This window comes from Bacillus sp. 123MFChir2, assembly GCF_000383235.1.
Lineage (GTDB): Bacteria > Bacillota > Bacilli > Bacillales > Bacillaceae_G > Bacillus_A.
Genome location: NZ_KB910940.1, coordinates 1 through 57,671, shown reverse-complemented (window position 1 = coordinate 57,671; position 57,671 = coordinate 1). Strand labels below are relative to the sequence as shown.

Annotated in this window: 56 protein-coding genes and 2 pseudogenes (1 of these 58 running past the window's edge); 20 read left to right on the top strand and 38 right to left on the bottom strand. The window is 36.3% G+C overall.

The genetic code is table 11. The features are described from left to right. The 4 genes from H280_RS0111135 to H280_RS0111120 all read right to left on the bottom strand — a co-directional run. A protein-coding gene (locus tag H280_RS0111135) for an ABC transporter ATP-binding protein (protein ID WP_020061206.1) crosses the window boundary here: on the bottom strand, nt 1-787 show its start. Its footprint begins 971 nt before the window's first position; only the first 787 of its 1,758 coding nucleotides appear in the window; the start codon lies at nt 785-787; its stop codon lies off the left edge, out of view. A 63-nt stretch (nt 788-850) separates the two neighbouring features. Continuing rightward, nucleotides 851-1,381, bottom strand: a complete 531-nt coding sequence (gene ntdP / locus H280_RS0111130) for a nucleoside tri-diphosphate phosphatase (RefSeq protein WP_020061205.1) — start codon at nt 1,379-1,381, stop codon at nt 851-853. A 151-nt stretch (nt 1,382-1,532) separates the two neighbouring features. After that, nucleotides 1,533-1,793 carry a YgaB family protein gene (locus H280_RS0111125; protein WP_020061204.1) on the bottom strand — a complete coding sequence of 87 codons (261 nt, stop codon included), beginning with the start codon at nt 1,791-1,793 and terminating at the stop codon, nt 1,533-1,535. Between the two features lie 153 nt (nt 1,794-1,946). Then, complete coding sequence (locus H280_RS0111120; protein ID WP_196810715.1) at nt 1,947-2,237, bottom strand: gamma-type small acid-soluble spore protein; 291 nt, start codon at nt 2,235-2,237, stop codon at nt 1,947-1,949. Between the two features lie 121 nt (nt 2,238-2,358). Here H280_RS0111120 and H280_RS0111115 point away from each other — a divergent pair, with 121 nt between their 5' ends. Next, nucleotides 2,359-2,580 (top strand): hypothetical protein, encoded by a 222-nt coding sequence (locus tag H280_RS0111115; protein WP_020061202.1) that lies wholly within the window; start codon nt 2,359-2,361, stop codon nt 2,578-2,580. A gap of 12 nt (nt 2,581-2,592) precedes the next feature. Here H280_RS0111115 and mutY read toward each other — a convergent pair whose 3' ends face one another. After that, the gene (gene mutY, locus H280_RS0111110) at nt 2,593-3,687 is read right to left on the bottom strand and encodes an A/G-specific adenine glycosylase (RefSeq protein ID WP_020061201.1); all 1,095 of its coding nucleotides are present in this window, start codon (nt 3,685-3,687) and stop codon (nt 2,593-2,595) included. Between the two features lie 146 nt (nt 3,688-3,833). On the opposite strand from mutY, the gene H280_RS0111105 reads away from it, so the two are divergent. Continuing rightward, nucleotides 3,834-4,814 (top strand): metal-dependent hydrolase, encoded by a 981-nt coding sequence (locus H280_RS0111105; protein WP_020061200.1) that lies wholly within the window; start codon nt 3,834-3,836, stop codon nt 4,812-4,814. A 27-nt stretch (nt 4,815-4,841) separates the two neighbouring features. On the opposite strand, the gene H280_RS0111100 is transcribed toward H280_RS0111105, so the two are convergent. Beyond that, nucleotides 4,842-5,108, bottom strand: coding sequence for a YfhJ family protein (locus H280_RS0111100; protein WP_020061199.1), 267 nt, complete (start codon nt 5,106-5,108; stop codon nt 4,842-4,844). Nucleotides 5,109-5,403: 295 nt separating this feature from the next. Between H280_RS0111100 and H280_RS0111095 the strand changes: the two genes are divergently transcribed. Next, on the top strand, nt 5,404-5,562 hold the full coding sequence (locus H280_RS0111095) for a small, acid-soluble spore protein K (protein ID WP_020061198.1): 159 nt from the start codon (nt 5,404-5,406) through the stop codon (nt 5,560-5,562). 187 nt (nt 5,563-5,749) lie between these two features. Next, a complete protein-coding gene (locus H280_RS25030) occupies nt 5,750-5,902 on the top strand; it encodes a YpzG family protein (protein WP_020061197.1) in 153 nt (50 codons plus the stop codon). A gap of 62 nt (nt 5,903-5,964) precedes the next feature. Here the strand turns inward: H280_RS25030 and H280_RS0111085 are convergent, their stop codons facing one another. Together H280_RS0111085 and recX are read right to left on the bottom strand one after the other, a co-directional pair. Continuing rightward, a complete protein-coding gene (locus H280_RS0111085; RefSeq protein ID WP_020061196.1) occupies nt 5,965-6,285 on the bottom strand; it encodes a YfhH family protein in 321 nt (106 codons plus the stop codon). A 7-nt stretch (nt 6,286-6,292) separates the two neighbouring features. Beyond that, entirely contained in the window at nt 6,293-7,105 is an 813-nt protein-coding gene (recX, locus tag H280_RS0111080) for a recombination regulator RecX (protein WP_020061195.1), read from the bottom strand. An 80-nt stretch (nt 7,106-7,185) separates the two neighbouring features. On the opposite strand from recX, the gene H280_RS0111075 reads away from it, so the two are divergent. The 4 genes from H280_RS0111075 (at nt 7,186) to H280_RS25025 (ending at nt 10,263) form a co-directional block, all read left to right on the top strand. After that, a complete protein-coding gene (locus tag H280_RS0111075) occupies nt 7,186-8,091 on the top strand; it encodes a TIGR01777 family oxidoreductase (protein ID WP_020061194.1) in 906 nt (301 codons plus the stop codon). A gap of 49 nt (nt 8,092-8,140) precedes the next feature. Beyond that, entirely contained in the window at nt 8,141-9,265 is a 1,125-nt protein-coding gene (locus tag H280_RS0111070; protein ID WP_020061193.1) for an amidohydrolase, read from the top strand. Nucleotides 9,266-9,515: 250 nt separating this feature from the next. Further along, a complete protein-coding gene (locus tag H280_RS0111065; RefSeq protein ID WP_020061192.1) occupies nt 9,516-10,073 on the top strand; it encodes a GNAT family N-acetyltransferase in 558 nt (185 codons plus the stop codon). A gap of 67 nt (nt 10,074-10,140) precedes the next feature. Next, nucleotides 10,141-10,263, top strand: coding sequence for a YfhE family protein (locus H280_RS25025; RefSeq protein ID WP_020061191.1), 123 nt, complete (start codon nt 10,141-10,143; stop codon nt 10,261-10,263). A gap of 326 nt (nt 10,264-10,589) precedes the next feature. Here H280_RS25025 and H280_RS0111055 read toward each other — a convergent pair whose 3' ends face one another. The 4 genes from H280_RS0111055 to pflB all read right to left on the bottom strand — a co-directional run bounded on the left by H280_RS0111055 (nt 10,590) and on the right by pflB (nt 15,206). Beyond that, nucleotides 10,590-11,753, bottom strand: a complete 1,164-nt coding sequence (locus H280_RS0111055; protein ID WP_020061190.1) for a diglucosyl diacylglycerol synthase — start codon at nt 11,751-11,753, stop codon at nt 10,590-10,592. After that, a complete protein-coding gene (locus H280_RS25725) occupies nt 11,746-11,889 on the bottom strand; it encodes a hypothetical protein (RefSeq protein ID WP_020061189.1) in 144 nt (47 codons plus the stop codon). The genes H280_RS0111055 and H280_RS25725 overlap by 8 nt, the downstream gene beginning before the upstream one ends. A gap of 270 nt (nt 11,890-12,159) precedes the next feature. Then, nucleotides 12,160-12,891 (bottom strand): pyruvate formate-lyase-activating protein, encoded by a 732-nt coding sequence (gene pflA, locus H280_RS0111045; protein WP_020061188.1) that lies wholly within the window; start codon nt 12,889-12,891, stop codon nt 12,160-12,162. Nucleotides 12,892-12,956: 65 nt separating this feature from the next. Continuing rightward, complete coding sequence (pflB, locus tag H280_RS0111040; protein WP_020061187.1) at nt 12,957-15,206, bottom strand: formate C-acetyltransferase; 2,250 nt, start codon at nt 15,204-15,206, stop codon at nt 12,957-12,959. Nucleotides 15,207-15,686: 480 nt separating this feature from the next. Between pflB and pyk the strand changes: the two are divergent. Next, nucleotides 15,687-17,096 (top strand): annotated as a pseudogene (pyk, locus tag H280_RS23490) (pyruvate kinase); the annotation flags it as partial. Between the two features lie 239 nt (nt 17,097-17,335). Here pyk and H280_RS0111030 read toward each other — a convergent pair. The 3 genes and pseudogenes from H280_RS0111030 to H280_RS27005 form a co-directional block, all read right to left on the bottom strand. Beyond that, complete coding sequence (locus H280_RS0111030) at nt 17,336-18,154, bottom strand: hypothetical protein (RefSeq protein WP_020061185.1); 819 nt, start codon at nt 18,152-18,154, stop codon at nt 17,336-17,338. 452 nt (nt 18,155-18,606) lie between these two features. After that, nucleotides 18,607-19,791 carry a serine hydrolase gene (locus H280_RS0111025; protein WP_034303739.1) on the bottom strand — a complete coding sequence of 395 codons (1,185 nt, stop codon included), beginning with the start codon at nt 19,789-19,791 and terminating at the stop codon, nt 18,607-18,609. Between the two features lie 334 nt (nt 19,792-20,125). Beyond that, a pseudogene (locus H280_RS27005) lies at nt 20,126-20,239 on the bottom strand (hypothetical protein); the annotation flags it as partial. Nucleotides 20,240-20,458: 219 nt separating this feature from the next. Here H280_RS27005 and glsA point away from each other — a divergent pair. Further along, nucleotides 20,459-21,388, top strand: a complete 930-nt coding sequence (glsA, locus tag H280_RS0111010) for a glutaminase A (protein WP_020061181.1) — start codon at nt 20,459-20,461, stop codon at nt 21,386-21,388. A 158-nt stretch (nt 21,389-21,546) separates the two neighbouring features. After that, complete coding sequence (locus tag H280_RS0111005) at nt 21,547-21,888, top strand: DUF3969 family protein (protein ID WP_020061180.1); 342 nt, start codon at nt 21,547-21,549, stop codon at nt 21,886-21,888. A gap of 29 nt (nt 21,889-21,917) precedes the next feature. Here the strand turns inward: H280_RS0111005 and H280_RS26110 are convergent, their stop codons facing one another. The 4 genes from H280_RS26110 to H280_RS0110985 form a co-directional block, all read right to left on the bottom strand. Next, on the bottom strand, nt 21,918-22,076 hold the full coding sequence (locus tag H280_RS26110; RefSeq protein WP_020061179.1) for a hypothetical protein: 159 nt from the start codon (nt 22,074-22,076) through the stop codon (nt 21,918-21,920). A gap of 182 nt (nt 22,077-22,258) precedes the next feature. Next, entirely contained in the window at nt 22,259-22,996 is a 738-nt protein-coding gene (truA, locus tag H280_RS0110995) for a tRNA pseudouridine(38-40) synthase TruA (protein ID WP_020061178.1), read from the bottom strand. Nucleotides 22,997-23,175: 179 nt separating this feature from the next. Further along, nucleotides 23,176-25,104 (bottom strand): ribosomal protection-like ABC-F family protein, encoded by a 1,929-nt coding sequence (abc-f, locus tag H280_RS0110990; RefSeq protein WP_020061177.1) that lies wholly within the window; start codon nt 25,102-25,104, stop codon nt 23,176-23,178. Nucleotides 25,105-25,588: 484 nt separating this feature from the next. After that, nucleotides 25,589-26,428: a DnaD domain-containing protein gene (locus H280_RS0110985; protein WP_020061176.1), complete on the bottom strand. Its 840-nt coding sequence runs from the start codon at nt 26,426-26,428 to the stop codon at nt 25,589-25,591. A 412-nt stretch (nt 26,429-26,840) separates the two neighbouring features. Between H280_RS0110985 and H280_RS0110980 the strand changes: the two genes are divergently transcribed. After that, nucleotides 26,841-28,286, top strand: coding sequence for a L,D-transpeptidase family protein (locus tag H280_RS0110980; RefSeq protein ID WP_020061175.1), 1,446 nt, complete (start codon nt 26,841-26,843; stop codon nt 28,284-28,286). Between the two features lie 126 nt (nt 28,287-28,412). Here H280_RS0110980 and rlmD read toward each other — a convergent pair whose 3' ends face one another. From rlmD to H280_RS0110950, 5 genes are all read right to left on the bottom strand, one after another. After that, on the bottom strand, nt 28,413-29,798 hold the full coding sequence (gene rlmD / locus H280_RS0110975) for a 23S rRNA (uracil(1939)-C(5))-methyltransferase RlmD (protein ID WP_020061174.1): 1,386 nt from the start codon (nt 29,796-29,798) through the stop codon (nt 28,413-28,415). Between the two features lie 10 nt (nt 29,799-29,808). Next, nucleotides 29,809-30,672, bottom strand: a complete 864-nt coding sequence (locus tag H280_RS0110970) for a DNA-3-methyladenine glycosylase family protein (protein ID WP_020061173.1) — start codon at nt 30,670-30,672, stop codon at nt 29,809-29,811. Nucleotides 30,673-30,730: 58 nt separating this feature from the next. After that, nucleotides 30,731-31,513: a delta-lactam-biosynthetic de-N-acetylase gene (gene pdaA, locus H280_RS0110965; RefSeq protein ID WP_020061172.1), complete on the bottom strand. Its 783-nt coding sequence runs from the start codon at nt 31,511-31,513 to the stop codon at nt 30,731-30,733. A 186-nt stretch (nt 31,514-31,699) separates the two neighbouring features. Then, entirely contained in the window at nt 31,700-33,226 is a 1,527-nt protein-coding gene (locus H280_RS0110955; RefSeq protein ID WP_020061170.1) for a fumarate hydratase, read from the bottom strand. Between the two features lie 118 nt (nt 33,227-33,344). Further along, nucleotides 33,345-33,527, bottom strand: a complete 183-nt coding sequence (locus tag H280_RS0110950) for an SE1561 family protein (RefSeq protein ID WP_020061169.1) — start codon at nt 33,525-33,527, stop codon at nt 33,345-33,347. A gap of 814 nt (nt 33,528-34,341) precedes the next feature. Between H280_RS0110950 and H280_RS0110945 the strand changes: the two genes are divergently transcribed. Together H280_RS0110945 and yfkAB are read left to right on the top strand one after the other, a co-directional pair. Continuing rightward, entirely contained in the window at nt 34,342-35,877 is a 1,536-nt protein-coding gene (locus tag H280_RS0110945) for a recombinase family protein (RefSeq protein ID WP_020061168.1), read from the top strand. 318 nt (nt 35,878-36,195) lie between these two features. Then, nucleotides 36,196-37,386: a radical SAM/CxCxxxxC motif protein YfkAB gene (yfkAB, locus tag H280_RS0110940; RefSeq protein WP_020061167.1), complete on the top strand. Its 1,191-nt coding sequence runs from the start codon at nt 36,196-36,198 to the stop codon at nt 37,384-37,386. Nucleotides 37,387-37,433: 47 nt separating this feature from the next. On the opposite strand, the gene H280_RS0110935 is transcribed toward yfkAB, so the two are convergent. Together H280_RS0110935 and cax are read right to left on the bottom strand one after the other, a co-directional pair. Beyond that, the gene (locus H280_RS0110935) at nt 37,434-38,231 is read right to left on the bottom strand and encodes a YfkD famly protein (protein WP_020061166.1); all 798 of its coding nucleotides are present in this window, start codon (nt 38,229-38,231) and stop codon (nt 37,434-37,436) included. 72 nt (nt 38,232-38,303) lie between these two features. After that, nucleotides 38,304-39,359: a calcium/proton exchanger gene (cax, locus tag H280_RS0110930; RefSeq protein WP_020061165.1), complete on the bottom strand. Its 1,056-nt coding sequence runs from the start codon at nt 39,357-39,359 to the stop codon at nt 38,304-38,306. A gap of 200 nt (nt 39,360-39,559) precedes the next feature. Between cax and H280_RS0110925 the strand changes: the two genes are divergently transcribed. Next, nucleotides 39,560-39,976 (top strand): pyridoxamine 5'-phosphate oxidase family protein, encoded by a 417-nt coding sequence (locus tag H280_RS0110925; protein WP_020061164.1) that lies wholly within the window; start codon nt 39,560-39,562, stop codon nt 39,974-39,976. 104 nt (nt 39,977-40,080) lie between these two features. Here the strand turns inward: H280_RS0110925 and H280_RS0110920 are convergent, their stop codons facing one another. Genes H280_RS0110920 through H280_RS0110910 form a run of 3 tightly spaced genes read right to left on the bottom strand, consistent with a single transcriptional unit; the run spans nt 40,081 to nt 43,091 of the window. Further along, nucleotides 40,081-41,085: a FecCD family ABC transporter permease gene (locus H280_RS0110920; RefSeq protein WP_028411196.1), complete on the bottom strand. Its 1,005-nt coding sequence runs from the start codon at nt 41,083-41,085 to the stop codon at nt 40,081-40,083. Then, entirely contained in the window at nt 41,085-42,119 is a 1,035-nt protein-coding gene (locus H280_RS0110915) for a FecCD family ABC transporter permease (protein WP_020061162.1), read from the bottom strand. The genes H280_RS0110920 and H280_RS0110915 overlap by 1 nt, the downstream gene beginning before the upstream one ends. 48 nt (nt 42,120-42,167) lie before the next feature. Beyond that, nucleotides 42,168-43,091, bottom strand: coding sequence for an iron-hydroxamate ABC transporter substrate-binding protein (locus H280_RS0110910; protein ID WP_020061161.1), 924 nt, complete (start codon nt 43,089-43,091; stop codon nt 42,168-42,170). Between the two features lie 334 nt (nt 43,092-43,425). Between H280_RS0110910 and H280_RS0110905 the strand changes: the two genes are divergently transcribed. Further along, nucleotides 43,426-44,475, top strand: coding sequence for an NAD(P)/FAD-dependent oxidoreductase (locus tag H280_RS0110905; RefSeq protein ID WP_020061160.1), 1,050 nt, complete (start codon nt 43,426-43,428; stop codon nt 44,473-44,475). Between the two features lie 289 nt (nt 44,476-44,764). Beyond that, nucleotides 44,765-44,911: a BH0509 family protein gene (locus H280_RS0110900; protein ID WP_028411195.1), complete on the top strand. Its 147-nt coding sequence runs from the start codon at nt 44,765-44,767 to the stop codon at nt 44,909-44,911. Nucleotides 44,912-45,086: 175 nt separating this feature from the next. Here the strand turns inward: H280_RS0110900 and H280_RS0110895 are convergent, their stop codons facing one another. Beyond that, a complete protein-coding gene (locus tag H280_RS0110895) occupies nt 45,087-45,689 on the bottom strand; it encodes a DedA family protein (RefSeq protein WP_020061158.1) in 603 nt (200 codons plus the stop codon). Nucleotides 45,690-46,052: 363 nt separating this feature from the next. Here H280_RS0110895 and H280_RS0110890 point away from each other — a divergent pair, with 363 nt between their 5' ends. Then, on the top strand, nt 46,053-48,851 hold the full coding sequence (locus H280_RS0110890; RefSeq protein WP_020061157.1) for a dynamin family protein: 2,799 nt from the start codon (nt 46,053-46,055) through the stop codon (nt 48,849-48,851). A gap of 317 nt (nt 48,852-49,168) precedes the next feature. On the opposite strand, the gene H280_RS0110885 is transcribed toward H280_RS0110890, so the two are convergent. The 4 genes from H280_RS0110885 to H280_RS0110870 form a co-directional block, all read right to left on the bottom strand. Further along, on the bottom strand, nt 49,169-49,576 hold the full coding sequence (locus H280_RS0110885; RefSeq protein WP_020061156.1) for a hypothetical protein: 408 nt from the start codon (nt 49,574-49,576) through the stop codon (nt 49,169-49,171). Nucleotides 49,577-49,589: 13 nt separating this feature from the next. Beyond that, nucleotides 49,590-50,123, bottom strand: a complete 534-nt coding sequence (lepB, locus tag H280_RS0110880) for a signal peptidase I (RefSeq protein ID WP_020061155.1) — start codon at nt 50,121-50,123, stop codon at nt 49,590-49,592. Between the two features lie 342 nt (nt 50,124-50,465). Continuing rightward, nucleotides 50,466-51,146: a lysoplasmalogenase gene (locus H280_RS0110875; RefSeq protein ID WP_020061154.1), complete on the bottom strand. Its 681-nt coding sequence runs from the start codon at nt 51,144-51,146 to the stop codon at nt 50,466-50,468. 149 nt (nt 51,147-51,295) lie between these two features. Then, the gene (locus H280_RS0110870) at nt 51,296-52,246 is read right to left on the bottom strand and encodes a DMT family transporter (RefSeq protein WP_020061153.1); all 951 of its coding nucleotides are present in this window, start codon (nt 52,244-52,246) and stop codon (nt 51,296-51,298) included. Nucleotides 52,247-52,714: 468 nt separating this feature from the next. Between H280_RS0110870 and H280_RS0110865 the strand changes: the two genes are divergently transcribed. Then, entirely contained in the window at nt 52,715-54,643 is a 1,929-nt protein-coding gene (locus tag H280_RS0110865) for a heavy metal translocating P-type ATPase (protein WP_020061152.1), read from the top strand. Nucleotides 54,644-54,835: 192 nt separating this feature from the next. On the opposite strand, the gene H280_RS0110855 is transcribed toward H280_RS0110865, so the two are convergent. The 3 genes from H280_RS0110855 to H280_RS0110845 form a co-directional block, all read right to left on the bottom strand. After that, nucleotides 54,836-55,699, bottom strand: coding sequence for a YihY/virulence factor BrkB family protein (locus H280_RS0110855; RefSeq protein WP_020061150.1), 864 nt, complete (start codon nt 55,697-55,699; stop codon nt 54,836-54,838). Between the two features lie 4 nt (nt 55,700-55,703). Beyond that, the gene (locus tag H280_RS0110850) at nt 55,704-56,183 is read right to left on the bottom strand and encodes a DUF4075 domain-containing protein (protein WP_020061149.1); all 480 of its coding nucleotides are present in this window, start codon (nt 56,181-56,183) and stop codon (nt 55,704-55,706) included. 161 nt (nt 56,184-56,344) lie between these two features. Further along, complete coding sequence (locus H280_RS0110845) at nt 56,345-56,809, bottom strand: low molecular weight protein-tyrosine-phosphatase (protein WP_020061148.1); 465 nt, start codon at nt 56,807-56,809, stop codon at nt 56,345-56,347. Nucleotides 56,810-57,104: 295 nt separating this feature from the next. Here H280_RS0110845 and H280_RS0110840 point away from each other — a divergent pair, with 295 nt between their 5' ends. After that, the gene (locus H280_RS0110840; RefSeq protein ID WP_020061147.1) at nt 57,105-57,329 is read left to right on the top strand and encodes a DUF1128 domain-containing protein; all 225 of its coding nucleotides are present in this window, start codon (nt 57,105-57,107) and stop codon (nt 57,327-57,329) included. A gap of 73 nt (nt 57,330-57,402) precedes the next feature. Here H280_RS0110840 and H280_RS23485 read toward each other — a convergent pair. After that, nucleotides 57,403-57,671, bottom strand: a 269-nt coding sequence (locus tag H280_RS23485) for an IS30 family transposase (RefSeq protein ID WP_020061146.1), incomplete at its 5' end; no start/stop codon positions are given.

Below are 57,671 nucleotides of genomic sequence, written 5' to 3'. Positions count from 1 at the left end.
CGATTAAAGGTCCAAGATCCGTTAATGTGTTTACAGTAGAAAATGTCCTTGCTGTCCAGCTCGTATGAGTTAATGCCTTTGTTAAAAATGCACCGTTTTTCTCTTGGAATTTCTCTTTTTCATACTCCTCTAAAGCAAAGCTTCGCGTGACTTGCATACCTTGAATACGTTCGTGTAAATAACCTTGCATCGTTGCCAACGCTTGCGAACGCTCGCGTGTTAATGTTCGAAGACGACTGAAAAAATACTTCACTGCAACTACATACACAGGTAGTACTAGTAAGGAAACAAGCGTTAATTTCACATTCATTGAAAACATAACTGTAATCGCAATAAAAATCGTTGCCATATCAAGCCACACATTCATTAATCCAGTAATAACGAAGTCTTTCGTCTGCTCAACATCGTTTATTACACGAGAAATTACTTCACCCGTCTTTGTATTAGAATAAAATCGTAAACTTAATTTTTGTAAGTGCGCGAAAATGTATTTCCTCAAATCATACAACACTGCATTTCCAATACGCTGCGCAAAGTATTGGCGATAATATTCAATCGGCGGACGCAATACCGCAAAAATAAACATAGCAATCCCGATAGCCACAAATAATTGAGATGTTTTCTGTTCTAGTGAACTTCCACCTTGAATAATATCATCAATAATATACTTTAATAGCCACGGCATAATAAGCGGAATCCCAAATTTAATAAGACCGATTACAATAGTAATCGTAATGAGCCACCGATACGGCGTTACGAATTGGAGATACCGTTTGATTCCTTTCATACATCTCCCCTCCCAGCATGTTAAAAGGATAAAACCTGCTGGACGCCCTAGCAGGTTTTTTCTTTAATCTCTATACATTAAATATCGTTCATACCACATATCAATAAAATCAGGAGCAAACGGACCCTTTCGCTGATGAATCCATTGCGTTAAATATTCAACATTTCGTTGTAAAATCGTGTCAATAACAGCCGGATAATTCATAAGCTCACGATGTTTTTCGTACTCATCTTCATCTAACAATGTATACGTCATATCGGGATACACTTTAATGTCTAAATCATAGTCAATATATTTTAATGCTTCATAATCATAGGCAAATGGTGAACTTAAATTACAATAATAGTACACACCTTCCTGCCTTAGCATGCCAATAACATTAAACCAATAATTCGAGTGAAAATAGCAAACAGCCGGTTCACGAGTAATCCACGTTCGTCCGTCAGCTTCCGTTACGACCGTTCGATCATTTGCTCCAATCACAAAACTTTGTGTTCCTTTTAAAACTGTTGTTTCTTCCCACATTCTATGAATGGAACCATTATGTTTATAACTATGTATTTGTATTTTTTCTCCTTCTCTGGGAAACCCCATACTTTCTCCCTTCTTTCGCCGTGAATGCTCTTCTAAAGTTGTTATTTGAAATGCCGTTCATTTTTTTACTCTTTTTCAAACATATTGAGCCGAATTCACTTTTCTTTTTATTATAACGTTTTTGTCGAAATTTTAAAACAAAAGAGCCGATTCATGAAATCGTCTCTTCACTTGAAAGCATCTTCTCATTTTCAAAAGAATGAATGACCGCAGCCGTTTGTTGCTCAAACTTTAATTGTAAACCCTTTAATACTTTTTCTGTTCTTTGAATTTCTTGACGAATGAAATGAAGTTCTTTCGCATCTTGCTCATTCATTTCAAGATGTTGATATTTTTCTAAATGAACTTGTAACTTTAATAATTCATCCATCGTCCGTAATTGCTCCTCAACCAATTCATCAAACAGTTTCATTATATCCCTCCTAAAAATCCTATTACATATTTTCGAATAAAACCGCTTTGTCTCCTTTGACTTTATTTGTTGACTTATTAGAAGTTATGTCGGCTTACACAAAGAAAAACACTCCCCTTACATTTAGAAGAGTGTTTTTCTTATTGGTTCGTACTAAAATTTCTTTGCTGCTGATTTTGCGTTTTGTTGTTTTACTGCTTGTACATTTGTTTCTGTTGCAAACTCTGTACCATAGCCAGCATTTGCACTTTGAGCGCTAGCACTAGAAGCTTGTGATTTCTTAGCTTCTGCTTGAGCGTTTTGTTGCTTTACTGCTTGTACATTTGTTTCTGTTGCAAATTCTGTGCCATAGCTAGCGCTTTGTTGTTTTGCGCTTTGAATGCTAGCACCAGAAGTTGTTTTACCTAAACTTTGTTGTTTGTTGTTCATCTTTCTCACCTCCACAACAAATAATGTAACCATCCTTACTTGAACCTATCCGTTAAAAACGTGAAAAGAAAAATATTTTTTTACGTATACAGATAAAAACGTTCATTCAAACTAATCATGATGGAGGTGTTACACGATGTATGTTGGACGTGATATGACAGAGTTATCAATGACTCCGAAAGGTCAATGGAATCAAGAAGAACTCGCTTATTTTCATCATTCTTTACAACAAATGATGCCCTACTTAAACGTAGAAGGACAAACCATTTATAAAGAAATTATAAAAGAAATTGAAGTACGTGGCGGCCTACAGCAGCAAGCTGATTGGATGCATAGTACAGAAATACCTCATGATTAAGAGCTCCAGCCACTACGGCTGGAGTCTTTTCACGCACTCTTCATAAATTGTTCGATGTGATTTTGAAATAGGTAATTGTTCAAATTCTTCAGTAGTAATTATTTTTAAATGACCCGTTTCAACAATTGGTTGCAACGCGGTACCATAAAATACAAAGATATCCCACGTTCTATGCGTAAATGTATGCTGAACATTCATCGCATAGTCATCAATAGCAACAGAAAGAGAAAAATTCTCTTTCATATAATCTGTTAATTGCTGTTTATGATTACGAATTCCTTCTCCAATCTCTACATTCGGAAATTCCCACATGTTAGCGAGTAAACCTGTGCTCGCTCGTTTATTCACTACGTATCTTCCATCTTCTGTACGCAATACTCCAGCCACTATTGGAACCATTTTCGGTGCCTTCGCTTTACTTTTCACTGGTAATTCCTTTTGCACACCTTCTGCAAATGCGCGGCAATGCTCCCGAACAGGACATAGCAAACACGCAGGATTTTTCGGAACACAAATCAGTGCCCCGAGTTCCATCAATCCTTGATTAAAATAAGATGGATTTTCTTTTGAGATAATTTGACGCACAACCTCTTCAAATACTTTACGTGTTTTTGGTTTGGCGATATCATCCCAAATTGACAAAATGCGCGATAAGACACGCATCACATTTCCATCGACAGCCGGCTCTGGAACTCCGTAAGCAATACTCAAAATCGCCCCTTTTGTATAGGGCCCTACGCCTTTTAACTTTTCAATTTTTTTTACATCATTCGGAACTTTTCCGCCGTACTGTTCCTTTACTTCTTTTACGGCAGCATGTAAGTTACGCGCTCTTGAATAATAACCAAGGCCTTCCCACGCTTTTAACACTTCTTCATCTTCTGCATCAGCTAACGCTTCTAATGTTGGGAACTTTTCCATAAAGTTTGCGTAATATGGTTTTACAGCTTCAACCCGCGTTTGCTGAAGCATAATTTCCGAAACCCAAACGCGATATGGGTCTTTATTCATGCGCCATGGCAAATCACGCTGCTCTGTTTCAAACCAACTGATTAAGTCATGCCCAAATTTTTCTATGTTAAATTCATCTAATATCTCAAGTTTCAAACTTGATCCCCCTCATTTTTGCATATACGTACTATTATAATGAATTTAGGAGAAAACTTAAGTATGATGACATAAGAAATAAAAGGCAAATGCCTTGTGATATAGAATAAAAAGAGTTACATTAATAAAAAACGGAGGTGGTTTTTATGGACACAGCCACTCATCTTGTAATGGGCGTTACATTAGGAAGCTTAGCCACGCTAGATCCAGCGCTCAGTCAAAGTAACTTCGGACCACAAGCTGTAATGTTTGCAACAATTGTCGGTTCAAATATCCCTGATATTGATACAGTTTTAAAATTAAGAAACAATGCAAAATATATTCGAAATCATCGTGGGATTACTCATTCGATCCCAGCTGTTATTCTTTGGGCATTTCTTGTGAGCGGGATTACTTTTGCAGTATTTCAAAGTCCTCCCTATCTCCACCTTCTTCTATGGGCATTTATCGCTGTGTTTCTTCATGTTTTCGTTGATATTTTCAACGCATACGGTACCCAAGCACTGCGGCCTTTCACTAAGAAATGGGTGGCACTAGGTGTTATTAATACATTTGATGCAGTGATTTTCTTCATTCATACATTAGCAATTGCCTGTATCCTTGTCGGTGCAAATAAAGGTTATGCCGGAGTAGCCGCTTATATCTTAATGGCCGTTTATTATATTGGTCGAATTATGATGCGCCAAAATGTAAAAAATGTCGTAAAAAAACGATTTCGTAGCGTTGAACAAGTCATTATTTCACCGTCATACCGCTTTTATCATTATCACTTAGCCATTGTGACAAAAGACCATTATTATGTTGCCCGTTGGCATCGCGGTAGTATTATGGTTCATGATAAATTCGAGCGCATTCCATTACCTGATAACGATGTCATTCGTGCCGCTCAAAAAGATGAAAACATTGCAGCATTCTTATCATTTTCTCCTGTCTATCGCTGGGATATTTTTGAATACAACGATTATTATGAGGTTCGATTTATCGATCTGCGCTATCGCAGCAAAGACTATTATCCATTTGTTGCAATTGTTCAGCTAGGTAAAGATTTTGAGATTATGAGTTCCTACACAGGGTGGATTTTCAGCGAAGAAAAACTGCGCAAAAAATTAGAATTAATCCCGCATTAAAAAAAACGACCAAAATTGGTCGTTTTTTTAATGTTTAACGTGATCGTCTTTGTTAATTAAATGACTATACTTTGGATTATTCGTTTGAATTTCATGCAAACGTGCCCCTTGGTTGTTAATCCACGCTCGTACAACTTTCTCTGTCATTTCAGTCCCTTGATACGTCCCTATTTTTGCATATGCCGCGCCAAAGTCCTCCCATAACAACTCAACCCAAGTACGCGCTTGAGAATAAGAAAGAGAAGGGTTTTTTTCAAGAAGTTCTTTCGTTAATTTTTCAAAAATATCGTTCATGTTATATCTCCTTTAATCAATTCATTCATTTTTTAACATATAAATCACGGCTATACCAAACACAACATAACCGCTACTTGCTTCCTCCCTTTGGTTTAACATGGCAAGTGGCAGAAAAAAGCACCGACCGCTTCTACGCACGGCCAGACGCTCTCTCCCACCCCTAGGTTTTTCAAAGGTTTTCAAAGGATTTTTAACCGTTTTTTATTTGTATTTCTCTAGAATATTTTCTCTCACATTGCACAATCTATAAGTGATACTTCTTGTATCAAATTGTAGCGAGGGGGAGTTCCTCTTGGGCAAACAATCTGAAGTTTGGTCTGAATCCAAAAACAACAGCAAAATCAACGGTCAACCGCGAGCAAAAGCTCGCTTTGCTTCGAAACGACCTAACGGCACTATTAATACGCATCCACAAGAACGAATGCGTGCCGCTAATCAAGAAGAAGCATAACAACTGTTTATCCCGCATTAACGGGCAGTAAGACCCCCACCTCAAAATTGAGAAAATCGAAGAAGATAGGTGGGGGATAACTGCCCGTAAAAGCCCGATTGGTTCAACTAACCATCAGTGGGGGATGAAAAAAACCCCACTGATGGAAGTTTCACTTTATCGATAACTTCTTATACGAGGTGATAAAATGAGCTATCGTAACCGTTTAGACCGTCATTCTGAATTATTCGCTCCAACATGGGCTCGTCCAAAACACGCGAAAGCACAAGTGAATGGACAAACGCAGCAAACGCAGTCTCTCATTATTTTGGCAAATGAAACGAAAAAACGCCAATTTTAAACGCCTATCTCCTTTAACAATTACAAAAAGTGAAAACTAGAGCAGCCAAGGCTCTCTAGTTTTCACTTCTTTTGCAATAACGAAATAGGAATACCCATTTCCTCTGTATCATTTTGTTTATGTCCCCAAGCAAATACGCCATTAAAATACGTAATCGTAAACGATGCACCTGGCTCTTCTATAAGCTCATATGTTTCGCCAATCTGAAAGTCATTGATATCTGTCATATAAGCACGTGCCATCGCAATTTTTCTCATCAAAACATCAAATTCATTTACAATGCCAAGTTGTTCTGCTTTTACTGCCTGTTCTTTTAAAACGCCTATTTCTTCCCTTAGCTCATGTGGTGTCATCTCACTATAGCGCTTTGGCATGTTTCTCATTTTTCCCTCATCCCTCTTCACGTTTCATTTGAATAAATACTTCTATTTCATCAATCGAAAAACCCTTCCGATATAACGCTTGCTTCATCTTACTTTCATACGTCCAACCATCATATTTCTTATATTTTTCATGATACTTATTACCGTGATATATAAGGGCTTCTTCTTGCTGTTTATCATCCTTTTCATCTTTTAGTTCTTCTAAACAAATTTGAATGATATCACGCCCATACCCTTTCCGCACTAACATCTCCTCTAGTTTTTGTTTCATTTGTAGAAAAGAATGTTTTTGATAAGACTTTTTCTTTTTTTCTATAAGTATAAGAGCATTTTCAATTTGCTTCTCCTCGGGATACTCCTGTAAACTATGGGTAATCATTACATCCGAAATCCCTTTACTGAACAGTTCACGCCTAATGACAATTGGGCCTTTTTGATTCACATTGCTATGCGTACGCACATAGGCAATTGCATACTCTTTATCATTAATATAACGATCACGTAATAGTTTTGAAATAACTTCAGAGATGATGGCTTGTCCAATTTCTTTTTTCCGTAATTGCTCTTCTACTTCTTGCTTCGTTCTCATTTGATGCGATAAATAAGTAATTGCATATAAATATGCTTTTTGTACTTCTTCATCATATAAAACGTTTGCTAATTCAACATCATCAAATTCCAACCCTTTTTGAAGCCCATGTTTTATTAAGGTCACTTGATCAACACTAAAGCCATATTCTTCCCCATGACCTTTATCAATGTAAATATTAAATCTTTCTTTCGTTCGTTTTTGTACTTCTATTTTTGTAATGACAGCCATACATTTCACCTCAATATCATTTTAACATATATGAAACAAATTTGAGTTTCTTGAATATACATAATAAGGAGGGATTTCTCTTGGAAATTGCTATTACTGGAGGAACTGGTTTTATTGGAAAAGCACTCACTTTATATTTAGCAAGCAACGGACATACCGTGTACATCCTGACACGTCAAGTAAGAGAAAATCATTCCCCTGCAAATATACGGTATATACATTGGGATGCTAGCGCTTCAGAATTTCCGCTTTCTTCCGTTGATATCGTTATTAATCTTGCCGGAGAATCCATTAATAATGGTCGCTGGACGAAACAACAGAAAGAAAAAATTATAAATAGTCGTTTACACACAACAAAAAGCTTAATTAAACAACTACAAACGTTACCCCAATCCCCAAGCGCGTTTATAAATGCAAGTGCGATTGGCTATTACGGTACATCAAAGACAGACACATTTGCAGAAGATCATGCTAAGAAAGGGAATGATTTTTTAGCCACTACCGTGCAATTATGGGAAGAAGAAGCGAGTAAAGCAGACGATCTTGGTATTCGTACGGTTTATACGCGCTTTGGTATTGTTCTTGGGAAAGATGGAGGAGCACTACCGAAAATGTTACTTCCCTATCAATTCTTTATTGGAGGAACAATCGGTTCAGGAAACCAATTGCTTTCTTGGGTTCACCTTGAAGATGTTGTTCGAATGATCGATTTTGCGATTCATACAAAAGAAATAAGCGGTGCATTCAATATTACAGCTCCTCATCCTGTAACAATGATGGAATTTGGAAGCACAATCGCGAAAGTGCTGCATCGCCCACATTGGTTACCAGTACCTGAGTTTGCACTTAAAACCCTTCTCGGTGAAAAGAGTATCCTTGTTTTAGAAGGACAAAAAGTTTTACCTCAAAAGGCAATACAACATGGATATACACATTCTTATGCTACTTTAGAACATGCGCTTCAAAATATTGTATTACATTCATAATTTCTAAATTCCGCTAGAAAAAACTTGCAGGAAAACTAAAGAGGTTCTTATGAAAACATTATTTAAGCAAGCGACTGTTTATCCTATTACATCTCCTAAATTGCAAGGTGATGTATTAGTAGAAAACGACAAAATCATTGCGTTAGAACAATTTATTGAGGCTAGCAAAGATATGATTGTTATTGATGCACGCGGCCTTCATCTACTTCCAGGCTTTATCGATGTGCATACGCACCTTGGATTATATGACGAAGGAACTGGTTGGGCTGGAAATGACGCAAATGAAACAGCGGAGGTATTAACACCTCATATTCGTTCTCTTGACGGTATTCATCCTTTTGATGTGGCTTTTCGAGACGCCTTGCAAAGCGGTATTACAACTGTGCATGTTATGCCTGGAAGTCAAAATGTAATCGGCGGAACAACATGCGTCATAAAAACAGCAGGAAATAGTATTGATCATATGGTCATTCAAGAACCCGCTGGTTTAAAAATTGCTTTTGGAGAAAATCCAAAACGAATGCACAGCAACGGAAACAAAGAATCTATTACCCGTATGGGAATTATGGGAATGCTTCGAGAAGTATTTTATGAAGCAAAGTACTATGGACATGATACCGATTTTCGAATGATTCCTATTTTGCAAGCGCTTCGCCGCGAAATCCCTATACGTGCCCACGCTCATCGTGCAGATGATATTTTATCTGCTCTTCGCTTCGCTAAAGAATTTAATCTCGACTTACGTATTGAACATTGTACAGAAGGCCATCTTATTGCTGATAAATTAACAGGCCACGATTTAAAAGTATCTGTCGGACCAACATTAACACGCCGTTCAAAAATTGAAATTAAAAACAAATCTTGGCAAACATATCATAATTTATCTACTCATGGGATTGAAGTTTCTATTACGACAGACCACCCCTATACACCCATTCAATATTTAAATGTTTGTGCGGCTATCGCCGTTCGAGAAGGATTAGATGAACATAAAGCTCTAGAAGGAATTACAATTTTACCCGCTCGTAATTTACGATTAGAAAAGAAAATTGGCAGCATAGAGACGAAAAAAGACGCTGACCTTGTCCTATGGACTCATCACCCTTTTCACTATTTAGCCAAGCCTGTATTAACCATGATAGATGGAAAAATTATCTATACAAAAAATTCATAAAAACTAGTTTATTTTTTTGACTAGATGAAGTATTATACGATTATAAACTGAATGAAACCATGATCAATTTGTGTCGTGTTAAGTAATTTCAAATTGATGAATGGGGAAGGCAAATGGTGCGCCACCAGCATTATAGACTGGTTCTAGTGGGTTCGATTCCCACCCCGAAATTTTTTAAAGTTTTATATAAAAATTTCGAGGGTGGGATGTTTTTTTTCGTCATGCTGCCCTCTTTTTAGGAGGAGATAGTATGCTTAAAAAACGTGACCTACATGACAGCCACGTTCTATATGATTTGATGATTCACCCTGATGTCTTCCCCTTTGTGCGTCAGAAGGCATCTTCTTATGATGAATTTTTATTTTTAACAAAACAAACAATTGAAGCGGAAGAACGTGGAGAATTAATTTCGCGCGCAATTGTTGATGAATGGGGAAATCCAATCGGAACCATAACTTTATTCGACATCCAAGAAAAAGCAGGTTTTCTTGGCACTTGGCTCGGTAAACCCTATCATGGAAAAGGTTATAATAAGCCAGCAAAAGATGCTTTCTTTAGTGAGCTTTTCTACGAATTAGATATTGATACTATTTTCATGCGAATTCGCAAATTAAATACTCGTTCTATTAAAGCTGCCGAAAAACTACCATACGTCAATCTAGCAAATGAAACTCGTAAATGTGTATACGATCAAATTAATGCAAACGGTGAAGTATATAACTTATATGAAATTCCAAAAGATCAATACACGTTGCACACAATGCGCGAAGCAACATTCCAAGACACTCACCATTTAAAAGAAGCGTAATCTATGTATATCTCCCTCTGTCATTGGTAACGATAGGTAATGACTTTATGACATGAGGTGAACTGGAATGGATAAGAAAAGACGTGAAAAAATGAAAAGTAAATTATCTAGCACACAAGAAGTTCTCTATCAACGCGAATTTAAAAGAGCAGATCGTGCCGCTGGATATAAGTCAAAAGGAATTTTTTAACATAAAGCTACCTCTTGTTCAGAAGAGGTAGCTTTTTTTGTGGAAAACTTTATCCACAGAAAACAAAAAATGTGTATAAATCAAAATATCTTTCCTATAAAGGAGGAATTTAACCACAGCTGGCTTGTATAATTTGTGGATATTTTTACTAAAACTTGTGGATATTGTGGATAATCTTGTTAATATTTTAAGTTTACTGGATATTGAAAGCGAATTCTTTTGTGGATAAAGTGTAATTCTACAAACCTATGTTGAAAAGTTAAAATGGATTTATATAAACGAAATAACAAAAAAACCTCCTTCTACATAGAAAAGAGGTTCTTATATTAAGTAAAAGACTGTACAAGGGCTGTTGAACGTACCGGTGAATGTACCCGCACGTGATTTTCCTCTAAAATAGAATCCACAATATGAAACGCTGGTTCCGGACGATAAATGCGTTTCATCGCTTCTTTCATTTGCAATAACTTCATATCATCTTGCAATAATTCTTTCGTTTTCGGAATGATTTCATGATCTTCACGAATAACAACTGCTGCACCTTGTTTTTCAAAATACTTCGCATTTTCATTTTCTTGTCCTGGTACTGGTTTATATAAAACGACAGGTACTTGCAAAGCTGCTGCTTCACTTAATGTAATTCCTCCTGGTTTTGTAATCATACAAGAGGTAATACGAAACAGCTCATCAATATTCTCTATATAACCGAATACTTTTAATGCATCTGGATTGCTTTCTTGTAGTTGTAGCAAACCGTCTTGCAATGCTTTATTTTTCCCACAAACTACGGCTATCTGCAGATTAGGAACTAATAGAAAGGACTGACATAACTCTTTTACACTTCCTAGTACTCCATGTGCCCCTGCCACAATAAGTAAAGTCTTTTTGTCTCGTGACAAATTATACTTATCATACAGGGCCTCTACATTAACAGATGCTTCAAAGTTTTTCCGAATCGGAATTCCTGTCTCTACAATTTGCTCAGCAGGTACCCCTACTTCTATCATAATGTTCTTTACATAATCTGTTGCGACAAAATAACGATCCACTTCTCCGTGAATCCATATTTTATGCAAGCAAAAATCAGTAAGTACATTATAAACAGGAATAGAAATTCCTGTTTGTTTTTTTAACTCTGGCACTGCAATGATTGGAAATGTATTAATAACAATATCGGGTTTTTCAGCCTGTAATATCGCTTTTAAACGTTTTCGCCCAAAATTGGCATACCATGATGCGATTTTTTTATCGTAAATTTTTTCAACACCATAATAAAATAAGCGGTATAGCTCTTTCCCAATTGTATAACTTTTTAAATATAAATATTTTGTAATGTCTGTTATGACAGGATGTGATTCACTAAAAAGATCGCATACAATTACATCCTTAAGTCCTCTTTGACGAAATGTTTGTTCTAATGTTTTTGCCACTTGTACATGACCGTTACCGTAATGTGCTGTTAATATTAAAACCTTGGGGTTTTTAATCAAACAAATCCACTCCTAGCTTTTTCGGTCCTTTATATTGCATATGTACAATATAAAAAACAATTTCCTTATAATTTTGCAAGTTTGAACTCCAACGAATTTCCGCTGGATGTGTACCTGTCGTGGATATACAAAGCATATGTTATTGACCCCTTAATCCCATCTGCTCATATCTTAACATTATACTTTCCTATAACTGCTTTCGCAATAACTTGGCATCTATACTTCATGATACGCACTACACTATTTCTTAATTCTTTCTATTGTTTCGTTTTCCCTTTACATTTTTGTAAATTTATCCATATCATTTCTTTACAAAAATAGTCATTTATAATATAAGTATACTCTTTTCCTTATCTTTGCTCTACTATTTATCGAAAGAAAGCAAAAAGTCTAATCCACAATTGGATTAGACTGCTGCTAAAATATTCTTTGCTTTTTGAATACTTTCTTCCGTTGGAGGCTCTACTCCTTCAAGAGGATATTTATGACCTAGTGCCTCCCATTTATAGACCCCTAATTTATGATACGGCAATACTTCTACCTTTTGTACATTATCAAGACTTTGAATAAAGGCTCCGAGCTTTTCTAAGTCCTCTGTACTATCAGTAACTCCAGGTACAAGTACATGACGCACCCAAATTGATTTCTTTTTATCTGATAAATAACGAGCAAATTGCAAAATATGTTCGTTCGGTTTGCCTGTTAATTTACGATGCTTTTTTGAATCAATATGTTTTAAGTCAAGTAATACTAAATCTGTATATTCCATCAAAATATCTAGTTTTCTTTGGAATTCTTCATCTTCAGAATAGCACCCTCCTGAAGAGTCAATTGTTGTATGAATGCCGATCCCTTTACATTTCTTAAACAACTCAATTAAAAAGTCTAACTGTAATAGCGGCTCACCGCCACTTACTGTAATACCACCGCCAGAAGCTTCAATAAAAGGAAGGTAGCATGTAACATCCTGCATCACTTCTTCAACTGTTATTTCTTTCCCTTTACCAATCTCCCATGTATCCGCATTATGACAATATTGACAGCGTAGTAAACACCCTTGTGTAAATATGACATAACGGATTCCTGGACCGTCAACAGTACCACAAGACTCAACAGAATGAATTCTTCCTTTTACCATGTTACTTCCTCCTCTATTAAAACAGCTCCCCTCTGTCTTTATAAAAACAGAGGGAATCTTTTTCCTTACATGCTTTCGTGCATTGTACGGTTAATAACGTCAATTTGTTGTTCACGAGTTAATTTAATGAAGTTAACTGCATAACCAGATACACGAATTGTTAATTGTGGATATTTTTCAGGATGTTCCATTGCATCCATTAATGTGTCACGGTTAAATACGTTAATATTTAAATGATGTCCTTCTTTTACTGCATATCCATCAAGCATAGATACTAAGTTTTTAATTTGTACATCTTCTTCTTTTCCAAGCGCTTTTGGAATAATAGAGAATGTATTAGAAATACCATCTTGTGCATCTTCATATGGTAATTTTGCAACAGATAATAATGATGCTAGTGCTCCTTTTGTATCGCGACCGTGCATTGGGTTTGCACCTGGTGCGAATGGTTCGCCAGCACGACGGCCATCTGGAGTATTACCAGTTTTCTTACCGTATACAACGTTAGAAGTAATCGTTAAGATTGACATTGTATGAACAGAATTACGGTATGTTTTATGTTTACGAAGTTTGTTCATGAATGTTTTCACAAGATTTACCGCAATTTCATCAACGCGATCATCGTTGTTACCGTATTTAGGGAAATCGCCTTCGATTTCAAAGTCTACTGCAACTCCGTTTTCGTCGCGAATTGGTTTTACTTTCGCGTATTTAATTGCACTTAAAGAGTCAGCTACTACAGATAACCCAGCGATACCTGTTGCCATTGTACGAAGAATCTCTGTATCATGAAGTGCCATTTCAATGCGTTCATAGCTATATTTATCATGCATATAATGAATTACATTTAATGTATTTAAATATAAACCTGCTAGCCATTCCATTGTCACATCAAATTTACGCATTACTTCTTCATAATCTAACACTTCAGAAGTGATAGGTGCAAATTCAGGTCCAATTTGTTCTTTTGATTTTTCATCTTTACCACCATTAATTGCATATAATAGTGTCTTAGCTAAGTTTGCACGAGCTCCGAAGAACTGCATTTGCTTACCGATTCTCATTGCAGATACACAACATGCAATACCGTAATCATCACCGTACTCTGGGCGCATAATGTCATCATTTTCATATTGAATTGCAGATGTTTTAATAGACATTTTTGCACAGTAGTTTTTAAAGCCCTGTGGTAATTGTTTAGACCAAAGAACTGTTAAGTTTGGTTCTGGAGCTGGTCCTAAGTTGTCTAATGTATGCAAGAAACGGAATGAGTTTTTCGTTACTAATGGACGACCATCAAGTGAAATACCACCAATAGATTCTGTTACCCAAGTTGGATCACCAGAGAATAATTCATTATAATCAGGTGTTCTTGCAAATTTCACAAGACGTAATTTCATAATGAAGTGATCTACAATTTCTTGTGCTTCTTCTTCTGTTAATGTACCGTTTACTAAATCTCTTTCAATAAAGATATCTAAGAAAGTAGACGTACGGCCAAGACTCATTGCTGCACCATTTTGTTCTTTAATTGCTGCAAGATAAGCAAAATATAACCATTGGAATGCTTCTTGTGCATTTTCTGCTGGCTTAGAAATATCAAAACCGTGAGAAGCTGCCATTTGTTTTAATTCTTGAAGGGCACGAACTTGCTCAGATAATTCTTCGCGTAAACGCATTGTATCTTCGCTCATTACACCGCCAGTTAAATTTAAATCTTCTTTTTTCGCTTCGATTAAACGATCTACACCGTATAATGCAACACGGCGATAGTCACCGATAATACGACCACGGCCATATGCATCTGGAAGACCCGTAATAACGCCTGATTTGCGAGCTGCTCTCATTTCAGGAGTATAAGCATCGAATACACCTTGGTTATGCGTTTTACGATAGTCTCTGAAAATACGGCTTAATTCTTTGTCCATTTCATATCCATAAGACTCACAAGCTTGCTCTGCCATACGAATACCACCGAATGGTTGTAATGAACGCTTAAATGGCTTGTCAGTTTGGAAACCAACTACTTTTTCAATATCTTTATTTAAATATCCTGGGCCATGTGATGTAATAGAAGAAACAATTTTCGTATCCATGTCAAGGACTCCGCCATTGTCACGTTCTTGTGTTGTTAAATCCATTACTTGATCCCAAAGTTGTTTCGTTGCTTCTGTTGCTCCCGCTAAGAAGGAATCATCGCCTTCGTAAACGTTTACATTATTTAAAATGAAGTCGCGGACATCAATCTCTGCTTTCCACTTTTCACCTTTAAAATTTCCCCATGCATTTTTTACATTTTCTAATACTTCAGTCATCCTAATCTCCTCCATTTTTGATTAGTACAGGACTTAGATTTTTTATATAACAGCTTACGTATTTAGAATACTACTTTTTTAAAAAAGTGAACGTTTAAGTTGTGACATGTTTGTGAATAATTGAGCAAACTACTATCTGCGTAGTGTAAATACTACTGCAAACATTGTTAAATTAACCCTATTTTAGTAATTTTGTTTTTTTGACGTTCTAATAAAGGCATCCTTTCCTGTAATATACGAGTCATACCTATTACAAACTGTAATACTCTAAAACTCCATTCTGTTACAATATTTTTGAAACAGAATTAAAAAATCTGTAGCTGTTTCGATACACCTTTTTTCATTTTCGCTTACGTCCTTCATCATACACCAAGCAAATCTTTTGACATTAAATAAAACAAATCACATACCTATACATGAAGTACACACCCCTGTGCCAACATAATAAGGTGAAACTTCTATAAGTAGGAGGAATTTGATATGCGAAAAACAAAAATTGTTTGCACGATTGGACCTGCAAGTGAACAATACGAAACACTGCTTTCTTTACTAGAATCTGGAATGAATGTGGCTCGGTTAAATTTCTCTCATGGAACGCACGAAGAACATCAAGTACGAATTAACACACTCCGAAAAGCAGCAGCAGCCTCCAAAAAGAACATTGCGCTTTTACAAGATATTAAAGGACCAAAAATTCGTACAGATGAATTTGAAGGGGGACAAGCAAAATTACTTGAAGCGGAAACAGTTACTGTTTCCATGAAAAAAGTGCTCGGAACATCTAAATGTTTTTCTGTCACTTATGAAGGCCTATATGATGATGTAGAAATAGGATCTCATCTATTACTCGATGATGGCTTATTAGAACTAGAAGTAACAAAGAAAGATAATGGTGAATTACAAACGAAAGTTATACACGGTGGAATCATTAAAGATCATAAAGGTGTAAACGTACCAAATGTAAAAATTCGCTTGCCAGGTATTACTGAAAAAGATAAACAAGACATTCTGTTTGGCATACAGCAACAGGTTGATTACATCGCAGTTTCTTTCGTCCGTAAAGCTGCAGATATTTTAGAAGTACGCGATATATTAGCAGCGCATAACGCCTCGCACATTCGTATTATCGCAAAAATTGAAAACCAAGAAGGAATTGATAATATAAAAGAAATCGTAGAAGTTGTGGATGCGATTATGGTTGCACGCGGTGATATGGGAATTGAAATCCCAGCAGAATATGTACCAATCATTCAAAAAGAGTTGATTCACACTTGTAATATGTTAGGAAAACCCGTCATTACAGCAACACAAATGCTCGATTCTATGCAAAGAAACCCAAGACCAACAAGAGCGGAAGCATCCGATGTAGCAAACGCCATCTTTGATGGAACAGATGCGATTATGCTTTCAGGAGAGACAGCTGCCGGTGAATATCCGGTGGAAGCCGTACAAATGATGGATAAAATTGCTCTGCAAGTAGAAGAATCTGCTTTATTCCAAAACCAAACGCAATCACTTCACAATGACTACAAACAAATAACAGAAACAATTGGTGCTGCTGCTGTCCAAGCCGCTTATTCCTTACAAGCAAAGGCAATTTTAACACCAACCAAAAGCGGTTATACAGCACAAATGATTTCCAAATACCGTCCACGCACACCGATTATTGCAACAACATCTGAACAATATGTTATGCAGCAACTCGCACTCGTATGGGGAGTACACCCATTTTTCACTGCCCCAAAACAAACGACAGATGAAGTAATTGAACAAGCAATAAGTAACGCTAAAGAACAGCAACTTGTCGCAATGAAAGATCTCATCATTGTAACAGCAGGCGTCCCTGTTAACGAACGCGGAACAACAAATCTGCTGAAAATTGAAGTTGTGAAGTAAAGAAAAACTTATAAATAAACAATACCCCCCTCGGGGAGACGAGAGCATCTGGCCGCGCGTAGAAGCGGTCAGTTCCCTTTCCTGCCACATGCGAAGTTTAAAAGATCATGTTGTATTCTGCATTATCGTAATTTCTATGGCGCAAAATGAAAATGGATTTATATCTCTATCTACTAGTAGAGTAAAAAAAGGCAGATGCACCATGTCATCTACCTTCTTTTACTTTACCATGTTTAACTATTTTTCAACGTCAATACTGCAGCTGCCGCATAATACAGAGCTTTCTCGTACATCGGTTTTTCCACGACTGATAAATTAACAAGCGAGCCGCCGCTAGCCGAAAAGTATTCAATGGCTTCTATCGGAATTGCATCTTCTTTTACTTCAATAGAACTACCATCATTCCATTTTCCTTTTTGGATATTCGCATACAAATCTCCGTTAATCTCACCAACTTCTTCATCATGCTCAGACAGTAAGAGCCACTTCAATTTTTTTAAGCTTAAGATTTGTTTCAATCCACCAATCTTATTCCCTGCCAAGTCATGAAACGTATAAAAATAGGACATGCCGGCTTTTTGTTTTATAATCAGCATCGCTTCGCCCAGTTCGTTATACAAAACAAAGCGTTTTTCAATCAATGCGCTCAAAAAAAACGATACGAAAATCTTCCATAGTTTTTGTAGGTTTGTTTCATATTCTTCTTTTAAAATCCCCATTGTATTTCCATCCATCGAAAAGTATGTAACTGTAGTCACGAAAGCTACTTCTCTTCGTACAACAAATCGATGATGATGCAAGAGCATCGATTTCCCTTCGATTCGAATTGTTGTACCAATTTTCTTCGCCCTCTCTCTTTCTACAAAGCTATAAATCATAAAAATAAAGGCCGTTATAATTATACTAATAAAAGTCATCGTATCTTTGTTCCACTGGAAACGCGGCGTTCGAACATACTCAAAGATAAACGCTATAATAGCAAGTGAAAATATAAAAATAGAAAGAAGAAATAACCTTTTTCCATTCCGTGCATGATGCTCATGAATCCCCATTTTCTCCTCCTCTTTTTTACATATCTTTATTATTATCTCATTTCCTCATGCTTTTTCCAAAGGTATAAATTCATTTTAAATCCCCAACATATAAGTCCCGGTTATGCATAATACAACATGCCCTGCTCTCATATTCTCCTTTTGTTTCAAACCTCGCACGTGGCAGCAACAGGCACCGACCGCTTCTATCCGCGGCCAGTTGCTCTCGCCTGCCCTAAATATTCATTTTAAATCCCCAACATATAAATCGCGGTTATGCATAATACAACATGCCCTGCTCTCATATTCTCCTTTTGTTTCAAATCTCGCACGTGGCAGCAACAGGCACCGACCGCTTCTATCCGCGGCCAGTTGCTCTCGCCCACCTAAAAAAAGAGATTTTAGGGTTTTAGGGTTTTAAGGTTTTAGGTCTTTAGTTTTCTACAAAAAAAGCTATCTCGTAAGATAGCTTTCTAACCTTCCACATGCCGCACCATCGTATAAATATCATTACTTACAACACCAAACGACTTAATGTTATTTTGAATATTAGACAATAACACAACATACGTATTTCCATCCTTACTAAAACTATTTAAACAATTCCATCCTGGCATAACGCCATGATTTGAGTAACTGCCAGGGTCCACATACCAACCAAAACCATAATCCTTTTTAACCGCTGTAAACATTTGATGATAACTATCACTTGAAATAAGCTTTCCAGTAAATAAAGCTTGATCAAATAAATATAAATCATATGCAGTTGTATATATATCACCACAGCCAAATAATTGCGCCATGCTTGGTAAATCTGGTGTTGTCATTTGATTATCTACAATTTTATAACCGGTAGATGGATATTTTCCTTGTTGAAATTGATCACCAAATCCTGAACGTTTCATACCGACTACTTCAAAGATATTCTTTTGAATATAATCTTGAAGGGATTGTCCGCTCACTTTCTCGGCAATATACGCAAGCACGGAATAATTGGAATCCGAGTATTTCCATTTTGATCCGGGCGGGAATGCCAGCTTTTGCTTTCCTATTCTCTTAATTAATTCCTCATGGGTGATATTCTCCGATCCTTCGCTGTACTCTGGAATCCCTGACGTATGCGTAAGAAGGTGTACTAATTTAATTTCTTCACCCCTTGGAAAATCAGGAATATATTTCGCGACAGTATCTTCTATGTTTAACTTATTTTGTTCTTTCAATTGCATAATAGCAGTTGCGACAAAAGCTTTTGTAATGGAACCAATATAGTAGGATGTCTCTGAATTATTAGCAACATTTTTTTCTTGATTGGCAAGTCCATATCCTTTGTTCAAAAGAACCTTTCCGTTTTTTACAACAACCGCTGTACCGCTAAAGTTTTTACTTTTCATATACTCATCTAACTGGGCATTATTATTGATTTCTTGCGGAGGTTGCTCAACTACCACTTCTTCTTTTGGTTTCTCTACAACCTCTTTCTTTACTTCTGCTTTCTTTACTCCTTTTTTCACTTCTCTTTTTTCTTCTTTTACTGCTTGTAACGTTGCCTTTTCTTTATCATGGGAAGTAACTTTCGTATATCCCCAATACACAAGGGCAAACAACAGACTAAGAATAATCGTTCGTTTGATATATACAATCGGTCTGCGAGATTTCATAACGATAAAAACCTGCCTTTTTACATAGTTGCTCATTTCACATCTTACTTTATCACGCAACCAGTATTTTACCAATGCCATGCACAAAAAAAATAAAAAAGATCACCAAAAATGCAAGATAGCCGTTATATTTGTAATGAAAAAACCTCATTTTTATCCCGCATTAACGTCTCCACTGACAGAAGTTTCACTTTATCTAACGGATTTACTTTTAGGTTGCAAAATGATAAAAAACATACCGTTTCTTATGTTTATATGATACTTATACGTGTTTCTTCATATCATCAGCAACAGACTCAACGTTTATTCTAATGATAACTTGTACACTTGTATCTAAAAATGAAGTTAAGGCAAGACCAATTAACATACCTGTAACTGCTTTACACTTTTCTGGTTTTGCTGCTGGTAAACCAAACATCATAATTGGGAAGAAACCTGTCATAAACATAACCTGCTCTCACTTCCTCCTTTTGTTTCAAACCTCGCACGTGGCAGGAAAAGGTACTGACCGCTTCTATGCATGGCCAGATGCTCTCGCCCTCCCCTAAAAAAGGGGTTTTTATGTTGTTTTTTCATTTTATCATTCCTCTATTTCATGTTATTATTTATTTCCACACTTGTCGGGCAAGTTAAATTTAATGACTAATACAACTAGGGGTGTTTTATTATGCAGTGTATCGAGACTAACAACTTACAACAATTATTAGATCAAGTTCAGCCCTATACGAAACAAGGTAAGCTTGCAACGTATATTCCTGAGTTAGGAAACGCAAATCCCGATGACTTAGGAATTGCAATTTATCATATAGACGGCCATTACGTTCACGCCGGGAAATCCCAGACACTCTTTACACTTCAGAGTATTTCAAAAGTAATTACACTTGCGCTCGCACTTTTAGATTGCGGCGAGGAATATGTATTTTCTAAAGTTGGCATGGAACCGACTGGTGATCCTTTTAATTCTATTATTAAGCTAGAAACAACAAGCCCATCTAAACCATTAAATCCAATGATTAATGCCGGGGCATTAGCGATTACAAGTATGATTGCAGGAAATTCTAATGAAGAGAAAATGGAACGTATCCTTCAATTTGTTCGTGATATTACAGATAATCCTTCCATTAACTACTCTTCTAAAGTGGCCATCTCTGAATTAGAAACAGCTTATTTAAATCGTTCTCTTTGTTATTATATGAAGCAAAACAACATCATTGACGGCGATATCGAAGAGTTAATGGACCTATACACACGCCAATGCGCAATCGAAGTAAGCTGCATCGACTTAGCTCGTATTGGGCTCATTTTTGCAATGGATGGTTACGATCCATATTATAAGAAGCAAATTATCCCAAAACACATTACAAAAATTTGTAAAACATTTATGGTGACATGTGGTATGTACAACGAATCTGGAGAATTTGCAATTCGCGTTGGAATCCCAGCGAAAAGTGGTGTAGCTGGCGGGATTTTAGGATGTGTAAAAGGTGAAATGGGTATTGGTATTTTTGGCCCTGCACTAGATGCAAACGGAAATAGCCTTGCTGGATTTAAAATATTAGAATTACTTTCTGAACAACAAGGTTGGAGTATTTTCTAAAAAGCGTCGGAAACGACGCTTTTTTTTCAATATAATTGTGCATATTCACCATGCATCTCCGAATAGTATAGTACAGCCTAGTGTATTTCCATTTAGGGTTCTAAATGGTTAACTAACTTGTTCTTACGGAAAGTATCCTGAATAAAATGGAGGTGCTCATGAAACTCATCCTTCAAACAGAAGATCAGGCAGTTCTCGAGAAGACCATCCTTCTTTTTGTATTAAGCATCGTTGAAAGTTTAAAATTAAAAGTTGTTTCCCTTGATGAAGCCTATCGATACATATTTAATCTAGATGTACTGGAATTGTTAATGGACCGCAGTATTGATGATAAAGTATTAGAAATCGTCCATTTCGGCATCGAATTAGAAGACATTCAAAATTTAATCCCAGAAGATTTAGAACAAAATATCGAAGAGTTAAAATGGCGCTGTATTCAAGCATTAAGCGACTATGAAATGTATGAAGAAACGAAACAACTATTTGAGGATATTCGATAAGTAGAAAAAAGCACCTTTTCAGGTGCTTTTTAATGTTTTTTCAAACTATTTTTATACGTTTCAATATTTACTGGTAATTCTTCCTCTTCTAACGTATGTTCATTTACATCTTTATGAATATACGCACCTTTTGGAGGCTGATGATCATGTCCTTTTTTCTTATGATCAAAGGATTTACCGCGTCCCATACTAACACCTTCCTTTAACTAAAGTCTATGTTAGTATAAATAAAAGTTCGTCGACATATGCAATTGCAGTAGAATTGGCAAAAGAAAAATTACTTGATATGAAGAACAAATCAAAGAAAGAAGAATAGCTCATTCCACATAAAAAATAAAGGCTGTTCATAAAAAACAGCCTTTATCTCCTCCTAAAAATCAACCTTCTCCAAATACAACCCGCTCGCATCCGCAAGACAATTGATTTGATTTCGTTGTTTTCCCTCTAAAATTTGCGGTATTGCTTCAGCGTCTAACTGACCTAATCCAACCTCTATTAACGCTCCGACAATCTTTCTCACCATATTGTGAAGAAAGCCGTTTCCACTCACTCTAATTTGAACGAAGCCATCCTTTTCCGTTACATCTAACGAGTAGATTTCACGAACCATGGATTTTTTCTTCGACTTTGCATTAGAGAAAGCCGTAAAATCATGCGAACCGATTAAATATTGAGCTGCTTTTTTCATGCGTTCAACATTTAACATTTTCCCAACATGCATGCTGTATTTACGCATGAATGGATTCGTATGTTCTTCGTTCCAAATTTTATATAAATACGTTTTCGCTTTTGAATTGTAGCGGGCATGGAAACGCTCCGGAACTAATTCCACGTTCGTAATACTAATATCATTTGGTAAGTGTTGATTTAAATATTTTTTCACTTTATGTTCTACCAAATTTTCATCACTTTTAAAGTTAGCGACTTGATTCAGAGCATGTACACCCGCATCGGTTCTGCTGCAGCCAATAATTTCAATTTCTCTTCCGATCATTTCTGATAATATACTTTCAATTTTTCCTTGAATGGTATTATCGTTATTCCCAAGACGCTGCCAACCTTTATAGCGGCCACCGTCATATTGAATTGTTAATTTGTAGTTATTCATTGTTTTCTGCTACTAAACTTATTCTGTTTTTAGTAACAGATTCACCGCCTTTCTTGTACCTGTACCTAAATATACACCTTCATGTGAAAAAATACCACGCCACAGCGTACTGCGGTAGATAATGAATACAAAAAGACCGATTTTACTCGATCTTTTGTATTCACGCTTAATTATTAAAGTTAATCCTCAAAACCTAACCACAACTCCATCGCCGAATCTAGTTCATGATGTAATTCAAGTTTCCTACTATATAGCTGATTAAGTTCCTCATACTCGATACGATCAGCAGCCATCGCTATATCTAACTGCCTGATTTCCTCTTCAATCCTTTCAATCTTTGTTAATGCCTTAGCTTTTGCTGCTTCCTGGTTTATACCTTCAGAACCATTTCTTTGTTTCTTCACCTTCACGCTATTTTTAACCGGCTCCTTCACATTCTGTAAGCTTAACTCCTCTTTTACACTTTTATAATAATCGTAATTTCCAAAGTAGCTTTTACAAGAATGCTCCTCAATAACAATCACTCTTTCACCGAATTTATTAATAAAATATCTGTCGTGAGATATAAAAAATATTGTTCCTTTAAAGTCTTCCAGCGCTTCCTCAAGAGTTTCGATTGAATCAATATCAAGATGATTTGTCGGCTCATCCAGTATTAATAAATTTACATCTTGATATAACAACATACCAAGCTTGAGCCTAATTCTCTCTCCTCCTGATAAATGTTTTACTTTTTTAAAGACGCTATTTTTATAAAACATGAATTTTGATAAATATTCCCGCGCTTTTCCTTCCAGTATCGAGATATCCTCTCTAAAGCATTCAAGCACCGTAAGCTCTTCATCTTTGAAGATGATTTTCTGTGGTAAATATGCCGCCATCACATTAGCACCTAATTCTACCACACCATGATCCGGCTGCTCTTCACCTAAAAGCATCTTTAAAAACGTAGTTTTTCCGCTGCCATTCGAACCAATTAACCCGACTCTTTCCCCGTAATGAACCATTACATCAGCATCCTTTAAAATTACTTTCTCTCCATAGCTCTTAGAAAGTCCTACTGCCTTAATGGTTTCATTTCCGGATCTTTGCGCAGCTTTTACATGCAACTTCATATTTTGTCTTTCAAAAACAGGTTTTTCAATCCGCTCCATTTTATCGAGCTTTTTTTGTATACTAGCAGCTCTTCTAAAGAACTTATTATTATCAGCTCTCATCGCCCAATCTCTCAAATCTGTTACGGTCTTTTCCATGGAATTGATCTTTTTTTGCTGTTCTCTAAAATGTTCGTATTGAATGCGTAAATTTTCTTCCTTTTGATTCACATAAGATGAATAGTTACCCTTATAGGTAATAGACTCCATATCCTCTATTTCTACAATCTTTGTGACTACATTGTCCAAAAAATATCGATCATGGGATACGATAATGACAACTCCTTTGTAGCTCTTCAAATAGCCTTCGAGCCATTCAACGGAATCCATATCTAAGTGATTTGTCGGTTCATCAAGCAGCAAGATGTCTGGATCATGAATCAACAGTTTTCCAAGTACAACGGTCGTTTTTTCACCGCCGCTCAATAAATCGAAATCCTTACTTAAAAAGCTTTCATCAAATTTCAGCCCTGTGCAAACCTTTCCTAATTTTTCTTCTATATCATATCCGCCCTTCACTTCATATAATTGAACCAAGTCACTGTACTTTTGCAGAGCTTTTTCTAAATCACTATCTGCTAACATCTTCATTTGTTCTTCTAATCCTCGCATTTCTTTCTCTATACAATGAACTTCCTCAAAAGCCATGTTTAAAACATCAATAACCTTTAAGCCCTGTGGATACGAAGGCGTTTGCTCAAGATATGCACAAGTTGCCCCTCTCGGAAAATGAATAAGACCCTCATCATATCCATAGCTTGAGGTTTGTGGATAACCTGGATAGTAATGCATAAGCTCTATCCCTGCAATTAACTTCAAGATCGTACTCTTTCCGCTGCCATTTGCGCCAACAATACCAACTTTCTCTCCTGCATAAACTTCAAAGCTTATATTTTTAAGAACAAGCGTAGCATCCATATATTTCTTAACACCATTTAACGTTAACTCAAACATGCAATTCCCTTCTTTCATCCATAATACAAGTTACGCATTTTATGGACAGGACAAAGAAGACCTTCAATACTATTTTATTTTTCAAATAAAAAGGCTGTAAGAAGATGATGTCTTCTTACAGCCTAAATAATCTGTGAATATAATTTATAAGCAAAAAATGTGTACGACAAAAATACATTGTTATGCCTATATACCCCGCCTCCTAAACAGCAGTGATATATCTTATAAATTATAATCTCGATTTTAGTAAAGTAAGTTACCTTCTAAATTGCCTTGATTCCATAAAGAGCATAACGAAATAAACCTAACTAAATTAGGAAAATTGATACTCGTTATAAAATCCATATTAATTTTTAAATTAAAATCAATATTAGCAATTAGTTGGCGTCATAACTTACTTTCCTCCTTCGAAATTTTCTATATTATCTCATTTTTCTTTACTTTTGTAAATACAATTAATGGAATTAGCAATTTACAATCTCATTCATGGATGCCATCCATGTTCCTGCAAAAACTTCTGGAGTTCTTCTTCAGACGGGACATGTTTCTCCCACTCTTCACACTCCTTTAGAAACTTCTCAGTCTCACAGGCCACAGACGGTTCCTTCTTCCGAAACCTCACTTCTGCTTCCTCTACTTCACAAAGCTTTGTATATCCTTTTTCATGCCAGTCCCGCAGAATTCCCTTCACATAGGCAAGCGTATGTTTATTATTTTCATGGGCAATCTGAAGTGCTTTTAATACAAGTCCATCTGACAAATCACCCATCCACGCATTCAGTTCCTCCTTTGTATACGGTGACAAGCTGCCAAAGTTTTGTTCATAAAACGTGAATACATTGCCATCAGAAGGCATTTCTTCATCTGCTTCACAGCTTTCAACGTCAGCTTGAGGATTCTTAGCAGGCATGCCAAAATACTCTAATAATAGCGGGATATTCATCTCTTCCTCCAAACATTTTTGCAAAAACATATGTACAAACTGTCTGCTTTTCACAGTCTTTAACTCACGCAGCACACATTTCTCAACGTTCGTGTTTGTAACTGGGTTATAGCGTAACCAATTCTTAATGTATAACTCCTTCGTTTCTGGATCATATACTATTTTTCCATAGTCAATGAACCGCTGCAGCAGCTTCTCAACAGTCTCTCGGTTATAGCCTGTTTCCATCTCCGCCAAACGCTTCGGCAAGGAATAAATGCCGCATTGCGTCGTTTTAGAACATGTCAGCAAGTATATGTAAAAATATCGCTCCTCCGGTGTTAACTCCAATACAAAATCATCCTGCCAAAAATTCACCTGTATAGTTCGGTATACTGCCATATTAATTCCTCCCATCTTTCCCCGCACATATGAAATTTCCGTTCCCTCAATAGATATAAGGACGAATGAGGAAATTTGGCAATTTGATTTTTAAAAAATGACTACTACGGTTTGATTTCTCTCAGGGGTGATTCTTGTAGTAGTAGTTTTTTTATTTTGTTTTTGTAATGATTTATTACTTGTAAGGGGCTTATAATGGGCTTACAAGGGGATTGAAAGGGGCTATTCATTGTGAGTGGAATGAGTTTGGCCATTGTTTTTTATGTGTCATTCTATTGAAAAATCCAAATTAAACCAATTTAACACAATAAAATCTAATCAAAAATAATGAAAATTTAAGAATAATAAGGTAAACTAGTCAATGGTTTTAGTTTTAAATTGGTTGACGTTGATATATACGGAGGAAAGATTTATGGATAACAATACGTTAAATGAATCAGTTGAAGAAGTTGATAAAAAACGGGTAAACTCACGCAAGCGTTCCACAAACTGGAAGTTTATTACAGTGAGCGGCGGTATAATTGCACTTCTCCTTGGGGGAATGAGTTATTATCAGACAACCCACTTCAATTCAAATGTTACGATTAATGACACAAAAGTCGGCGGGATGACTGCTGATCAGGCAATACAAAAATTAAAAACATCTGGATTAGAAAACAAAGTCTATGTCGGCCAACAACAAATTCTAGATGAAAAAGATACACAAACGGAACTTACAGAAAAAGATTTGCCTCAAGTTAAGAAACTATTAAAAAACCAGTGGACATTTTTCCCTTCCTCAAAGGAAAAAAGTTATTCACTGCTACCAGAAAAGGCAAATCAGTATCGAAGCGAAACAATGAAAAAAATTGTAGAAGAAAAGCTCTTATCTATGAATAAAGATTTAAAAGCTCCTCAAGATGCTATGGCAAAGCTTGAACAGGGCAAAGTTGTTATCTCAAAAGGCGTTGATGGAAAACAGTATGATGTTGCTAGTCTCTTAAAAGATTACGACAAGCAAAAGCATAAAAGTGAAATTCACCTAAAGCCTGTACACATACAGCCTATTAAAGAAAACGATCCGATTGTAAAAAAAGAGGAGAAGGCACTACAAGATCTTCTTCAACAGTCTGTTGATTATAAGGTACAAAATGAAGTTTACTCTTTAAAAGCGAAAGATGTAATTCAAAATGCCTCTATGTCAAAAGATATGAAAGTTACAATCGATGCGAGCGACATTAAGAATAAGGTTGCTGAAATTAATGATGCTAAAGCAACATTAAATAAAGACTTCACATTTAAAACCCATTCTGGCTCGGTCATATCAGTAAAAGGCCAAGGCTACGGCTGGGCACTAGATGTTGAAAAAGAAACAAAGCAAGTCCAACAAGCCTTTGAAAAAGGCGAAAAGTCTCTTTCTGCTTCTAATATTCGCGGAAATGGCTGGGATAATGAAGGCATCGGTTATGAAACAACAGCGAATAATGGAATTGGAGACACGTATGCGGAAGTGTCAATTGCCGAACAGCAAATTTGGATTTACAAAAATGGACAATTGGCAGTCTCAACAAATGTAGTAACTGGTAAACATAGCACGAGTGAAGATACATCACCAGGAGTGTGGTACGTCCTTTATAAACGATCACCGTACACACTTAAAGGCAGCGCAGTAGGTAAACCTGATTATTCCGTTAAGGTAGATTACTGGGCTCCGTTCACAAACGGCGGACAAGGATTCCACGATGCCGCTTGGCGGACGAACTGGGCAAATAACGCCTATTTAACGGGAGGTTCGGGCGGATGTGTTAACCTTCCTCCTAGTGTTGCGAAAACTGTGTATGATAACCTCAGTACTCATGAACCGGTTATCGTGTACTAGTAAATAGCTGCATCTCAAGTATTTTCTTTATAAAAAATAAAGAAGCAGGCAATCGTAAGTGATTGTCTGCTTCTTTGTTTTTATTATTTATGCTATTTACTTATGGTATAGTTCAGCCTCATTCATTTACTTTTCTTTTCTAACAAGCCTAACAACATTCTCCACATGCGCCGTATGCGGGAACATATCAACTGGCTGTACATACTCCACGTCATAACTCTTCATTAACGTTTTCACATCACGCGCAAGCGATGATGGGTTACAAGATACATACACAACTGTTTTCGGTTTTACTTTTAAAATCGTTTCGAGTAGTTTATCATCACAACCTGTGCGCGGTGGATCCACAACGATAACATCTGGACGCCAGCCTTCTTTTACCCATTTTGGCAGCCATTGTTCCGCTTTTCCAGCCTCGTACTTTGTATTTGTGAAACCGTGACGCTTTGCATTTTTCTTCGCATCTTCAATCGCTTCTGGAATAACATCCATACCGCGCACTTCTGCTGCATCTTTTGCAAGCCACAGTCCAATTGTCCCAACGCCGCAATACGCATCTACAATTTTTTCTTTTCCTGTTAAAGCAGCTGCTTTTTTCGCTTCGTTATATAACACAACGGTTTGTTCAGGATTTAACTGGAAGAATGCACGTGCAGATAATTCAAATGATAAATCACCCAGTGTTTCTTGAATCACTTCTTTTCCAGCTAAACGGAATGTTTTATCACCAAAAATGACAGATGTTTTACGCCAGTTCACATTTTGCATAATCGATTTTACAGATGGCATTTGTTTTTGCACTTCCGCAATAAACTGTTCTTTATTTGGCAATTCTTCTTTTGTCGTAATTAATGTGACTTGCACTTCGCCCGTTTGCACAGCAGCACGCGTCACAATTGTCCGTACAAGACCTTTTTGTTTTCTTTCATTGTAAATAGAAATGTTCAGTTTTTCTAATATACGTCTTACCACTTTTGTTGCTTCGTTTGTTGCTTTATGTTGAATCATACAATGAGAAATATCAATTAAGCGGTGTGAATTTTGTTCAAATAATCCTGTAATTACTTTTTCATCTTTACGACCAACTTGTAATTGACTTTTATTACGATAATGCCATGGATCTCCCATTCCAAGTGTCTTGCGAATCTTATCTTCCATACTTCCGTTCATGTACTTCTCAAATGCTTGCAGGACGATATCGCGCTTTTGATTTAATTGTTCTTGATAATCTAAATGCTGAAGCTGACAACCACCGCATTTCTCATATACAGCACATGGCGGTTTTACGCGATGCGGCGAAGCTTTACGAATCTTTTTCACTTTTGCTTCAGCAAAACCACGCTGAATTTTCGTTGTTTCTGCAACAACTTCTTCTCCTGGAAGCGCTCCTGGAATGAAGACAACTTGTCTTTTAAAATAACCTACGCCCTCTCCGTTAATCCCAAGACGCTTTATTGTCACAGGAAACGTTTGTCCAACTTCTAACTTACTCTCATGTTGTTTTTGTATCATTGTTACACCTCTACTCTATACTTTTCCATAAATACAATGATGCATAACTGCAATATGGTTCACACTCTTCTTTCATTTGTTCTAAAAATACGTCATCTGGCTTTTGTTCTAATTGAAATAACTGTTGAAGCGCACGTTGAATCCCGATATCTGCTTTTGGAAACATATTTTGACGTCCAAGAGCAAACAATAAGAAATTTTGTACAGTCCATGCTCCAATACCTCGTATTGGTAATAGCATTTCTGCGATTTCTTCGTCTGTTTTTCCCTCTAACTCTTCTAAGTTTAGCCTTCCGTCCACAATATGCTGCGCAAGTCCAATGATATATTCTGCTTTCCGCTGACTAAATTTTTGATTTCTCAATTCTTCTACTGTAATGTTCACTACTTGTTCAGGTGTGGGAAAAAAGAAAACACCCTGTTTTTCCGTTCCATATGTTTTTACAAATTGTTCTGTAAGTGCTGTCGCAAATTTCAAATGAACTTGTTGATGAATAATACAGCGTAGAAGACAAGCAAAATAATCGAACTCTAAAATAATTGGAGTATATGCAAATGTTTCAAAAAGCGGACGTAATGATGTGTTTAAAAAATGATGCTGGATCTCATAAAAAGGTTGATTCCATTGAAAAATAAAAGAAATGCGCTTCATAATTTCAGCTTGTTTATCGCTTTGGCTAGAAACCCAAAATTGCGGCTCCTCAGTTGTCCCCTTCCCTTGTACACGGACAATCATTTGTTCTCCATCTATGGTAAGCGGAACATGAATTGTTTTATCTTCTAAATGAATGATATGTAACGGGTCAAAAGATAAACGTTTTAATACTTCCTCAAACCGATATGGATAGTCTAACGTAATTTGTTCGCTCCACATGTATTCCTCATCCTTTTTACACATCATTATAGCATGAGAAAACCGCAAGCATACATGCTTACGGTTGATTGCCTTTTACTAAATCATCTAAGCTTTTAAAATGATACCCCTTCTCGCGTAAATCATCAATGATTTTCGCAAGTGCTTCTGTGTTATCCTTCGAAACAGAGTGCAGCAAAATAATCGCCCCGGGGTGAACCATATTCATTACATTATTATGAGCATACTGCCATCCTCTTTGTTGATCTACTTTCCAATCGAGAAAAGCAAGCGACCAAAAGACATTATAATAGCCCATATCTTTCGCGAGTGCCAATGTACGTTCACTGAAAATTCCGCGCGGCGGCCGAACATATCGTACTTCTTTTTGCCCAGTTACCTTTTGAATTTCATCTGTTACAGTTTGCAATTCTTCACGAAGCTTTGCATCGTTTACCGTTGTAAAATCTGGATGAGTCTGTGAATGGTTTCCAACAATATGCCCTTCATTTACCATTCGTTTTAATAAATCTTCTTGAGTTTTAATATAGTGTCCTGTGACAAAGAAGGTTGCCGGTACTTTCTTTTCTTTTAACACATCAAGAATTTTTCCGGTAAAGCCATTTTCATATCCATTATCAAACGTTAAATAAATATCCTTTTTCTTTGTATCCCCTAAATAAAATCCTCCATTTTTCTGCAATAGTTCTGTAAATTTCTGACCAGCATCAGGAGGAGTTTCGTTCTTCGCACGCGGAATTCCCCAGTGGTTTGGTGTATTCACATAAGCAAGAACAGAAGCTGGAACAAGTACCATCATAATTGAAAAGATAATACCAATGTAGAACCAATTACGCTTCATTTCTAAGCTCCTTTTCATATAGAATCGTACTTGTAGTTTCTGTGTCTATAATTTTTTCATGCTGAACACGTTTTTCCATTTATACCAATACAAAGAAATCATTATATCGACCTCTCTTTGCAATATATCGGCGATTCGACATACCAAATGCACAAAAAAGAGCTGACAAACGTCAGCTCCTCATTCTTATTTAAAAACTGGTTCTTTAAACGTTGCTAATTTCTCTAAAGATGATTTATCCACGTCAGCATGTAAGCTATTACCGTGAGAATCCATCGTTACAACCGCTTTAAATCCTTCTATACGTAAATGCCACATTGCTTCTGGAATACCAAATTGTAAGAAATCAACGTCTTTTACTTCTTTAATACACTCTGCGTAGTACTGCGCTGCACCGCCGATTGCATTTAAGTATACGCCGCCATGTTCATTTAATGCCGCCAATGTTTTTGCACCCATGCCGCCTTTACCAATAACAGCGCGAATACCGAATTTCTTCATAATATCGCCTTGGTACGGTTCTTCACGAATACTTGTTGTTGGTCCTGCTGCTTTAATTTTCCAATTGTCGTTTTCATCTTTCACAACAACTGGTCCGCAGTGATAAATAACTTGTCCATTTAAATCAACTGGGCAGTCGTTATCCATTAAATGTTTATGAATTGCATCACGGCCTGTATACATCATACCGTTAATCGTTACAACGTCACCAACGCGAAGTTCGCGAATTTGTTCCTCAGTAATTGGAGCTTGTAAGACGATTTCACGTTGCGTATTTGCTTCTTCGTTTGATTCTTCGTGTTTTAACGTATCTTCACCTTCTTGATATAACCACTCAATAATTTCACCTGATTCTGGGTGAATTGTTACACCTAGGCGGCGATATGCCCAGCAGTTATACGCAACAGAAACATAGAAGCTAGCTGGCAGACGGTTGTATACACCAATTTTACAGCCAAGTAATGATGTTTCGCCGCCAAATCCCATCGTTCCAATCCCAAGCTTATTCGCATTTTCCATAATATAATCTTCAAGCTGCTTCAATTCTGGAATTGGATTTTCATCATCTAATGAACGGAACAATTGGTTTTTCGCAAGCTCATAACCTGACGTGCGATCTCCTCCGATACCAACGCCAATTACGCCAGCGCTACATCCTTGACCTTGTGCTTGATATACCGCATGAAGAAGGCATTTACGAATTCCTTCTAAATCGCGGCCAGCTCGTCCTAGTCCTTCAATTTCACAAGGTAAGCTGTATTGAATATTTTTATTTTCACAGCCACCGCCTTTTAAAATAAGGCGTGCATCGATATAATCTTTTTCCCATTGTTCAAACTTAATAACAGGTGTTCCTGGTCCTAAGTTATTTCCGCTATTATCACCAAACAGAGAATCTACAGAGTTCGGACGAAGCTTCCCGTCTTTCGTCGCTTGTTCGATTGCTTTATAAATTGCTTCTTTCATGTGTAATTGGTTTACCCCAACTGGTGTGTACACTTTAAAAGTTGGCATCCCTGTGTCTTGGCAAATTGGCGAAATATTATCATCTGCCATTTTAATGTTATTTGTAATTGTGCCAAGCGCCATCGCTGAACGAGTCCCTGCATTTTCTCGTTCTTTCGCTTGTTGAATCACACGCCTTACATCTTTCGGTAAATTTGTTGACGTTTCAACAATTAGTTTATACATGCTTTCTTGAAGCTTTTTCATGATTACTTCCCCCTCAATTGTGAACGCTACCAAAACGCATTTCAAAATTTCACAATTTGATTATACCTCTTTTTGGGCATTGCTTCTAACAAAAAAGAATCAGCAGTTCGCTGATCCTTTACTCACTCTTTTTAAATTGCTCACACTTAAACTCAATATCATCTAACATTTCAAGAAGGCGATCCACATCTTCTAGTTCCACGTCTTCTGGTTCAATTGTATCAATAACCTCTATAAACATATTTAAACGTTCTTTCAAATATACTAATTGTGAATCCTTATCGTAAGTAGCATTTCCCATAGGTGCTCTCTCCTTTTTATTCGAGTTATCCTAATTTCCTATCTAGAATACTCATTTGTGTACTTGTTGAATCTTTCTTTTATTATACAGCAAAAACAATTATTACGGTCATGAATTTTTCCATCAATTTGTGTAAAATGGTTCATCCCGCTATTCACAGACAGTAAAAGTCCGACTGGTTCAGTTATATACATCCACTTCGATTTTTCAATACAAAAATCGCTACTATGCAGAACACAACATGCCCTGCTACTAGCCTGCTCCTTTTGTTTCAAACATCGCATGTGGCAGAAATAGGCCCTGACCGCTCCTATGCATGGCCAGATGCTCTCGCCCTCCCCTAAAAAATGGGGTTTTTATGTCGGTTTTTCAATTTACATTTATATATCATTCATTTTGATTTTTTCACTTTACCCCGCATTAACGTGCAGTAAATCCCCTTCCTAGGATGAAGAGAGAAGCAAAGAAGATAGGCGGGGATAACTGTCCGTAAAAGCCCGATTGGTGAGGGCTAACCATCAGTGGGGAAAAAACTCCCCGCTGATAGAAGTTTCACTTTATAAATAAGCAATCTTCTTCTATCATAGAGGATGGACAAATTGTTATTTCAATAGTCAAAGGAGTATTTCATAAATGAATACATCACAAAAAATGAAGCCGATCACTCCTTCTTATGGGATTATATGGACCTTGAAGAGATGGTTTGTAAATGTCATGAAGTACATTCAATGTATACTTTGTAATAAATATCGCCACTTTCTAATTCCCTGCTATAATAGGATTTAAACAATATTATCAGGAGGGAGCTAAGGAGATGGCAAAAGTTTCAAAAAAGAAAGTCTGCATTTATGTCAGAAAGTCAAGGTTAAAGGATGCTGATGCTATTGAGATTGACAGACAACTTGAGCTACTGACTGACTATGCAGAAAAAAATAACATGGACTATGAAGTATTCTCTGAGGAAGGTAGCTCAGAGGATTGGTATGGTAGAGCTGAGCTACAAAAGATGCTCATGGAGCTGAAAAGAAATATTTATGATGGAGTCCTAGTGACTGACCAAGACAGATTGACAAGAGATAGGACAGATTTTGGGTTGTTTCAAAGGTTTGCCAAAGCTGAGGCTTTACAGCTCTTTACCTTGAATAAGACTTATAACTTTATGAATGATGATGACATATTTGTTTCAGGTATGCAGTCAGAGATGGATAACCATTTCATGAGGATGACTAAGAGAAAGCTAAGGAGAGGAAGAATACAGGCTATTCAAAAGGGAGTGTATTTTGGTATTGCTCCTTATGGCTATTCAAAAGATGATGATAAGCATCTCCTCCCTCATCCTGCTGAGGCTAAGACTGTAGAGGATATTTACAGGATGTATGTTACTGATGGATTAAATCAGGCTGAGATATGTGAGCAATTAACTCTGAGAGGGATTGTAACAAGGTCAGGCAAAGCATTTACTCCTAGAGCTACCTCCCTTATCCTATCCAATGTAGCTTACAGAGGGATTGTACATTATGAGCTACAAGGAGAGGATCCTATAACTGTAGAGGAGGCTCATCCTGCTTTAGTAGATGCTGATACATGGAATAAGGCTCAGTTAATCAGAGCAGACAAAAGGAAAGTACCTCAAAAGTTACAAAGAGGAGTGTATACCTTGTCTAGATTGCTAGAATGTCCTAAGTGTCATCAAACATTATCCTTTTGTAACAAATATGTTAGCAGGTCATCTAGAAAGACTCTTAATAAGGATGAAAGAGAGCTGTACCTCCTTAACTGTTACTCCTCTATGTCTCAGAGAGCTAAGCAGGAATTTACAGGAAAAAGATGCTCTAATAATGCTACTAAAGCCTCTAGAGTTGAGGAGGCTGTCTTTATTAAGCTCAGAGAGCACCTTACTGACCTAGATGTAAGGATTGAGTCAATTGTAGCAGGGGATACATCCTTTCTATCCTCTGTAGCTAATAAACAGCAGGAGCTGACTCTACAGCATAACAAGCTAGAGCAGGAAAGAAAGAAAGTCTTAGAGATGGTTAGAAAAGGCTTTTATGAGGATAATGAGGATGAGGCTATGGACATTATTAAGGACATTAAGGAGCAACAGCTAAAGATACAGCAGGAGCTAAAGGGTATAGATGGAGCTGATGCTAAGTCTGAGGTAGACAAGCATAAAAAGATTAAGAAAAAGATTGAGATACTCTTGTCAATGGATACTAATGCTAATCCTACAAAGGCTAATAGCCTCTTACTTGAGGTTATTGATAAGGTCTACTATTGGAAAGAGCAATCAGACAGAGTTGGCAAATCTCAACCATTTGAGATTAGAATAGAATACAGAGATACCTTGTAAGAGATTGAGTAGGATGCTGATGCACTGGCTCTTTTATTTTTCCCTTTGCCAAAAATAATTACTAGGAATTACTTACATCAAGATAAAAAATACTAGAGCTACTCTCCTCAGCCTGATAATATTACAGTTACTGATAAAGGAGTTATTGTAACAGAAATAGGTAAGCTTGACATTGATAAGCTGATTAGAAAAGCCTTGAGCCTGTAATGGTTTGAGGCTATTTTTTGTCTTTAGGTGATATATAAAGGCATTTACATTGACATAAGTTATACCAACTTCTCATAATAATGAGGTACTAATAAGATTGGAGTAATTGACATGAATAAACAAATAATCAAATCTAACAGCACTCCCCAAAATGATGCTTGGGAGGCTTATCTAGATGTAAAGAAGTATGGTAAAACAACTCTATCCAGTATTGAATTTACTACCACTCACCTCTGTAATATGAGATGTAGACATTGTGCTGTAGGACATACTCTTGTAACTAAGGACTCTGAGGCATTACCTCTAGAGCTATTACTGCAAAGATTAGATGAGGTTTCTACATTGAGGACTATGAGCATTACAGGTGGAGAGCCTATGATGTCCTTAAAGTCAGTAGAAAACTATGTATTACCACTATTGAAATATGCTAATGAGAGAGGCATTTATACTCAGATAAATTCTAACCTAACATTAGACCTAGACAGATATAAGCTCATAGCTCCCTATTTAGATGTATTACATATCTCTCATAACTGGGTAACAGAGGATGAGTTTATAGATACAGGCTTTGCTATGATGGAAAGAAAGCCTACTAGAGAGCAAAGAAAAGCATTATTTGACAGGATGATAAGTAACTCTAAGGCTCTATCTGATATGGGAGTTTTAGTATCTGCTGAGACAATGCTAAATAGTAGGACAGTACCTCACTTAGAAAAGATTCATAAGCAGGTAGTAGAGGAAATGGGCTGTAAAAGGCATGAGATTCATCCTATGTATGATAGTGGATTTGTTAGTATGACAGATTCTCCTGAGATGAAGGATTCATTACAAAACATATATCCAAGTGACTTCGCTAAAAATCTTGAAATTTTAACGAAAGAGGAAATTCGCAGTGCCATTTCACACCTTCTCGATGTTCGTGATGAAAATGTCTGGATGTTATTTGGAACATTGCCATTCTATGCATGCAGCGATGACGAACGTGATTTAGAAGTATTCAAAAAGCTGCACACAAGTAAAAATGTAACAGTACGTAATGACCCTGACGGTCGTTCTCGCTTAAATGTAAATATTTTTGACGGCAGTATTATTGTTACAGATTTCGGTGACGTTCCAATGCTTGGAAATGTCCAAACGAATACACTGCAAGAAGCTTATGACAAGTGGAGCGCCTCAAAAACAGCAAAAGACTTAAGCTGCCATTGTCCAGCTGTAAAATGCCTTGGACCAAACATTCTTGTAAAAAATAGTTATTATCCAACAGAAAATTTCTTAACAAAACAATCAAACATCACGTTATAAGAAAAAACGTCAGCCTATTATCATGCTGACGTTTTTTGTATGAACCTTTACCTTGGATCAGGAGATGAAATAAACTTAAAGGAAATATGATCTTGAATTGGTATAGATGCTCCAATTCCTTGTGATGTAATATTTTTAATCATCAATTTTCGCTGATTCCCTTTTAAGACAAGGTATACTTCGCCAAATGTTACTTTTCCTTTTTCGTTAACTGCTGGCGTATATGCATATAAATATCCAAGTTGTTTTGGACTAATATTATATACTCGTTCATGCTGAGTTCCATAACCAATAATTGTTTTAAACGAAAGAGGTAAACGTATTTTTTCCATCGCTTTTAACAGCATCATCTTCTTCACATCTTCTGCATCCTTAATATAAGAAGTAAGCCCACCTTCTACTAGCTTTTGTGCTTCTTGTTTATAGCGAAGTGGATAAAATCCCTGTCCACCGCGATTATCATGAACATTCCGATTGACTTGCCTGTATTCCCAGTTCATTGTTGTTTCAATCGATTCATAATTTAAAGGCCATTGTCCTAAATAAATTTTCGCGCGATATCCAACTGCAAGTGGTGCATTAGAAATAGATGTTTCATTAAACATGCGAATTAAATCGGGATTTTCAATCTTTATTGACGATGTCTCAAGCAACGTTTTTGCTAGTTCACTCGGTTGTAAGCGCGGCAGATCCTCTGTTGGATTTGGATACGTATTTTCTTTTGAAACGTTTAAAACAGATGATGGAACTTTCACATTCAATTCTGTCTTCGCAAAACTACTGCAAGGAAATAAAAAGATAAACGAGAACATAATGGTGATATAAATATTGCACACTCGTTTCATCCGTAAAGCTCCTTCCTAATGGGACTATACGGTTATATTCTTTTCCCTGCTCTCTATTGTTATCCAAACTTTTTATAATAAATAAAAACCGATTCCCATAATGAAATAAGCGGCAAGTAATGTTAAACCTTCAAACCAGTTTGTATCGCCATCATTTGATATGGCAATTGTCAAAAATACAGCCGTAATCATTGCTACCAATTCTGGAATAGTGAATACAAGAGGCATATTTACCGCAAAGAACATAGAAATAATGACAAGTACAGGCGCAACAAACATGGCAATTTGTAAAGTTGAACCAACTGCAATTTCAACAGCAATATTAACTTTATTTTTATAAGCCATAACTATAGCCGATGCATGCTCTGCTGCATTTCCGACAATCGCCACAATGATAATCCCGATAAATAATTCACTCCAGCCAAATGTCTTAGCAACTGTTTCAATTGTATGTACAAGTGCCTCTGATACATAGGCAACTGCTACTGTTGCAATCGCTAAAATAAGCAACGCTTTTCCTTTTGACCATTCTGGCTCTTCATCATGCTCTACTACTTCTTCTTTATGCTGATATACGCCGCGGTGCGTAACAAGTTTGAAAAACAATGCTGCTAAATATAAAACAATCATAATAATAGCAATGCCGATACTAAGTTGGAACGTCTTCTCGACGTTCATTTTCATTGAAAATATTTCGGGAATCACAAAAGCAACAACGACTGCAAAAATTAATAAAGATGAATTATGCCTCGCATCATATACATTAAAGGTTTGACGTTTATACTTTAGACCACCTACAAAAAAGGAAAGTCCACCCACTAACAATAAGTTACCAAGAACAGAACCTGTTAACGAAGCGAGTACGACTTCCGTTAACCCAGCTTGCAAGGCAAAAATAGAAATAATAAGCTCAACTGCGTTACCAAATGTTGCGTTTAACAAGCCGCCTATACGAGGTCCTGACACAACCGCCAAACTTTCCGTTGCTCTTCCCATAAAACCGGCAAGTGCAATAATTGTAACGCAATATACAGCAAACATAATTGTTTGCTGCCAATGCATTACGTTACCAAGAACAGAAAGAGGCACACCGATTACCGCAACAATTAAAAAAATCTTATTGAACATCCTTTTCATCCTTCCATTTCTTTATCAATTATTTTTTATTCTATCATTATTCTTCTTCTAATTTACCCAATTTTTATCATTATTACGTTTTAAAAGATGTATTGAAGAAAATAATAAGAGCGAGCATAAACAATTGAACTCTTACAGGACATTCCGCTTCAGAAAAACAGGAGTGTTACACTCGAAAGGAGCAGAAACAAATGCATCTAAAAGAAAAAATCGAAAAGATTATCCAAAACCAACAAATTGGTGTTCTCGCAACCATTCGTGACAACAAACCGTATAGCTGCTTTATGATGTTTTTTCATGAAGATTTCGTATTGTACGCTGCAACAGATCGGCAATCAAAAAAAATAACAGATATCGAACAAAATACAAATGTTCACGTTTTACTTGGTCGCGAAGGAAAACACTGGGAAGAAGAATATCTTGAAATAGAAGGCATTGCTTCCATTGAAGAAGACAGTACGTTAAAAAATAAATTTTGGACAAATAGTTTAAAACGTTGGTTACTTGGTCCTGAAGATCCAAATTACGTGTTAATCAAAATCAATCCTGATACTATTTATTACATTGATAGTGCTGGTACAACACAACCAGAGTTTTTACGTCTCTAACAAACAAAACAAGACTTCGTTAGATTTTAAATATAGTTTGAAGGATATAGTCAATAATAAAAAATAGAAAAAGCCTTGAGAAAGGAGATTCTCGAAGGCTTTTCCTACTTTTTCAGTAACAAATACATAAAATAAGGAGCACCAATAAAAGCAACCATAATACCTGCAGGAATTCCACTTGGTTCTACAATATGCCGACCAATTGTATCTGCAAGTAATAATAGCCATCCACCGATTAGAATGGCTACAGGGACAAATATTTGATGTCTTGGTCCAACTAAAGATTTTGCAATGTGCGGGGCCATAAGCCCAATAAAGGCGATTCCCCCTGTAACTGAAACTGCAGCGGCTGCTAATGCAACGGCTGCTAGTAGTAGAGAGCGGCGTTCTTTTTCAATTTCAATCCCGACGCCAATCGCTACGGATTCGTTTAAGGCAAGAATGTTTAGACGGTTTGCCTTATATAATGTGAACGGAATCAGTATAGCTAACCATGGAAGGATAGCCAATACAAAGACCCAATCATCTCCCCAAATATTTCCGGCAATCCATTTTGCGATAAAATCTACTTTAGCACGTTCAGCAGAGGAGATAATTACAATCATTGTTCCTGAGAGTGCGAATGAGAATCCAATCCCCGTTAAAGTTAAATTTATCGGCTGAATTCCCGTATCCTTTCTATATGAAAAGACATAAATCAAGCAAGCCGTAATAAAAGCCCCCATAAATCCAACAACTGGTAGTAAGTATACAAATGAACCTGCATCAATTGGAAAATACAAAAAGAAAATCGCAATCGCTACACCTGCTCCTGAATTAATACCGATAATTCCAGGTTCAGCTAAATCGTTTCGAGTAATCCCTTGTAATATAGCCCCTGATAAGGCAAGTGCCATGCCGGCTAATAGTGTAATTGTAATTCTAGGCAATCTAAGAGAGAATAAAACAAATTCTTCTTTAAATGTTCCTTGTCCAAATAATGTTGGAAGCAACCTATCGTAGGAGAGTGAAGCAGCTCCTAATCCCATACCGACTATGATTGTTGCGATAATAAGTATAAGTAAAGCCATTATAATGAGTCGTTGTTTTTTTAAAATTGATTGTTGAATCATGAGAATGTTCTTCCTCCTTTACGTACAATGAATAGGAAGAATGGTAAACCTACAATGGAAACAATGGCAACAAGTGGTGTTTCATATGGAGCATTCATTGTACGTCCGATTGTGTCAGCCAATAGCATAAAAGAAGCACCAACAATTGCAGACATCGGGACAACAAAGCGATAATCTGGCCCGACGATTGGTCGTACCATATGGGGCACCATTAAACCTACGAATGCCATGTTTCCAACAAGTGCAACAGAGGCACCTGCAAGCAAAATAATAACAATAAAAAGAACGGTTTTAATGACGATGATTTTTTGACCAAGTCCAATTGCGACTTCTTCACTTAGACTTAAAATCGTTAATTTCTTTGAAAATAAAATGGCAATAAATATACTTACTGAAATGACTGGAATAATGATTTGTAGCTGGCTCCATGTTGTTCCAATTACGCCGCCTGCTGTCCACATAGATACGTCTTGCGAGATCTTGAAGTAAATCCCAATCCCTTCTGAAACCGCGACTAAGAATGCTGAAACTGCCGATCCAGCAAGGACGATTCGAAAGGGAGAAAGCCCTCCCTTTTTCATCAACCCAATGCCAAAAACCATCATTGCACCGATTGCTGCTCCAATAAAGCAGGCAATCATCATATAAAAGTAATTTACAGAGGGTACAAAGGCAATGGTAATAGCAAGTGCAGCGTTAGCGCCACCAGTTAGACCAAGTAGACCTGGATCCGCAAGTGGATTGCGAGTTAGTCCTTGCATAATTGCACCAGAAACAGCGAGACCGGCCCCAACAAAAATAGCTGCAACTTCACGTGGTAAGCGTAGTTCACGGATTATGGAAAGCTTTTCTCCTTTGGCTGAAGAAGTAAGCGCTAACCATACATCCTTTACAGTCGTATCTGCCGCACCAAACAACATCGCGATTATAAAAATAAGGGAAAACGCAATAATTCCTAAAATAAATTTGTACGTAAAGGAAGCAGACCGTAGATTGTTTTTTGTCATTTGTTTCACATCATTTCTTTTCATAGAATAAAGGAAGAGGAATTCTTAAAATAAGAATCCCTCATTGTTGAATTATTGACCAAGAAAACTTTTCTTGAAGAAGTCTAGTTGGAAATCTAATGTAAGTGGATCATTAAAGTAGAATTCCATCATGTTTACTTCGAATGCTCTATTATTTTTCACAGCTGGAATGTTTTTGTATGATTCTGTTTCTTGGAATGAGTTATCAGTATCTTTATTTTTACTTACAATTAAGTAATCCCCAGCATACTCAGGTAAGACCTCAGTAGATAATGCATAATAACCTGGTTTTAATGCTTTTTCTTTTACTTTTTCAGGCATTTTTAATTTCATTTCTTGATAAAGAATTTCTGTTCCACGGCCCCAGTTCTCGCCGTATACATAAATTTGCTTGTTGAAGTTTTCAATAACAGAAACAGTTGCGTCTTCTCCGATTTTTGCTTTAATATCTTTCCCTGCTACTTGTGCGCGTTTCTTGAAATCATCCACCCAAGCTTTTGCTTCTTTTTCTTTATTTAGTAATTTACCGATTTCTAAATGTTGAGTTAAGTAATCTACTTTTCCGTATGTGAATGTAACAGTTGGAGCAATTTTCTTTAACTTATCAACGTTTTTGATATTAGATAAACCAATAATTAAGTCTGGGTTTAATTCAATAATTTTTTCGATATTTTCATCTGATACTTCAGCAACATCTTTTAATTTCTCTTGAAAACGTGGATTTTGTTTGGACCATGAATCTACCCCAACAAGATTTACACCTAAAGACATTACGTTACCTGCGAATGATGATAATACAACGACGCGTTTTGGGTTTGCAGGGACTTCAACTTTACCATTTTCAGATTGGTATGTAATTGTTTCTGATTTACTTCCCTTTGCACTTGAATCTTCTTTCTTATTTGTTGATCCGTTGCTACAAGCACTCATAACAAGCACAAATAGAAATGTAAGTGAAATGAATAATTTTTTCATTCGTCTTCTCCTTTTATAAAGTGAATGTAATATATAGCTTTCTAACAGGATGAAATCTCACAATTCGTTCTACATTGGACTTATAAATTTTGATCTCGAGATTTATTGTAATAAAAGTACTTGAATGATTTATAAGTCAATGAAACGTTACATTCCCTCCAATTTTGTTAATAATTCATAATTTGAAAATGATTATCAGTTTCAATCATTTAATAATATAATTTTATCTTTACATATTGTCAATAGTAATTTGGATTGTAAATCTAATTGAAACAGGTTATATTTTATTGAGAATGATAATCAATATATATTAAAAAGTGAGGAGTGATCGCGAATGAATCAAGAGGAATTATTTGATGTAACTGTGATTGGTGGTGGACCTGCAGGGCTTTATTCAGCGTTTTATAGTGGATTAAGAGAAATGAAAACGAAGATTATTGAATTTCAGCCACAATTAGGTGGAAAGATACATGTTTATCCTGAAAAAATGATTTGGGATATTGGAGGATTGCCACCAGTTATGGGGGCTAAGTTAATTGATCAACTTGTAGAGCAAGGACTAACATTCCATCCAGAAGTAGTATTAAATGAAAAAGTAGAATCGATAACTCGCAATGAGGAGGGAATCTTTGTGTTAAAGACATCCTCTGGAAAAAGACATTTTTCAAAGACTGTTATTGTAGCAACAGGGAGCGGAATATTAAAGCCACAAAAATTAGCAATTGCAGGTGCTGAAAGATTCGAAGTATCGAATTTAAATTATACTGTAAAATCTTTAAAACATTTTCAGGATAAAACGGTCATTGTTTCAGGCGGAGGCAATTCTGCAATCGATTGGGCTAATGAATTGGAGCCGATTGCAAAAAAAGTGTATGTAACATATAGAAAAGATACTTTGTCTGCTCATGAAGCACAAGTAACCCAACTTATGAATAGCTCTGCAACATGCTTCTTGCATACAACAATTACAAAGTTAATTGCAGGTGATAATCATAAAGCAATTGAGCGTGTGGAATTAACAAATCATGAAACAGGAGAAGTTTCATATTTACCAATTGATGAAGTCATTATTAATCATGGATACGAACATGATATGACATTATTGAAGAATAGTGAACTAAATATTGAAATAATAGATGATTACTTTATTGCAGGTAATGCAAATAGTGAATCTTCCATAGAAGGGTTATATGCTGCGGGAGACATTTTAAAACACGAGGGTAAATTGCATTTAATTGCTGGTGCTTTTCAAGATGCTGGGAACGCCGTGAATAAAGCAAAACAATTTATTCAGCCGGATGCAAGTGAATATGGCATGGTTTCTTCCCATAATGATGTTTTTAAACAACGTAATCGGGAACTTATTAAGCAAATGATGAGATAAAGTGCATTCGTGAAATAACGGATGCTTTTTTATCTTTTCTTTGCACACAAAAATAGACGGAACTGATGGTATTGATATCTCTCGTATTACACCGTGTCGTAAGAAACAACATATTCTTACCTTACTTTTCTCATACATATATACTTAATATTTCGCGAGGTCTTGTTTTGTCGAAAAGTTCTTTTCCAAAAAAAATTGAAAAAGATGGAACTTTCCAAAGATTCTGTTATATAATAGTACTAACTTAAATAAACTGTATTAAAACAGATTAGGAGGAGAAATGAAAATGATCAAAAGAGAAGAACGGAAAAATATGATTGAATTTATTGAAAAGAAAAAAGGAATTGAACGTGAAGAACTGATGTATATGACCGATGACGAGGTAGAACATATTTATAATGTGACGTACTTCTTATATGAGGAAATTGCAGAATAACATAAAGTGAAACTTCCATCAGTGGGGGGTTCTTCATTCCCCACTGATGGAAAGCCCGCCCAATCGGGCTTTTACGGGCAGTTATCCCCTACCTATCCTCTTCACTTCTCTCTGAACCCTGCGGTGGGGATCTTACTGCCCGTTAATGCGGGATAAAAAAAAACCGCTATATACATTAGCGGTTTTTCTTATCTTTTTGTATTTTTACATATGTATAAACAATCAAAGCGATAATGATTGAAACAACACCAATCCAAAATCCGTATCGATGTAAATTGTACTCTACATCTCGCCACTTTTCTCCTAATTTCCACCCGAGTCCAATAAAAACGCTCACCCAAATGAGCGCACCGCCATACGCATATAAACAAAACTTACTCCATTTTAAGTCGGACATTCCTGCAAAATAAGCAGTTAAATGTCTAACACCAGGTATAAAATAGCCAAACACCAATAAAAAAGGACCATATTTCTCAAATAAAATATGAGTCTTCTCGATTTGAGCTTCTTTAATCCCAACTTTAGAACCATATTTTTTCAATACAGGGAGTCCTAGTTTTAATCCAAGCATATAACTTAATGTAATCCCAAGTATAGCCCCAGCCATGCCGCTCGTAAAAGCTTCTGTTCCTGACATATATCCCCTTGAAATATTATATCCGACAAATGTAAGTAGAAATTCATCTGGTATTGGTAATCCGACAATTCCTCCAGCAAGTGCAATAATAATTCCATAATAACCGTAGTGTGCGATTAATTCACCAATATGTTCTTCCATTCGCACGACACATCCTATACGTTATCGTTATTCCACATTGTACCCTTTCCATCAATAAAGCAAACATGGTATACATATTCACTATACATTGTTTTTATGCCGAACTCTACATCCAATGTTACAACTTCATGGAGAATATTATAGCCTTATTATGTTATTAGGAAGAGTTAATGTTGTTTCAGAACTGAAAGGAAATTGAAAAAAAACTGAAACTTTATGCATGAAAACTCAATCCTACTCTAAAAATGAAAGGAAAATGAAATTTTTCAAAAGAAAATCTTTGCTAGAATAAAGAGCATCAATGCAAAAAGGTGTTGACATATAAAGAAATATACACTTTTCAAGATATAGTGGGGGAAAAACATGACACTAGAAAAACAATTAATAAAAAAAATATATTATGAAACATTTCTAATGGAAAATGAAACACATCCGCCTCTTCAAGTACTTGGAGAAGCTTATTTAGCTGAGCAAAAAAACGAATTTTCGGATGGATCTTATATTCGTTTTGCACAAGGTGAGTTTTATTATCACCATCAAGATTTCGAATCAGCCATTTTTAAATGGGAAAAAGTCAATAATGAATTACAACCATGGGCACAAAAGAATATTGCAGACGCTTACTTCGAACTCAATCAATTATCCGCTGCCGAAACTGTTTATACGTCCATTGCTACTGATAATAAAATACTTATGACCGAAATTTCATTGCAATTACTCTCTCTTTACATAGAACAAAACAAACTTGATTTAGCTTTCACAGTTATTAAAGAAGCTGTTTCTGTAAATCCTGATTATCCAAACGTTACAGCTATTGCTCGTTCCTTTTATGAAGAACAGCAAGATTGGGACAGCGCGGTTGAACTTGCTATTAATGAAATAATTCGAACAGAGTCCTTCCAATGGTTTGAAATTTTAAGAGAATATATTGATAACGGATTTACGAAAAATATTTCACCAGATTATTTTTATAAAGTACTAGTTACATTACATCATATCGACTTAGAACCATTTACACAGATGGTTTCATCACTTTGGCACAGCTATAAGAACGAGAAAACTTATTTATTATGGCTTAAAACAATGAATGACTTTTTCTCACATATCGAAATCCATTCAGCCGATGGATGGGACGACATTTCTTCTCTTTACGAAGAAACGTATTTTGAATTAATTCAAGGTCCGTATATGCTGAAACAATTGCATGATATTGTTCCGAATATTTTAACGAATTGGTTAAAAATGGTCAATCCTTCTCGCTCTGTCTTCCCATCTGCAGCAGTATTGGCATGGGATGAAATTTTCCCCGCTAAAATAGATTCAGCAGACGTGAAACATGCAGAAAAACTATTGTTACATTATACCAATTACATGGATGGTTTAGACTATAGTTTACAACTTTTTGATTCTATTACACAGTGGGCACAAAACAATGATTTAGAAATGGGACATCGCTTTAGATGGTTAGTCTATGAACTTGCAGATGTAAGAACAAATCGTCTTTTAGTCACAGGAACTTCTGGAAACGGAAAATCTTCATTTGTTAACTCTATACTAGGAGAAAATATATTAGAAAACGCAAGCGCAAATACAGTTATTTTTAAAGATGACACTCATACAGAAATTAACGCTATAACAGATACGACAATTTCAACGACTAATGATTTCTCTGATTTCCATAACATGATGTCTATGCACCGACAAACATATAGAGAAAAAACATGTATTGAATTTAAATTACCTTGCAAGCCTTTAAATAAAAACAAACTAGCATTCGTTGTTACACCTAGCTTTAATAGAAACAACGATACGAGAAATGAAACATTCGGCTATTTAGACTCAGTAGACAGTTTGTTATTCGTATTGAATGCAGATTCACCTTTTACTGACAAAGAACGTGATATTTTAGTAAGCATTCAAGAACATGCACCAGATTTACAAATTCATTTCTTATTGAATAAAATTGATAACATTTATAGTGAAGCAGAAGTAAAACGAGTGATACATGATACACAAACGAGAATAAACACATATTTTCCGCAGGCGAGAGTTTTACCTTATTCATCGTTATATGCAAACAGCCAACAGCTAAACGAGTTAACTGATTTTATTCATTTTAACTTTGAGTATAGAAATCTTGATCAAGAACGTACGAAAAAAATACTACTTTTCATTCGAAAAGCAATTCAATATCTATTGGATAAACGAGTTGAGATGGAAAATAACCTAGTGGATTCTATTAATTGGAATGAAGATATTTTAATGAGACTAAATGGCTTTATTAATAATCTGACTGCTTTTGAAAAAGAAAAAATTCATTTCATTGCAGATTCATACCGTACAATGAAACATAACATTACAAATGATCTTACAGAGCATATTCCAAAGTTACTGCAAAGCTGCTCTGATCTCATTAATGAAGACAGCGATTTTAGACACATGGAGACGGAATTAAATACAGTAATGAACGAGAGAATTCGCAACTATTTAGAACAAACTGTGTTACCAAACTTCGCTTCATCCATGCGAAATTGGATTGAAACTTCAAATCATGAGTTCCTGCAAAGTCAAGCATACTTAGAAGAAATAAGTGAAGGACTTAACTCTTTATGCGGAGAAAATCGAATCCAGTTAGCATGCGACTTTAAAATACTCGATGATTGGCGACGTGATACGGATCGGATGACGAGTCGAATACAGATGGAAAAAATAAATATCTTCCGCCGCTTTACACCTGCGCAATTTTTACTAAAAAGTGCAGGAAAATTATTCGGTGCTCTTCCTAAAAATAAAACAATGCTGTATAACAAATACAAACAGTATTTAGAAAATGAAGATTTTACCGATGTAACTACTTCTATTATAAACAAGTTTTTCTTACAGTTCGAGCTATTTGAAAGTGCACTAGAAAGGGATATTACTATGTTCTTTAGAGATCCGTTTAGTTCATTGAAACAAGCTGTCGAACAGACTCATTTAGAAATACAAGAACATCAAAATACATTGCATAAAATGAAATCAAACCCTGAAATTTATCGTGATCCTGTCACACTCTTCGAATTAAGATTACGTCAATATGAAGTGGTCTTAAATATAGATGAGGAAACTCCTAATGCAGAGTCAACGTTAGAAACAAATATCGAGGAAACGCCGACGCATTAATTGTAATAAACAAAACCAACAAAGCAGCCAATATTGGTTGCTTTGTTGGTTTTATCCAAGTTAAAAAAGATATAAAAGTTTCATAACAACTCAGTCACTTTATGAAAAAAAGGCAGAAAGCATTTTTTAAATGGGCAAGAGGGACTGGCGATGCATAGGAGCGGTCAAGGCAATTTCCTGCCACATGCGAGGTTTTAAACAAAGGCGAGAAAGCGAGTACAGGTCGTGTTGCAATCTGCATAACAGCAACTTACATGTCGAAACATTAAAATTTATATCATTTCTTATAGGTGATTCATCCTGTTATATATCCCAAATTACATCATCACCTTTGCTTCAACACGGATTCGCTGGATAAATTGCTTACGTTCTTTTTCATTACGAATCAATTTTTGTACATACCGCCCTTTACTCAATAAGTGTAGATAACGTTTATCTGTATGAATAACATCTCGGCATTTTTCATTTTCATATATAACTTTAAACCAATCATGTCCCTTTAACTTTTCCACATGACGCTTAAATTTTTTTTGTTTTCGCTGTTCTCGTCCTTCGAAACCTTCTAGCACTAACTCTACAACTTCTTCTGCAAAGGCTTCTAGTGCAACTCTTCCAACTCCAATTGTTCCTCGAACGACCACTTTAGCAGTATCTGCCGCTACTTCTCCAAGTACAACTGCTCCCCGTGCAATTCCAGTTAAAATATGGCCAACAATCTCTTCCATAGATTGCCTCCTTCTAATCTATAATCTTCAACCGGTTAAAAGGGTAGTATCTTGCAACTAAACTTCCTAATACATCATCTTTATCAATTAATCCTAATTCATTACGACTATCACGACTAACTAACCGATTATCTCCCATGACAAAGATTTTATTTTCCGGAATTTTTATCGGACCAAAATCTTCTGTTAAATTCACCATCAGTTGTTTTGCATACTTCTTATTTTTTTCTACATAAGACTCATTTTGCAGTTGGCTGTTAATATACAATCGATCATTTTTCATTTCAATCGTATCTCCAGGTAAACCGATAATGCGCTTCACATAATAATTATTCGTTTTTAATACAATGACATCACCATGATCGTAACTATCAATTTGCTTTGCTAACTTATTTACAATAACCTTATCCCCTTCATAAAGAGTAGGCTGCATGGAAGCTCCTTGCACGGTTGTTGGAAAAAAGACAAATACTTTCATTAAAAAGGCAATCACACATGCAATCGCAACTACTTCGATGAATTCCCGCAAACGACTTTTCTTCTTCATATGCCTCTCCCTTCCCTATCAATTATCTATATTATAAAATATTTTTGTAAATAAATTCTATATTATCAGTAAATTACCTGGACAATTCACCCAAGAAAATCTAACATAAAAACCCTTTTCTTTTTCGGTAGGCGAGAGCAACTGGCCATGAATAGAAGCGGTCAGGGCCTATTTCTGCCACATGCGCAGCGAAAACCAAAAAGAGCAAACAAGTGCAGATTCCTTTTTTCATAGTAGCAATCTATATGTAAAAAAAAAAAATAAATTGGATTTATATATTGTTTAACAACAAAGAAGAACTACCCTTAAGCAGTTCTTCTTTCACATTTTATATATTAACATTTACATTCCAACATAAATAATACACATTTGCGCTCCCACATATGTTGCCCAAACTAAAAGCGGATCATATTTTACATTCCGTCCACCAATATCCGTAATTCCAATAATAAAGTCAGAAATGACAAATAGGAAACCACCAAACGCTGGTATCCACCACATTCCTTGATTCAAATAAGCAAGTGCAAACGCAAAACACGCCATTCCGCCAACCCAAAGCCCATATACAAGCGCTCCGATTGTAAATAATTGATCTTGCTTATGGTTTCGGATGAAAAAGAACCATCCAATAACTAAAAACAAGCCATATCCCGCCAAACCAATGTATAAGCCGTTCCACGAAATACCCGTTTCTAAAAAGGCAGTGACATACAAGCAATGTGCAATCGCAAATGTCACCATTCCACCAATGAGACGATGCCCAAATGGAATTAAACCCGCCATAAATAAATCACCAATTGTTGATAAAATCATCCCGATTGCAACCCACTGGCGATAAGGTGTTACCGGGTCCTGTACCCACATCCATATCGCAGCTCCAGTTAATGAGAAAGTGAGGAGTAAACGAACGAATAAGGGTAATGGCTCATTTTTCTTTGTTTGTTCTGATTGTCTGATTGCATAAACGGTCCCGAACAAAAATAAAACTATTTGTCCAATTAACAGTACGTACATTCCATTCATATTTTTCTCCTTGACGAATTAATATTTCTATCTTATTCGATATAAAATCATCATTTTCCTTTCTTTTCCCTATAATTTTCATCAAAAATTTGTTACAAACTCTACCAAATTTCGCTTTCCAAATGAAAAAGAGGCTCTTATGAACCTCTTTATACTACGCTACTTTTCGCATTCGCCGTGTTTCTTTCGCTACGTGTACGATTCACGATAATAATTCCGGTCGCTACACACGCCAACCCAAATAATACGAAAGAATGAATGGCTTCACCTAAAATCAAGCTTGATAAGATGACACCAAATACCGGAATAAAAAACATATACATCGATACTTTTCCAATTTTGTTGTATTTCATCACGGTATTCCAAATGCAAAATCCCGCTGCTGATAAGAATGATAAGTATAGTAGCATAAGCAACGTTTGCATATGGAATGTAAATGGCATCAATCCAACTTGGAAAATTCCGATGAACAATAAACCTAGAGAACCGATAATCATCTGATATGCGGTCATATAGCCCACATCCATCGTTTTACTTCCTTCTTTCGCCAAAATGTTACCGTATGAGTACAACATTGCCGCACCCAATAATAACAGTTCACCAATACCAAAGTGAAAATTCATATCCCCTTTTGGAATGTTTACAAGAACAACGCCGCAAAAACCAATTGAGACACCAATAATTTTTCTCATATTTAAAGAATCATCTTTATATAGAAAATGCGCAAATACAATTTGAAAAAATGACGATGTTCCAGAAATAACTGCACCTTCAATCCCCGTACTATAGCTTAAACCGATATAAAAACAAACATATTGTAAGAACGTTTGAAACAGACCAATTTGAACAAGTTGCTTCGTTGTTCCTTTTTGAAACGATACATTTCTCCCTAACAATTTAAAGAAGAATAAAAGCATCATTCCTGCTAAGAAAAAACGGTAACCTGCAAATAGGATTTGCTCGCCTACTTCATGAGGCTGAATGTCTAACTGGACATAACTTAATTTAATAAATGGAAACGCACTTCCCCATAGAAAAGTTGCACTTAATGCTGCAACAAATACACCGAGCGGATGTGTAAAAAATCTTTCTGCCTTCACTGGATGTCTTCCTTTCCGTACTTTTTATGAACAATACTTATGTATAACAAAGCGAAGTCAAAAAGACAAGTATTTTCACTTCTACTCACGAGTAAAAATCTTTCCCTATAAGGAAACATATGTTACAATTTAGAATAATAATAAAGTAAATAACTACACAGAATGTGTTTTCTAAGAAATGCTGCTATCCGTATGGATGGCAGCTTTCGTCGTTTTATAAGGCTTTCGATGATGATTCTTTTTCTCAAATAGAGAGGAGTGAAACGAGATGAATTTATTAGTAAAAATATTCGCAAAGCAAAAGAACCTTCCAACTTAAAAGAAAGCCATTAGCGATCATATTGTATTTTGCATAGCAAAAATTTATATGTTGGAAAGTTAAACTGGACTTATTTACTATACATCTTTCACTGTTATATAAGGCTTTTCATAATCAATTTTTCTCAAATAGAAAGGAGCAACAAAGCTATGAATTCTGAAGTAAAGGCTTTACCAAAGCAACAAGGAACTTCCCCCTCTTCATCTTGGCTTGCAACATTTCAAAAGCATTATGAACTCATTTTTGCAATTACATCTGGATTTCTCATTTTGATCGGGTGGTTATTAACAAAGAATGACATGCCAACAACGGCAACTATATTTTACGTATTCGCTTATATTATTGGAGGTTATGCAAAAGCAAAAGAAGGTATTGAAGACACAATCGCTGAAAAAGAGCTGAACGTCGAAATGCTCATGCTATTTGCAGCAATCGGCTCAGCCATTATCGGCTATTGGACAGAAGGTGCCATCTTAATTTTTATCTTCGCTTTAAGCGGCGCGCTGGAAGCTTACACAATGAGCAAAAGTCAAAAAGAAATTTCAGCACTGCTCGACTTACAACCTGAAGAAGCACTGCGCATCTCGCACGGGACGGAAGAGCGTATTCCAGTCGAACAACTACAAATTGGTGACATCATTTTAATTAAACCAGGTGAACGCGTTCCGGCAGATGGCATGATTCGCACAGGTGAAACGAATATTGATGAAGCTGCTATTTCAGGTGAGCCGATTCCAAATGAAAAGAAACCTGGCGATGAAGTATTCGCAGGAACTGTTAACTTACGCGGCGCCATTGAAGTAGAAATTACAAAACATAGCGATCAAACATTGTTCCAAAAAATTATTCGCCTCGTGCAAAATGCCCAAAGCGAAAAATCTCCTTCACAGCTTTTCATTGAAAAGTTTGAAGGAACGTATGTGAAAGGTGTACTTCTCGTTGTATCACTTATGATGTTCGTTCCTCATTATGCGCTTGGCTGGAGCTGGAATGAAACATTTTACCGTGCGATGATTCTACTCGTTGTTGCTTCACCGTGTGCACTTGTTGCAGCGATTACGCCAGCTACGTTGTCGGCAATTTCAAACGGTGCACGCCATGGCATTTTATTTAAAGGCGGTGTTCATTTAGAAAGATTAGCTTCGTTAAAAGCCATTGCCTTTGATAAAACAGGGACATTAACACAAGGAAAGCCAACAGTAACAGATGTATATACGCGTGATGGAATATCAGAAAAACAATTACTACACATTACAGCGTCCATTGAAAGTCATTCTACACATCCTCTAGCGGAATCCATTGTGAACTATGCAAAGCAGGCATATGAAATTACGTTAACAAAACCAGAAAATGTAGAAGATGTAACAGGCTTTGGCTTAAAAGGTACACTGCAAAATAAAGCTTACAAAATTGGGAAAGCTGATTTTATTGGAGAAGAAACAAAAATGTTTTATAACGGCATTTCCGTCCGTTTAGAGCAAGAAGGAAAAACAGTTGTATATGTAAGCGATGAAAACGGTATTCTTGGTCTGATTGCCTTAAAAGATACATTGCGCCAAGAAACCATTGCAGCTATTCGTGAACTGCAAACTCTTGGCGTCCAAGCAATTATGATTACAGGTGATAATGAACAAACAGCAAAAGCAATCGCTGCTGAAAGTAACATTAAAGAGTATTACGCATCTTGCTTACCTGAAACAAAAGTAGAAACGATTAAACAATTAAAAGAAAAATACGGTACAGTGGCAATGGTTGGTGATGGGATCAATGATGCCCCTGCTTTAGCAACAGCAAGTATTGGCGTTGCGATGGGAGAAGGAACTGATGTTGCATTAGAAACGGCAGACGTTGTCTTAATGAAAAGTGAACTCTCTCGCTTAGCACAAGCCATTCGCTTATCTAAACGAATGAATCGCATTGTAAAGCAAAATGTGATCTTTTCATTGACTATTATCATGCTTCTCATTTGCTCAAACTTCCTGCAATTTTTAGCACTTCCGTTAGGTGTCATCGGTCATGAAGGAAGTACGATTCTCGTTATTTTAAATGGATTACGGTTATTAAAAGCAAATAATTAAAAGGGTTCCAATAGGGAACCCTTTTTTTAATGATAGCTATTATGTCCGTTCGCACTGCTGCTCGTTTTATGTTTTGGCTGCGAGCTGCTGTGTTGTTTACGCTGATTTTTATCATTTTTGCTGTTACCAGTCTTGTTTTGACCCATGAATAATCCCCCCTATTCCCTCTTAGTATGGAATAAAGGATTCTTTTTAATTCCGGGAATTATTGTCACTCGTTCGGTAATAATTCAAGAGTGCGTTAATTTCTCCACCAAGTAAAATTACCCATCCTGTTAAATAAAACCATAAAATTAAAATAATAATACCACCTAGGCTACCGTATGTAGTAGAGTAATTCCCAAAGTTATCGACATAAAACGCAAATGAATACGATACCACAATCCATCCAATCGTAGCAAATAATGCTCCTGTCATCACTTCTTTTCTCTTCACATGACGATTTGGGGCAAATTTATACAAAAAGCAAAATAGACTAAACAATACAAGAAAACTTAGTAATAATCGAACAATACTCCACACAAATGAAAATTCATCAGATAAACCTAAAATTTTAAAAATCGCTGAGCCAATTAATTGGCCGAATACAGGTAAAATTAAAGCGAAAACAATCATAAAAATCATTGCTAATGTTAATACAATTGACAATGCTCTTGTTAAAATAAACGAGCGGGTTTCATTGATATCATAGGCGCGGTTAAATGCCTTCATCACTGCATTGACACCGTTGGATGCAAACCATAACATGGCAAGTAAACCAAACGATAATAATCCACTATTTTGTTTATTCATTATTGTATGTACATTCGCTTCAATTAAACTCATTGCATCTTCAGGAGCATAATTTCTTATAAAGGTTAATATATCTTCCGTCTCAATTGGAATATATCCAAGAAGCGTTATTAAAAAAACGAGCGCTGGAAAAAGGGAAAGCAAGAAGAAATAAGCGAGCTGTGCTGCTAAGCCCGCCAGATCATCTCGCATTGTTCGATCATACAAGTCTTTTCCAAATGTGAAAACATGATGAGTTCTTGCCTTTTGTACAAATGTTTTCATCTTTTTAAACGCTTTGCTTTTCTTCTTTATTTTGTTTTAACTCAATATACGCTTCTGATTTCTTCTCCTCTGCAATCGGTTCCTTCATACCGCGATCTTCCGATGCAACTTCTTCTACCTTTAAATCTTCTGTTGGTACAATCGCCTGAATTTCAATTGTCTCTGGTTGTTCTTTGACATTGTTTTTCTTCATAAAAATATCTTTCGTCTCTTTTAATGTTTCCACAACGGCTGGCGTCAATTTTTTAATTTCCGCTACCTTTGCTTTTACAACATTAAAATCAGCAAGTTCACGCCCTTTATCTGTAACTGTTTGTACCTTTTCTTTCAGCTTTGCATTTTCACCAATTTCAATCATTTTTGTTTTTGCTTTTCCTGCTGTCAGCTTTACCTTTTCACGATTTTCCTTCTTTAACATAGAGACCGCCACACCTGCTGCTACACCAATCGCAATATTTCGTACAAGATTTCCCTTCTTTGCCATATTCCTTCACCCTTTCATCTATTTTGTTAGAAAGTTATCTCACTCTAACGAACAAGTAAATCCCAAAGGAAAAAATTTAAGATTAAACTTACCATAAGAGCTCGATTCGCTCAACTCATCATCAATAAGAGTTTCACATTTTACTTTCTGAACTAACATTCTTATATTCCTTGCTCATTTCGAATGAACGCTAACAATTTTGCACATCCTTCTGTTACAAGGTCATATACTTCTTGAAAGTTCCCTGTAAAGTATGGATCCGGAACATCTGTCCAACCACCGTTTGGAACAAAATCGGATAGCCTGCCGATATAGCCGCCTGCTTTACCTAAAGCCTTTAAATCGTCCAAGTTTTTATTGTCCATTGCAATAATATAATCAAACTTTGTTAAGTCTTCTTTTTCTACTTGACGAGCTTTAATTCCTTCAAAGGATACTGCATTTTCCATTAAAATTTTCTGTGTGCCGTGATGAGGTGCATGGCCGATATGCCAATCCCCTGTTCCAGCCGAATCAACAGCAATTACTGTTTCTAATTTTTCTTTTTTGACAAGCTCACGAAAAATTGCTTCTGCCATCGGAGAACGACAAATGTTTCCTAGACAAACAAATAAAACTCGAACCATATTTGTTTCTTCCCTTCATGATGCATTTGTTATATTTATATATCCATTTTAATTTTCCAACCCACAAATCACCGCTCTGGCCACGTCCTTTTGTTTCAAACATCGGACGTGGCAAAGCTCCTATGCACGGCCAGTCTCTCTCGACCATTTAGAAAAAGCAGGTTTATGTTTTTTTCACTTATATTTAGTATAAACAATCAACAATTACTTATAAAGGAAATTACAAACTTCCGTTAACGGAAATGATAAAAAAATGTTAAGATAAGTCTATGTTATTTTAAAGGGGGACACTTCCGTGGATTTATCCGTAAAAACACAAGAGAACGTTGAATATATGGTAGAAGCAATTAAAGAAAAATTACGTATGGTAAACGCTGGTGCAATGAGAGCTTCAAACTTCAATGAAGACATGTACGAAGACTTACGTGACATTTATGAACACGTTATGAAACGCGATACATTTAGCATTAGCGAAATGCAAGCTATTACAGAAGAATTAGGCACACTAATCAAGAAATAATAAAATGCGGCTACCAAAAACTCGGGAATCACCAAACTTTTGGTAGCCGCCTCTTTTTATATGAGACGGTTTGTCAATCTAAGTGCGACAGCTCCTCCTGAAACGCTTCGTGGGCAGTTTTCCAACCTAAACATTTTCTTGGTCTTTGATTTATAAGAAGTAGTGCTCGATTTAATTGTTCTTGTGAAACAAGGCTCAAATCTGTTTTTTTCGGGTAAAACTCACGTAATAGACCATTTGCATTTTCGTTACTCCCACGTTGCCAGGAAGAATAAGGATCGGCAAAGAACACTGCGATTTCCAAATCTTTTTCTACACGTTGATAACACGAAAATTCTTTTC

What these genes read in the sequence shown, in the direction of transcription:
- H280_RS0111070 (WP_020061193.1), top strand. Translation starts at nt 8,141, where the DNA reads ATGAAAACATTATTTAAGCAAGCGACTGTTTATCCTATTACATCTCCT.
- recX (WP_020061195.1), bottom strand. Translation starts at nt 7,105, where the DNA reads ATGGCTGTCATTACAAAAATAGAAGTACAAAAACGAACGAAAGAAAGA.
- H280_RS0110980 (WP_020061175.1), top strand. Translation starts at nt 26,841, where the DNA reads ATGGATAACAATACGTTAAATGAATCAGTTGAAGAAGTTGATAAAAAA.
- pdaA (WP_020061172.1), bottom strand. Translation starts at nt 31,513, where the DNA reads ATGAAGCGTAATTGGTTCTACATTGGTATTATCTTTTCAATTATGATG.
- H280_RS25030 (WP_020061197.1), top strand. Translation starts at nt 5,750, where the DNA reads ATGAGCTATCGTAACCGTTTAGACCGTCATTCTGAATTATTCGCTCCA.
- H280_RS0111025 (WP_034303739.1), bottom strand. Translation starts at nt 19,791, where the DNA reads ATGAAATCTCGCAGACCGATTGTATATATCAAACGAACGATTATTCTT.
- H280_RS0110985 (WP_020061176.1), bottom strand. Translation starts at nt 26,428, where the DNA reads ATGGCAGTATACCGAACTATACAGGTGAATTTTTGGCAGGATGATTTT.
- H280_RS0110890 (WP_020061157.1), top strand. Translation starts at nt 46,053, where the DNA reads ATGACACTAGAAAAACAATTAATAAAAAAAATATATTATGAAACATTT.
- H280_RS25025 (WP_020061191.1), top strand. Translation starts at nt 10,141, where the DNA reads ATGGATAAGAAAAGACGTGAAAAAATGAAAAGTAAATTATCTAGCACA.
- yfkAB (WP_020061167.1), top strand. Translation starts at nt 36,196, where the DNA reads ATGAATAAACAAATAATCAAATCTAACAGCACTCCCCAAAATGATGCT.
- H280_RS25725 (WP_020061189.1), bottom strand. Translation starts at nt 11,889, where the DNA reads ATGCTTTGTATATCCACGACAGGTACACATCCAGCGGAAATTCGTTGG.
- H280_RS0110895 (WP_020061158.1), bottom strand. Translation starts at nt 45,689, where the DNA reads ATGGAAGAACATATTGGTGAATTAATCGCACACTACGGTTATTATGGA.
- ntdP (WP_020061205.1), bottom strand. Translation starts at nt 1,381, where the DNA reads ATGGGGTTTCCCAGAGAAGGAGAAAAAATACAAATACATAGTTATAAA.
- H280_RS0110875 (WP_020061154.1), bottom strand. Translation starts at nt 51,146, where the DNA reads ATGAATGGAATGTACGTACTGTTAATTGGACAAATAGTTTTATTTTTG.
- truA (WP_020061178.1), bottom strand. Translation starts at nt 22,996, where the DNA reads ATGAATAACTACAAATTAACAATTCAATATGACGGTGGCCGCTATAAA.
- H280_RS0110855 (WP_020061150.1), bottom strand. Translation starts at nt 55,699, where the DNA reads ATGAAAACATTTGTACAAAAGGCAAGAACTCATCATGTTTTCACATTT.
- H280_RS0110905 (WP_020061160.1), top strand. Translation starts at nt 43,426, where the DNA reads ATGAATCAAGAGGAATTATTTGATGTAACTGTGATTGGTGGTGGACCT.
- H280_RS0110935 (WP_020061166.1), bottom strand. Translation starts at nt 38,231, where the DNA reads ATGAAACGAGTGTGCAATATTTATATCACCATTATGTTCTCGTTTATC.
- H280_RS0110865 (WP_020061152.1), top strand. Translation starts at nt 52,715, where the DNA reads ATGAATTCTGAAGTAAAGGCTTTACCAAAGCAACAAGGAACTTCCCCC.
- rlmD (WP_020061174.1), bottom strand. Translation starts at nt 29,798, where the DNA reads ATGATACAAAAACAACATGAGAGTAAGTTAGAAGTTGGACAAACGTTT.
- H280_RS0110945 (WP_020061168.1), top strand. Translation starts at nt 34,342, where the DNA reads ATGGCAAAAGTTTCAAAAAAGAAAGTCTGCATTTATGTCAGAAAGTCA.
- H280_RS0111065 (WP_020061192.1), top strand. Translation starts at nt 9,516, where the DNA reads ATGCTTAAAAAACGTGACCTACATGACAGCCACGTTCTATATGATTTG.
- H280_RS0111005 (WP_020061180.1), top strand. Translation starts at nt 21,547, where the DNA reads ATGAAACTCATCCTTCAAACAGAAGATCAGGCAGTTCTCGAGAAGACC.
- pflB (WP_020061187.1), bottom strand. Translation starts at nt 15,206, where the DNA reads ATGACTGAAGTATTAGAAAATGTAAAAAATGCATGGGGAAATTTTAAA.
- H280_RS0111085 (WP_020061196.1), bottom strand. Translation starts at nt 6,285, where the DNA reads ATGAGAAACATGCCAAAGCGCTATAGTGAGATGACACCACATGAGCTA.
- H280_RS0110850 (WP_020061149.1), bottom strand. Translation starts at nt 56,183, where the DNA reads ATGGCAAAGAAGGGAAATCTTGTACGAAATATTGCGATTGGTGTAGCA.
- H280_RS0110955 (WP_020061170.1), bottom strand. Translation starts at nt 33,226, where the DNA reads ATGAAAAAGCTTCAAGAAAGCATGTATAAACTAATTGTTGAAACGTCA.
- abc-f (WP_020061177.1), bottom strand. Translation starts at nt 25,104, where the DNA reads ATGTTTGAGTTAACGTTAAATGGTGTTAAGAAATATATGGATGCTACG.
- H280_RS0111115 (WP_020061202.1), top strand. Translation starts at nt 2,359, where the DNA reads ATGTATGTTGGACGTGATATGACAGAGTTATCAATGACTCCGAAAGGT.
- H280_RS0110845 (WP_020061148.1), bottom strand. Translation starts at nt 56,809, where the DNA reads ATGGTTCGAGTTTTATTTGTTTGTCTAGGAAACATTTGTCGTTCTCCG.
- cax (WP_020061165.1), bottom strand. Translation starts at nt 39,359, where the DNA reads ATGTTCAATAAGATTTTTTTAATTGTTGCGGTAATCGGTGTGCCTCTT.
- H280_RS0111030 (WP_020061185.1), bottom strand. Translation starts at nt 18,154, where the DNA reads ATGGGGATTCATGAGCATCATGCACGGAATGGAAAAAGGTTATTTCTT.
- pflA (WP_020061188.1), bottom strand. Translation starts at nt 12,891, where the DNA reads ATGGTAAAAGGAAGAATTCATTCTGTTGAGTCTTGTGGTACTGTTGAC.
- H280_RS0110970 (WP_020061173.1), bottom strand. Translation starts at nt 30,672, where the DNA reads ATGTGGAGCGAACAAATTACGTTAGACTATCCATATCGGTTTGAGGAA.
- H280_RS0110910 (WP_020061161.1), bottom strand. Translation starts at nt 43,091, where the DNA reads ATGAAAAAATTATTCATTTCACTTACATTTCTATTTGTGCTTGTTATG.
- H280_RS0110885 (WP_020061156.1), bottom strand. Translation starts at nt 49,576, where the DNA reads ATGGAAGAGATTGTTGGCCATATTTTAACTGGAATTGCACGGGGAGCA.
- H280_RS0111100 (WP_020061199.1), bottom strand. Translation starts at nt 5,108, where the DNA reads ATGAACGATATTTTTGAAAAATTAACGAAAGAACTTCTTGAAAAAAAC.
- H280_RS0111105 (WP_020061200.1), top strand. Translation starts at nt 3,834, where the DNA reads ATGGACACAGCCACTCATCTTGTAATGGGCGTTACATTAGGAAGCTTA.
- glsA (WP_020061181.1), top strand. Translation starts at nt 20,459, where the DNA reads ATGCAGTGTATCGAGACTAACAACTTACAACAATTATTAGATCAAGTT.
- H280_RS0110915 (WP_020061162.1), bottom strand. Translation starts at nt 42,119, where the DNA reads ATGAAAAGAAATGATGTGAAACAAATGACAAAAAACAATCTACGGTCT.
- H280_RS26110 (WP_020061179.1), bottom strand. Translation starts at nt 22,076, where the DNA reads ATGGGACGCGGTAAATCCTTTGATCATAAGAAAAAAGGACATGATCAT.
- H280_RS0110950 (WP_020061169.1), bottom strand. Translation starts at nt 33,527, where the DNA reads ATGGGAAATGCTACTTACGATAAGGATTCACAATTAGTATATTTGAAA.
- lepB (WP_020061155.1), bottom strand. Translation starts at nt 50,123, where the DNA reads ATGAAGAAGAAAAGTCGTTTGCGGGAATTCATCGAAGTAGTTGCGATT.
- H280_RS0110925 (WP_020061164.1), top strand. Translation starts at nt 39,560, where the DNA reads ATGCATCTAAAAGAAAAAATCGAAAAGATTATCCAAAACCAACAAATT.
- H280_RS0111125 (WP_020061204.1), bottom strand. Translation starts at nt 1,793, where the DNA reads ATGAAACTGTTTGATGAATTGGTTGAGGAGCAATTACGGACGATGGAT.